The sequence below is a fragment of the Paracoccus homiensis genome, assembly GCF_900111675.1.
Classification (GTDB): domain Bacteria; phylum Pseudomonadota; class Alphaproteobacteria; order Rhodobacterales; family Rhodobacteraceae; genus Paracoccus; species Paracoccus homiensis.
Genome location: NZ_FOHO01000004.1, coordinates 278,725 through 336,395, shown reverse-complemented (window position 1 = coordinate 336,395; position 57,671 = coordinate 278,725). Strand labels below are relative to the sequence as shown.

The 57,671-nt window shown below is 63.7% G+C and carries 43 protein-coding genes (2 of these 43 only partly in view); 29 read left to right on the top strand and 14 right to left on the bottom strand.

Annotated features, from left to right (window positions below; genetic code table 11):
- The 4 genes in view from BMX67_RS08320 to BMX67_RS08305 are tightly spaced (at most 30 nt apart) and all read right to left on the bottom strand, a layout consistent with a single transcriptional unit that may run on beyond the window.
- Nucleotides 1–381 carry the 5' end (the start) of an MBL fold metallo-hydrolase gene (locus BMX67_RS08320; RefSeq protein ID WP_217645813.1) on the bottom strand. It extends 549 nt beyond the left edge of the window, so the window shows 381 of its 930 coding nt (coding positions 1–381); the start codon lies at nucleotides 379–381; its stop codon lies off the left edge, out of view.
- 30 nt (nucleotides 382–411) lie between these two features.
- Complete coding sequence (locus BMX67_RS08315) at nucleotides 412–603, bottom strand: DUF2783 domain-containing protein (RefSeq protein WP_090733991.1); 192 nt, start codon at nucleotides 601–603, stop codon at nucleotides 412–414.
- A complete protein-coding gene (locus tag BMX67_RS08310) occupies nucleotides 596–2,173 on the bottom strand; it encodes an FAD-dependent oxidoreductase (RefSeq protein WP_090733990.1) in 1,578 nt (525 codons plus the stop codon). Before BMX67_RS08310 ends, BMX67_RS08315 begins: the two co-directional genes overlap by 8 nt.
- Before the next feature lie 27 nt (nucleotides 2,174–2,200).
- A complete protein-coding gene (locus BMX67_RS08305) occupies nucleotides 2,201–3,160 on the bottom strand; it encodes an MBL fold metallo-hydrolase (protein ID WP_175479852.1) in 960 nt (319 codons plus the stop codon).
- A gap of 98 nt (nucleotides 3,161–3,258) precedes the next feature.
- Between BMX67_RS08305 and BMX67_RS08300 the strand changes: the two genes are divergently transcribed.
- Nucleotides 3,259–3,993, top strand: a complete 735-nt coding sequence (locus BMX67_RS08300) for a helix-turn-helix transcriptional regulator (protein ID WP_090734068.1) — start codon at nucleotides 3,259–3,261, stop codon at nucleotides 3,991–3,993.
- A gap of 64 nt (nucleotides 3,994–4,057) precedes the next feature.
- Here BMX67_RS08300 and BMX67_RS08295 read toward each other — a convergent pair whose 3' ends face one another.
- A complete protein-coding gene (locus tag BMX67_RS08295; protein ID WP_342707912.1) occupies nucleotides 4,058–4,855 on the bottom strand; it encodes a DnaA N-terminal domain-containing protein in 798 nt (265 codons plus the stop codon).
- A gap of 364 nt (nucleotides 4,856–5,219) precedes the next feature.
- Here BMX67_RS08295 and BMX67_RS08290 point away from each other — a divergent pair, with 364 nt between their 5' ends.
- The 9 genes from BMX67_RS08290 (at nucleotide 5,220) to BMX67_RS08250 (ending at nucleotide 18,277) form a co-directional block, all read left to right on the top strand.
- Nucleotides 5,220–6,527: an AAA family ATPase gene (locus BMX67_RS08290; protein WP_090733985.1), complete on the top strand. Its 1,308-nt coding sequence runs from the start codon at nucleotides 5,220–5,222 to the stop codon at nucleotides 6,525–6,527.
- Entirely contained in the window at nucleotides 6,524–7,639 is a 1,116-nt protein-coding gene (locus tag BMX67_RS08285; protein ID WP_090733984.1) for a ParB/RepB/Spo0J family partition protein, read from the top strand. The genes BMX67_RS08290 and BMX67_RS08285 overlap by 4 nt, the downstream gene beginning before the upstream one ends.
- A gap of 93 nt (nucleotides 7,640–7,732) precedes the next feature.
- Nucleotides 7,733–7,972 carry an AbrB/MazE/SpoVT family DNA-binding domain-containing protein gene (locus BMX67_RS08280; protein WP_090733982.1) on the top strand — a complete coding sequence of 80 codons (240 nt, stop codon included), beginning with the start codon at nucleotides 7,733–7,735 and terminating at the stop codon, nucleotides 7,970–7,972.
- Complete coding sequence (locus tag BMX67_RS08275; RefSeq protein WP_090733981.1) at nucleotides 7,969–8,376, top strand: type II toxin-antitoxin system VapC family toxin; 408 nt, start codon at nucleotides 7,969–7,971, stop codon at nucleotides 8,374–8,376. Before BMX67_RS08280 ends, BMX67_RS08275 begins: the two co-directional genes overlap by 4 nt.
- Nucleotides 8,377–8,464: 88 nt before the next feature.
- Nucleotides 8,465–10,627 (top strand): esterase-like activity of phytase family protein, encoded by a 2,163-nt coding sequence (locus tag BMX67_RS08270; RefSeq protein WP_090733979.1) that lies wholly within the window; start codon nucleotides 8,465–8,467, stop codon nucleotides 10,625–10,627.
- 204 nt (nucleotides 10,628–10,831) lie between these two features.
- A complete protein-coding gene (locus BMX67_RS08265) occupies nucleotides 10,832–16,147 on the top strand; it encodes an ExeM/NucH family extracellular endonuclease (RefSeq protein ID WP_139206468.1) in 5,316 nt (1,771 codons plus the stop codon).
- A 31-nt stretch (nucleotides 16,148–16,178) separates the two neighbouring features.
- Nucleotides 16,179–16,754, top strand: coding sequence for a VPLPA-CTERM sorting domain-containing protein (locus BMX67_RS19860; RefSeq protein WP_090733975.1), 576 nt, complete (start codon nucleotides 16,179–16,181; stop codon nucleotides 16,752–16,754).
- A 225-nt stretch (nucleotides 16,755–16,979) separates the two neighbouring features.
- The gene (locus BMX67_RS08255; RefSeq protein ID WP_090733973.1) at nucleotides 16,980–17,645 is read left to right on the top strand and encodes a 3-oxoacid CoA-transferase subunit A; all 666 of its coding nucleotides are present in this window, start codon (nucleotides 16,980–16,982) and stop codon (nucleotides 17,643–17,645) included.
- Nucleotides 17,642–18,277, top strand: coding sequence for a 3-oxoacid CoA-transferase subunit B (locus BMX67_RS08250; RefSeq protein ID WP_090733972.1), 636 nt, complete (start codon nucleotides 17,642–17,644; stop codon nucleotides 18,275–18,277). The genes BMX67_RS08255 and BMX67_RS08250 overlap by 4 nt, the downstream gene beginning before the upstream one ends.
- A 6-nt stretch (nucleotides 18,278–18,283) precedes the next feature.
- Here BMX67_RS08250 and BMX67_RS08245 read toward each other — a convergent pair whose 3' ends face one another.
- Nucleotides 18,284–19,060, bottom strand: coding sequence for an IclR family transcriptional regulator (locus tag BMX67_RS08245; protein ID WP_090734066.1), 777 nt, complete (start codon nucleotides 19,058–19,060; stop codon nucleotides 18,284–18,286).
- A 218-nt stretch (nucleotides 19,061–19,278) separates the two neighbouring features.
- Between BMX67_RS08245 and BMX67_RS08240 the strand changes: the two genes are divergently transcribed.
- The 9 genes from BMX67_RS08240 (at nucleotide 19,279) to BMX67_RS08200 (ending at nucleotide 31,607) form a co-directional block, all read left to right on the top strand.
- On the top strand, nucleotides 19,279–20,418 hold the full coding sequence (locus BMX67_RS08240; RefSeq protein ID WP_090733970.1) for a TAXI family TRAP transporter solute-binding subunit: 1,140 nt from the start codon (nucleotides 19,279–19,281) through the stop codon (nucleotides 20,416–20,418).
- 74 nt (nucleotides 20,419–20,492) lie between these two features.
- The gene (locus BMX67_RS08235; RefSeq protein WP_090733968.1) at nucleotides 20,493–22,451 is read left to right on the top strand and encodes a TRAP transporter permease; all 1,959 of its coding nucleotides are present in this window, start codon (nucleotides 20,493–20,495) and stop codon (nucleotides 22,449–22,451) included.
- Complete coding sequence (locus BMX67_RS08230; RefSeq protein ID WP_217645811.1) at nucleotides 22,448–23,977, top strand: class I adenylate-forming enzyme family protein; 1,530 nt, start codon at nucleotides 22,448–22,450, stop codon at nucleotides 23,975–23,977. Before BMX67_RS08235 ends, BMX67_RS08230 begins: the two co-directional genes overlap by 4 nt.
- Nucleotides 23,978–23,979: 2 nt before the next feature.
- Nucleotides 23,980–25,167 (top strand): acetyl-CoA C-acyltransferase, encoded by a 1,188-nt coding sequence (locus BMX67_RS08225; protein ID WP_281249165.1) that lies wholly within the window; start codon nucleotides 23,980–23,982, stop codon nucleotides 25,165–25,167.
- An 11-nt stretch (nucleotides 25,168–25,178) separates the two neighbouring features.
- On the top strand, nucleotides 25,179–27,269 hold the full coding sequence (locus BMX67_RS08220) for a 3-hydroxyacyl-CoA dehydrogenase NAD-binding domain-containing protein (RefSeq protein ID WP_090733965.1): 2,091 nt from the start codon (nucleotides 25,179–25,181) through the stop codon (nucleotides 27,267–27,269).
- Between the two features lie 4 nt (nucleotides 27,270–27,273).
- Nucleotides 27,274–28,458 carry an acyl-CoA dehydrogenase family protein gene (locus BMX67_RS08215; RefSeq protein ID WP_090733963.1) on the top strand — a complete coding sequence of 395 codons (1,185 nt, stop codon included), beginning with the start codon at nucleotides 27,274–27,276 and terminating at the stop codon, nucleotides 28,456–28,458.
- 5 nt (nucleotides 28,459–28,463) lie between these two features.
- Nucleotides 28,464–29,540, top strand: a complete 1,077-nt coding sequence (locus tag BMX67_RS08210) for an acyl-CoA dehydrogenase family protein (RefSeq protein WP_090733961.1) — start codon at nucleotides 28,464–28,466, stop codon at nucleotides 29,538–29,540.
- On the top strand, nucleotides 29,540–29,938 hold the full coding sequence (locus BMX67_RS08205) for a PaaI family thioesterase (RefSeq protein ID WP_090733960.1): 399 nt from the start codon (nucleotides 29,540–29,542) through the stop codon (nucleotides 29,936–29,938). Before BMX67_RS08210 ends, BMX67_RS08205 begins: the two co-directional genes overlap by 1 nt.
- An 88-nt stretch (nucleotides 29,939–30,026) precedes the next feature.
- Nucleotides 30,027–31,607, top strand: a complete 1,581-nt coding sequence (locus tag BMX67_RS08200) for a hypothetical protein (RefSeq protein ID WP_090733959.1) — start codon at nucleotides 30,027–30,029, stop codon at nucleotides 31,605–31,607.
- Here BMX67_RS08200 and BMX67_RS08195 read toward each other — a convergent pair.
- The gene (locus BMX67_RS08195; protein WP_090733957.1) at nucleotides 31,604–32,110 is read right to left on the bottom strand and encodes a hypothetical protein; all 507 of its coding nucleotides are present in this window, start codon (nucleotides 32,108–32,110) and stop codon (nucleotides 31,604–31,606) included. The genes BMX67_RS08200 and BMX67_RS08195 overlap by 4 nt on opposite strands.
- Nucleotides 32,088–32,789 (bottom strand): helix-turn-helix transcriptional regulator, encoded by a 702-nt coding sequence (locus BMX67_RS19855; protein WP_090733956.1) that lies wholly within the window; start codon nucleotides 32,787–32,789, stop codon nucleotides 32,088–32,090. The genes BMX67_RS08195 and BMX67_RS19855 overlap by 23 nt, the downstream gene beginning before the upstream one ends.
- A gap of 558 nt (nucleotides 32,790–33,347) precedes the next feature.
- Here BMX67_RS19855 and BMX67_RS08185 point away from each other — a divergent pair.
- From BMX67_RS08185 to BMX67_RS08170, 4 genes are all read left to right on the top strand, one after another.
- Nucleotides 33,348–36,623 (top strand): putative sodium/potassium/calcium exchanger, encoded by a 3,276-nt coding sequence (locus BMX67_RS08185; protein WP_090733954.1) that lies wholly within the window; start codon nucleotides 33,348–33,350, stop codon nucleotides 36,621–36,623.
- Between the two features lie 108 nt (nucleotides 36,624–36,731).
- Nucleotides 36,732–38,822, top strand: a complete 2,091-nt coding sequence (locus tag BMX67_RS08180) for a hypothetical protein (RefSeq protein WP_090733953.1) — start codon at nucleotides 36,732–36,734, stop codon at nucleotides 38,820–38,822.
- 20 nt (nucleotides 38,823–38,842) lie between these two features.
- A complete protein-coding gene (locus BMX67_RS08175) occupies nucleotides 38,843–40,783 on the top strand; it encodes a type I secretion system permease/ATPase (RefSeq protein ID WP_090733952.1) in 1,941 nt (646 codons plus the stop codon).
- Entirely contained in the window at nucleotides 40,776–42,116 is a 1,341-nt protein-coding gene (locus BMX67_RS08170; RefSeq protein WP_090733950.1) for an HlyD family type I secretion periplasmic adaptor subunit, read from the top strand. Before BMX67_RS08175 ends, BMX67_RS08170 begins: the two co-directional genes overlap by 8 nt.
- Nucleotides 42,117–42,119: 3 nt before the next feature.
- On the opposite strand, the gene BMX67_RS08165 is transcribed toward BMX67_RS08170, so the two are convergent.
- The gene (locus BMX67_RS08165; RefSeq protein ID WP_090733948.1) at nucleotides 42,120–42,902 is read right to left on the bottom strand and encodes a transglutaminase-like domain-containing protein; all 783 of its coding nucleotides are present in this window, start codon (nucleotides 42,900–42,902) and stop codon (nucleotides 42,120–42,122) included.
- Between the two features lie 441 nt (nucleotides 42,903–43,343).
- On the opposite strand from BMX67_RS08165, the gene BMX67_RS08160 reads away from it, so the two are divergent.
- Genes BMX67_RS08160 through BMX67_RS08150 form a run of 3 tightly spaced genes read left to right on the top strand, consistent with a single transcriptional unit; the run spans nucleotide 43,344 to nucleotide 45,921 of the window.
- Nucleotides 43,344–44,513: an isochorismate synthase gene (locus BMX67_RS08160; RefSeq protein ID WP_090733946.1), complete on the top strand. Its 1,170-nt coding sequence runs from the start codon at nucleotides 43,344–43,346 to the stop codon at nucleotides 44,511–44,513.
- 14 nt (nucleotides 44,514–44,527) lie between these two features.
- Entirely contained in the window at nucleotides 44,528–45,163 is a 636-nt protein-coding gene (locus tag BMX67_RS08155; protein ID WP_090733944.1) for an isochorismatase family protein, read from the top strand.
- Entirely contained in the window at nucleotides 45,160–45,921 is a 762-nt protein-coding gene (locus tag BMX67_RS08150; RefSeq protein WP_090733942.1) for an SDR family oxidoreductase, read from the top strand. Before BMX67_RS08155 ends, BMX67_RS08150 begins: the two co-directional genes overlap by 4 nt.
- Before the next feature lie 6 nt (nucleotides 45,922–45,927).
- On the opposite strand, the gene BMX67_RS08145 is transcribed toward BMX67_RS08150, so the two are convergent.
- On the bottom strand, nucleotides 45,928–46,164 hold the full coding sequence (locus BMX67_RS08145; RefSeq protein ID WP_090734063.1) for a phosphopantetheine-binding protein: 237 nt from the start codon (nucleotides 46,162–46,164) through the stop codon (nucleotides 45,928–45,930).
- Nucleotides 46,165–46,175: 11 nt separating this feature from the next.
- Nucleotides 46,176–47,768: a (2,3-dihydroxybenzoyl)adenylate synthase gene (locus BMX67_RS08140; protein ID WP_090733940.1), complete on the bottom strand. Its 1,593-nt coding sequence runs from the start codon at nucleotides 47,766–47,768 to the stop codon at nucleotides 46,176–46,178.
- A 220-nt stretch (nucleotides 47,769–47,988) separates the two neighbouring features.
- On the opposite strand from BMX67_RS08140, the gene BMX67_RS08135 reads away from it, so the two are divergent.
- Complete coding sequence (locus BMX67_RS08135) at nucleotides 47,989–50,142, top strand: malate synthase G (protein WP_090733939.1); 2,154 nt, start codon at nucleotides 47,989–47,991, stop codon at nucleotides 50,140–50,142.
- 52 nt (nucleotides 50,143–50,194) lie between these two features.
- On the opposite strand, the gene BMX67_RS08130 is transcribed toward BMX67_RS08135, so the two are convergent.
- A complete protein-coding gene (locus BMX67_RS08130; RefSeq protein WP_090733937.1) occupies nucleotides 50,195–50,659 on the bottom strand; it encodes an Lrp/AsnC family transcriptional regulator in 465 nt (154 codons plus the stop codon).
- Nucleotides 50,660–50,771: 112 nt separating this feature from the next.
- Between BMX67_RS08130 and putA the strand changes: the two genes are divergently transcribed.
- Nucleotides 50,772–54,179 carry a bifunctional proline dehydrogenase/L-glutamate gamma-semialdehyde dehydrogenase PutA gene (gene putA, locus BMX67_RS08125; RefSeq protein ID WP_090733935.1) on the top strand — a complete coding sequence of 1,136 codons (3,408 nt, stop codon included), beginning with the start codon at nucleotides 50,772–50,774 and terminating at the stop codon, nucleotides 54,177–54,179.
- Nucleotides 54,180–54,305: 126 nt separating this feature from the next.
- On the opposite strand, the gene cysN is transcribed toward putA, so the two are convergent.
- Nucleotides 54,306–56,219 (bottom strand): sulfate adenylyltransferase subunit CysN, encoded by a 1,914-nt coding sequence (gene cysN / locus BMX67_RS08120; RefSeq protein WP_090733932.1) that lies wholly within the window; start codon nucleotides 56,217–56,219, stop codon nucleotides 54,306–54,308.
- Nucleotides 56,219–57,154, bottom strand: coding sequence for a sulfate adenylyltransferase subunit CysD (gene cysD, locus BMX67_RS08115; protein WP_090733930.1), 936 nt, complete (start codon nucleotides 57,152–57,154; stop codon nucleotides 56,219–56,221). Before cysD ends, cysN begins: the two co-directional genes overlap by 1 nt.
- A gap of 342 nt (nucleotides 57,155–57,496) precedes the next feature.
- Here cysD and BMX67_RS08110 point away from each other — a divergent pair, with 342 nt between their 5' ends.
- Nucleotides 57,497–57,671 carry the start of a BTAD domain-containing putative transcriptional regulator gene (locus tag BMX67_RS08110; RefSeq protein WP_090733929.1) on the top strand. The gene runs 1,712 nt beyond the window's last position, so only the first 175 of its 1,887 coding nucleotides appear in the window; its start codon is at nucleotides 57,497–57,499; its stop codon lies beyond the right edge, outside the window.

Sequence of the window (57,671 nt, the reverse complement as noted above, 5' to 3'; positions counted from 1 at the left end):
ATGAACCGTCATCTGGTTGTCGCGCCGCCACCACAGCGTTCCGGCCAGTTCCGGGAAATCCATGATGTGATCGCTGTGCATATGGGTCAGGAACAGGTGGTCCACCACCGTTGGAAACAGCGCTTCGCGGCCCTTCGGTTCCTTAGGCGCCGCCACCCCCGACACGCCGCTGGCCTTGATCATGTTCTGCACGACCCCGCCGCCGATATCGAACAGATAGGCACGACCATCATGGATGACCGCCGCGCCCGAACCCGCGCGATCGCCATCGGCGACCGGCGTGCCGGTGCCAAGGATGACAAGTTCGGTTTCGGCAAGGGCCGAGCCCGCAAGACCCAACAACAGCGCCGCCCCCGTCAGCAGCGTTTTCATGTTCTTCATCGCGCGCTCCTCCTATGGCGATTGAAACGGTTATCTTGGGGCAGCCAGACGGATCGCCTCGTCGATCACGTCGCGGTCGCCGATATGGTTGATCAGCAGCAGAACCAGACGCGACCAGGCCTGAAGGCTTTCGCCCTCGCTCAGCCCGTCATGCAGGCCGATCAGACGCTCATAGATATCGTCGTGGCCCGACAGGTTCGGTGCGGTGTTCAGACTAGCCATGAAGCCCCCCTTGCGCGCGCAGCAATGCGGATTGGATCGCGTCACGGCCCGGCCGCCGCCACCGCGCCGCGACATAATGATCAGGACGGATCAGCGCGGCGTTGCCGGATGACAGACCCAGCCGGTCGGCCGCAAGCCCGCTGACCGCGATCACCTGCACCCCGTCCGGCACCGCGCCCGACCACTCGCAGGTCAGCAACACGAACCCCTGCCCCAGCGCGTCCAGCAGCCAGCCACCGTCATGCGGCGCGTCCAACACGGGTGCACCCGGCGCGACACCGCCGTCCCAATCATCACTGTCGGGCGTCGAGAGCGGGCTGTCAGGATAGCTGACCGGCGTCGACAATCGGCCCGAATTCACGAAGGGCCGCGCAAAGGCGTGATCCTGCGCCAGTTGCAGAACCGCATCCCGCAGCGCCTGACTGGCCGTCGATTTCGGCGTCAGGAAATCGGTCGAACGGGACGAATTCAGGATATTCTCATCCGCCGTCACGATCGCCTCGTGGTCATAGCTGTCGATCAACCGCGCGTCGGCCTGGCCCCTCAGCACCAGATCCAGCTTCCAGCCCAGATTGTCGATATCGGCGAACCCGCCATTGCAGCCCCGCGCCCCGAAGGGCGACACCAGATGCGCGCTGTCACCGGCAAAGATCACCCGGCCATGCACGAAACGCGCCATGCGACGACACTGGAACGTATAGACCGAATACCATTCGCGCTGAAATTCGACGCCCTCGCCCAGCATGGCCCGGACGAAGGGTTCGACTTTTTCGGGCCGGGTCGCGGCGTCACGGTCGATATCCCAGCCCAGCTGGAAATCCAGCCGCCAGACATCATCGGGCTGGCGATGCATCAGGGCCGATTTGCCCGGATTGAAGGGCGGATCGAACCAGAACCAGCGTTCGGGCGGCATGTCATGCCCGGTCATGCGGATATCGGCGATCAGGAAATTATCCTCGAACACCCGGCCTTCGAAATCCAGCCCCATGCAGTCGCGCACGGTGGAACGCGCTCCGTCGCAGGCGACCACCCATTCGGTCGTCAGGCTGTAATCGCCATCGGCGGCGCTGACCCGCAACTGGACGCCGCCGTCCTGCGGCGTGACCGCGGTCACCTGATGGCCCCAGCGGATCTGGACATCGGGCAGATCCAGCAACGCATCCAGCAGATATTCCTCGATATAGTATTGCTGGATATTCACGAAGCCGGGGCGCTTCTGATCCTTCACCGGCAGCATGTCGAACTGATAGACCGGCTGATCGCCCGCCCCCCAGAACACCTTGCCCAGGTTCCAGGTCACGCCCTTGGCAATTGCGCGGTCGCCCACGCCAAGCCGATCCAGAATATCCAGCGAACGTTTGGAAAAGCAGATCGCCTTGGAACAATGCGCGATGAAGTCCAGCCGCGTCAGCACCGTCACCGGATGACCGCGCCGCCCCAGATCCAGTGCCATGGCAAGGCCCACAGGCCCCGCCCCGACCACGGTGACCCGCGCCTTGTCCCGTGACATTCCGGCAGCCGGAACCGACCCGATCTCTCGATAGATCGGGATACCTTCGACATTCGCCATGATGGCGTCTCCTCCCTTCGGTGGCGATCAGTCCTGAAGCTGAGCCCAGACCTCGCGGTCACGCTCGGCGGTCCAGATCCGGGGATGCTCGATCCCGTCGAACTCGTCCCACAGACGCTGCACATCGAAAGGCAGGCAATGTTCGAAGATCGGCCAGGCGCCGAATTCGGGCGCAAGTGCGTCGCGCGTCGCCTCGAAGGCCTGTTTCAGATTGCCGCCGGCCTTGTGAACGCGGCCGACATTCTCGATCATGCCGTTCAGGAATTTGCGCGTCTGTTCGACCGCCGCGTCGGTTTCGGCGACACCGCGCGAGACCGGCCCGCGCCCGCCGATCAGATATTCGGCCTGATAGGCCTTCACATTGTCCAGCGTCTTGCCGGCCCAGTCAAAGTGATAGGCATCGCCGGTGTACAGCGCGGCCTTGGATTCGACCAGATCGCCCGCGAAAAGGGTGCGCGTCTTGCCATGCCAGACCGCGACATCGCCCCCGGTATGACCGCGCCCCAGAAAGCGCAGTTCCAGCTTGCCGCGATCGCCGCCCAGATCAATATCATAGTCGGTGGCAAAGGTGATGGTGGGCCAGGTCAGGCCGGGCACCTCTTCGGCATTCTTGGCAAGGCGCGGCATCCGGCCGAATTCGCTTTTCCAGTCCTGCTCGCCGCGTTCTTCAACCAGATCGCGGCTGGCCTCGGACATGATGATATCTTGCGCATCAAATGCACTGGCGCCCAGCACCCGCACAGCATGGTAATGCGTCAGGACCAGATAGCGCACCGGCTTGTCTGTCTGTTCGCGCAACACCTTCAGCCATTCGCGCGAGGCGGCAGGCGTGGCACGGGATTCGATGGCGACAACGAAATCCTCGCCCTCGACCGCGCCGACATTTGGATCGCCTTCGGCGGTCAGCGCATAGACGCCATCCCCCAGAATCTCCAGCGTGTCGGTCTTGGCGGTTGTATCGGCGGATGAGGCAAAGGGCTTGGCCATGATCTCTCCCAGAATTGTCCTGTGGCGTCGGAATCATTTCTATTGAAACGATCTACCCGCGTATGTCATCAGAACTATGGACATCAGGGGGGATGGTGATGCAGGGGTCCGGTCTGATCGATCCGGCGCGCGCGGCGGCCTTGTTGCAGGCCCGCGATCCGGCGCTGTTTTCGCAACGCCTGCTGGATGCGGCCCATAGCGCGGCGGGGGTCGAGGAACTGTTCGCCTACCGCGCGGGCGACGGTGCGCCACGCACGCTAGCGTCTTCCAGCGATCTGGATGATGTCGCCGAACGCGCGGCCGCCTATGCCAAACGCTTTCATCACAGTGATCCGGCTGTGGCCGCGCGACTGGCCGCGCCGACCGGGTCGGGCTTTCTGTGCCGGATTCCGGCCGATGCAATCGAACTGGCCGCCTATCGCAAACTGTGCTTCGAGCGGCCGCGCTTCTCCGAAAAGATCTGCTTTGGCTGGCGCTTCGCCGATCACGATCTGGTCGTCACCTTCTATCATCGCCATCGCGACGCGGATGTGGACATGGCACAGTTGGGTGCGCTGGCGCAGCTTGCGATTACCGGCCTGACCCAGATCCAGCAGCAGGAAACCGCCCTGCCCCCGGTCTCGCGGATCGAGTCACGCTTGGCGCAGACCCATGTGATTTTGACGCCACGCGAAAGACAGGTCTGCGCCCGGACGCTGACCGGGCTGACGGCGGATCAGATCGCGGGCGAACTGGGTCTGTCTGCCGCCACGGTGCTGACCTATCGGCAGCGGGCCTATCAAAAGCTGGGCGTCTCGCGGGCCAGCCAGCTGATGGCGTCAATCCTGGGCTAGGCGCATCCAGAATGCGGTTTGTATTGAGGGAATCGTCCAAGACCTCGGCTTCGTCATATCCGCATCAAACGACCGAAATGCGGACTACTGCGATGCCAGGGTCCACGCGTCTGGCGACGGTCTTCAAACGCGACAAAAGATGGGTGCGCAGATAGGTCGCATGAAAGCGCGACGGCGACAGAAGCTCTAGGCAGCCTTCTTCGACGGTGCCCTGTTTCAGATTGGCGAACCAGGCTTCAAATGTCGCCGGATCCTCATCGGCAAGCTTGACGCAAATCTGCCCCCACAGGTCGGATGCCGCCACGTTGGGACGCCGGAACGGAACGACCGTGTTGGGTGTCGGCGCTTGGTCCGGTTCAAGCCTCTCGACGAAATCGGTGCCGATATTGATCCATTCGGCGCGGGTATCCAGCATGATGCGTTCAAGGTTCAGGCCCAGTATCGCCACCCTGCCCCGCGCGCCCTGACGCTTGACCTCGATCCAGCCTAGCTGGCGCAGCCTTGCCATGTCCCGCTTTACCGTGCGTTCATCGACACACCACAGGCGGGCAATCTCTCGTTGACCGATCGCAAGCTCGTTGCGCTGCCAGTTATAACGTGCAGTGATCAGTGACATCAGCCGCATGACGAGGCGCTGCCGGTTCTGGTCACCGGCCATTGCATGCGCCATCATCGCAGACAAAATATCATATTTCTTCGCCGCCGCCTCTCGGCCGACGGGACGGATCACCTGCATCACTGCTCCTGCCTGCCGAACGTTGTCGGCCATATGTCCTGACGCCGCTTGGGCGGCTTTTCTGCTCGGGGTGGTGATCGATCTATGTCGGCGCTGCTTCGAGAATCGCTTGGCAACGCTTTTCACCAACCTGACCCCATTTGCGTCCTGAGCGACGATTCTGTCAAGGCGTTAAGCATTGTAGCATCCGGATCACCCGAATTCAGATTCAAAAATCGGTATCTATGGTATTGGGTGACATCCAAGGCGTCCCCTAATCCGCGCGTGATGTCCCCTATTTTGCGCCTGTCATGGCCGGAACGTCCCCCAATTGAGGTGCTTCGGTCCAGTCTCGACATGTCCGGCGGGCGATTCGCGATTCGCGGCCGATATGCCGCCATCTCCCATGACTGGCGAGGATCTGGCGATTAAAAACGCCTTTTGCCAAAAGGTCAAATTAGGCGTAAAAGCGGAAACAGCAGTAATCAACGTCCTTCAATTCAGGCAATTCATGTATACTCACGAAGACCTCGCCCGGCTGCAGACACAGTCCCTGAAGATGCAGGGGTGGATCCGGCGGCAGACGTTCAGCCCCGACAATCAGAAATCGCTGCGCCGCTTCTCGTCCTGGGAAGTGTCCGAGCTGATCTTCCGCATCAACCAGTCTACCTTCAGGGGCAAGCTGGCCGCCGACCCGAACCTTCCCCTCGGGGAAGTCGAAGAGGATGGCCGCCAGCGCTGGTTCAGTCTTGAAGAGATCAACGAGCTGCGCCGGCGCGTACGCGTGGGCAAGCGGTCGCTGATGCCGCCGCGACCAAAAGGGCGGCGTGCCTTTCGTGCGGCCATTGCCAATTTCAAGGGTGGCGCGGGCAAGTCGACCGTCGCGCTGCATTTTGCCCATGCCGCCGCGCTGGACGGCTATCGCGTCCTTGTCGTTGACTTCGACCCGCAGGCAACACTTAGCCACAGCATGGGTCTGACCGATGTCGGCGAGGATCACACCGTCTGGGGCATCATGGCCCGCGATCTTGAACGTGAGACCGACCGCATGAATGCTGCCATCGCCGGGGCGGAAAGCGGCACCACCCTGCCCCAGCGCAAGCTGCCTGCGTCGATCCGCGACATGGGTCTGGGCATGCTGCGTCCGTCTGACTTTATCAAGCCCACCGCCTGGCCGACCATTGATATCGTGCCCAGCTGTGCCAACGCGGCCTTCGTGGAGTTTGCAAGCGCGCAGTACCGGCATCTGAATCCTGAATGGACGTTCTTCGGCGCGGTGTCCCGCTTCCTGGATGCGCTGCCGGATGAGGATTACGACCTGATCCTGTTCGATTGCCCCCCTGCGATCGGCTATCAGTCGATGAACGCGGTCTTTGCGGCCGACATGCTGTATGTGCCGTCCGGCCCCGGTTACTGGGAATACGACTCGACCACCAGCTTTATCGGGCAGCTCGCAGAGGCGCTGGAGGATCTGTCGCACGGGTTCGAAAACTTCCCCACGGGGAAGATCACCTTGCCGAAGGTCTTTTATGACATTCGCTTTCTGATGACACGGTTCGAGCCTTCGAATGAGTTGCATCAGGCGATGCTGGGGGCGTTCCGTCAGGTCTTTGCAGAGCGTATGGCCGAGCATCCTATCGAACTGACCCGCGCGGTCGAGCAATCGGGCCGCTTTCTCAGCTCGATCTACGAGATCGATTACCGTGAAATGACGCGCAATACGTGGCGCCGCGCACGCGCGACCTTCGACCAGGCCTATGAGGAATTTCGTGGCCACGTCCTGACCGCGTGGGAGCAGATCGAGGAGAGCGAGGCATGAGTCGCAAGCGCCGCATGTTCGATATCGAGATCCCCGAGGATGATGGGGAGGCAGTCTTCCCCGCGGGGAAGACTGAAGACACGCCGCCGCAACCCGAGCCGCGCCGGGGGCCGATGGCGACCGCGATCGCCGAGACGGCGGAATCGACCCGTGATCGTGCGCGGATCGAGGCGCAGATCCGTGCCGAAAACGATGCGTTGGCCCAAGAGCATGTCCGGCTGAAACGGGCAGGGCTGATCACGGACATGATCCCGCTGGACGCAATCGACACGAACAAGTTGATCCGCGATCGGGCATCGGGTGCCGATTACGAACTGGCAGAGCTTATCGCATCGATCCGCGAGATCGGCCTGTCGAATCCTATCCGGGTCGAGCCGTCGGGCGATGGTCGGTACGAATTGATCCAGGGTTGGCGCCGCCTGTCGGCCTATCGCCAACTGCTGGAAGAGACCGGTGACAAGGACGCGTGGGGCATGATCCCGGCGGGCCTGTCCGCGCGCGGTGACGAGCTTGAGCAGCTTTATCGTCGCATGGTGGATGAGAATATGGTCCGCAAGGACATCTCGTTCGCCGAGATGGCGCAGCTTGCGGTGCATTACGCCATGGACCCGCTGACCGAGGAAAACGATCCCGAAAAGGCGGTGGCCATCCTGTTCCGGTCGGCGGGCTATCAGAAGCGCAGCTATATCCGTAACTTCATCCGGCTGGTCGAAACCCTGGGCGAAACGCTGTTGTATCCGCAAGAGATTCCGCGCGCCTTGGGGCTGGCCCTGTCGCAGCGGTTGGAAGAGGTTGAGGGTCTGGCGGCGGCGATCCGCACAGAGCTGAAGGATTGGGATAGCCGGTCGATCAAGGATGAGCTGGATGTGCTGCGCCGCTATGCGGGGCAGGGGGATGATGATCTGGGCCAGCCGGCGCCGAAGAAAAAGGCATCTGGCCCCGTGCCCGCGGGCAAGGCCAAGACGACCTTTCAGTTGGCTCGACCGCAGGGCAGCGCGAAATGCGTGGCCGCCAATGGTCGGTTGGAAATCCGCCTGCCGCGCGACTTTTCGACCGTGGATCGCCGCCGGTTGGAGGCTGCCGTTGCGGCCATGCTGGACCAGATCGAATGACCTTCCCCACGGGGAAGGTCACCCTGCAAAGGCGGCAGGCTTGACGGGCGGGATGTATGGTATTACTTTGGTATTACCACTCAGGAGGCAAGCATGCGTATCACGACCAAAGGGCAGGTGACGATCCCGCAAAGCGTTCGAGATCTGGCCGGGTTTCAACCCGGCACAGAGGTCGAGTTCGTCATCGGCGATGATGGCATCGTGCGTGTGCTGGCGGCGGGGCAGGGCGACGACCAGAAGGCCCGCCGCATGGATGCGGCCATTGCCCGCCTGCGCGGCAGCGCCGATACCGGACTGTCCACGGATGAGATCATGGCCCTGACCCGTCAATGACGCCGGTGCTGGTCGACGCCAATATCCTGATCGATATCGCCACCGCCGACCCGCAATGGTCGGCGTGGTCGTCTGATACGCTGGCCGAGCTGGGGCAGGGCGCGCGGCTGGTCATCAACCCGCTGATCTATGCCGAGCTGTCGATCGCCCATAGCCGCATCGAAATGCTGGAAGCGGTCCTGCCCGAAGATGTCTTTCACCGCGAGCCGTTGCCCTGGCCTGCTGCGTTTCTGGCGGGCAAGGCGTTTCTGGCCTATCGTCGGCGGGGCGGTGCCCGACGCTCGCCCCTGCCGGATTTCTATATCGGCGCCCATGCCGCGATCCGCGGTTATCGACTGCTGACGCGCGATGCCGCGCGCTATCGCACCTATTTCCCGAAATTGCAGGTCATCGCCCCGGACTGATCTGTCATGAAAGGGTCACGCGCGCGTTACCGGACCGTCGCAACTGCTGCCTAGCTTTCGCTGGATTTTTTACCAGTAGGAGCCTGTCATGACCCTGCGCATGATGTCCGCCGTCTCGGCCTTTGCCCTGTTGACCAGTCCCGCACTGGCCGACAGCTTCAATCGTATCGCCAGTTTTCCGGTCATCGCAAATATGGCCGAGGGCGAAGATAGCGTCCGCGAAAGCTCGGCCGAGATCATTTCGGCCTCGCAAGACGGGATGACGGTGATCTATACCGACAGCCCGCTTGGTGTGTTGGGGCTGGTCGATCTGACAGATCCGGCGAACCCGCAACCCAAGGGGAATGTCGCGCTGAATGGCGAGCCGACGACCGCGCATATCATCGGCAACCGGGCCTTCGTGGGGGTGAACACCTCGGACAGCTATACCGATCCGTCGGGGCGTCTGGCAGTGATCGATCTGGACAGCGGCGAGGAAGTGGCATCATGTGATCTGGGTGGCCAGCCGGATTCGGTGGCCGTGGCCCCCGATCACAGCTTTCTGGCCGTCGCCATCGAGAATGAGCGCGACGAGGATCTGGGCGATGGCGGTCTGCCGCAGATGCCCGCGGGCTTTGTCGTCACCATCCCGGTTTCGGGTGAGGACGCCGATTGCGCCAAGATGGCAAGGATCGACCTGACCGGGCTGGCCGAGGTCGGTGGCGAGGATCCCGAACCCGAATTCGTCGATATCAACGATGCGGGAGAGATCGTGGTCACGCTGCAGGAAAACAACCATATCGTCGTGATCGGCGCCGATGGTCAGGTGGCGTCGCATTTTTCGGCCGGGGTGGTGACGTTGCAGGACGTTGATACCGCGCGTGACGGGAAACTGGACTTCAGTTCCGAAATCACCGATGCGCCGCGTGAACCCGATGGGGTCAAGTGGATCGACAGCGATCACTTTGCGATCGCCAACGAGGGCGACTGGAAGGGTGGCAGCCGCGGGTTCACCATCTTCCGCAAGGACGGCACGTTGGTCTACGAATCCGGGGCGACGCTGGAACATGCGATCATCGAGATCGGGCACTATCCCGAAAAGCGGTCGAAATCGAAAGGTGTCGAGATAGAAAGCGTCGATTTCGCCCGCTATGGCGACACGCCCTATCTGTTCGCCGTGTCCGAACGTGCTTCGGTGATTGGGGTCTATGATCTGACCGATCCCGCCGCGCCGGATCTGGTGCAGCTTTTGCCTTCGGGGATCAGCCCGGAAGGGACCGTGGCGATCCCGTCGCGCAACCTGCTGGTGACCGCCAACGAGGCTGATCTGGGCGAGGACGGAGCCGCCCGTGCGCATGTCATGGTTTATGAACTGACGCAGGATGCGCCGGCCTATCCGATGCTGACCTCGGCGGGGGCGGACAGGCTGATCGGTTGGGGCGCGCTGGGGGCGCTGACGGCGGTTGACGATCAGCCGGGGCAGTTGGTTGCCGCATCCGACAGCGTCTATTCGTCGATGCCGTCGCTGTATCATATCGACGCCACCCAGACACCCGCGCGGATCACCGCCCAGACCGTCATCACCCGCGACGGTGCGGCGGCGCAAAAGCTGGATATCGAGGGCGTGACGACCGATGGCGAGGGTGGTTTCTGGCTGGCGATCGAAGGCAATGCCGCCAAGCTGGTGCCGCATGCCCTGATCCATGTCGATGGCAGCGGCGAAATTCAGGACGAAATCGCCTTGCCGGACGAGCTGTTGGCCCACCAGCGCCGCTTTGGGGCCGAGGGGATTGCCCGGATCGGCAACCGTCTGTGGATCGCCATGCAGCGCGAATGGGGCGACGATCCGAAGGGTCAGGTCAAGCTGCTGGCCTATGATCTGGACAGCGGCGAATGGGGCGCCGTCCGCTATCCGCTGGAGGCTGCGGAAACCGGTTGGGTCGGTCTGTCCGAAATCGCGGTGCAGGGCGATCATGCCTATATCATCGAACGCGACAACCAGATCGGCGATGCCGCCCGCCTGAAGAAGATCTTTCGCGTCGCGATCAGCGACTTGCAGCCCGCCGCCCTTGACGGAGATCTGCCCGTCGTCGCCAAGGAAGAGGTGCGCGACCTGATCCCCGACCTGAAATCGCTGACCAACGGATATGTCGTCGACAAGGTCGAGGGGCTGGCCTTCGACGCCGCGGGCGATGCCTGGATCGTCACCGACAATGACGGCGTGGATGACAGCAGCGGCGAGACGCTGTTCTGGTCGCCGGGCAAGCTGTAACCCGCAGCCTTTTCGAGTGTTTCGGGGTCGCCTGCGGGCGGCCCCTTTCTGCGTCCCGGTGCGCCTCAATCCTTGCGTGTATCGTGACCGGTGGGCTTGCCCCGACCACAAAACAGTCGCCTGCCTGTCATGGTGCTGTCATGGTTCTCACAGAGGAACATGTGATCCCGTCCCGCGGACGCCTGAGTTTTGAGCGAGGAAATCATGTCGAATCTGGTCATTACCGGAATCATCGATGGGCCCCTGACCGGTGGCCTTCCCAAAGCCGTTGAATTCTATGTGCTGAATGACATCGCCGATCTGTCGATCTACGGCGTCGGCTCGGCCAATAACGGTGGCGGCACCGACGGTCAGGAATTCACATTTCCCGCCATCCCGGCCAGCGCCGGGCAGTATCTGTATCTGGCCAGCGAAGAGGCCGGGTTCACCGAATACATGGGCTTCGCGCCTGATTTCACCAGCGGATCGGCCGTGTCGGTGAATGGCGACGACGCGGTCGAGCTGTTCATGAATGGCACCGTCGCGGAGGTCTTTGGCCAGATCGACATGGACGGGACTGGCACCGTCTGGGATTATCTGGACGGCTGGGCCGCGCGCAAGCCGGGCAGCCTGCCTTCGGCCAGCTTCGATCCGGCCGATTGGGTGTTTTCGGGCGTCAACGCGCTGGATGGCGCGACCGCCAATGACAATGCGGCGACGCCCTTTCCGCTGGCCGGCTATGCCAGCGCCCAGCCCCAGCCCCTGTTGATCGACAAGGTGCTGGGTTCGACCACGGGCAGCGATAGCGAATTCGTCGAACTGACCGGTCAGCCGGGGCAGTCGCTGGACGGCTACAGCCTGATCATCGTCGAGTCCGACGACAGCGCTGACAATGGCAGCATAGATGCGCGGTTCGATTTTACCGCTGATCACACCATTGGCGACAACGGCCATTTCCTGATCGGCAATGATCTGGTCGCGACCACCTATGGCGTGACGCCGAACGCGATCATCCCGCAGAATTTCATCGAGAACAGCAGCTATACTGTCGCGCTGGTCGAAACCGCCAGCCTGTCGGGCAGCGCTGTCGCTGGCGGCGAGGTCGTGATCGACGCGGTCGGTGTCAGCGATGGCGAAACCGGCGAAAGCTTTGCCTTCGGGGCGCCGGTCGTCGGCCCGGATGGCAGCTTTCTGCCCGCCGGTGCGATCCGTGTCGAAAGCGGCGTGGATACCGATCAGGCCAGCGATTTCACCTTTGCCGATTTCGGCAATGATCCGGCGGTAAACCAGCCGGTCGCGGGCACATACGAGACCAGCCCCGACCAGTATCGCGCGGTCAAGATCCACGAGGTTCAGGGCGTGACCGACCTGGCGGATGGCACGCTGGTCGGTGTGGCCGGGGCCGCCGATGAAAGCCCGCTTCTGGGTCAGTTGGTTCGCGTGCAGGCCATTGTCACGCAGGTGATGCCGGGGCTGGGCGGTTTCTACATTCAGGAAGAGGACAGCGACGCCGATGGCGATGCCCATTCCTCGGAAGGGATCTTCATCGCCTCGAACGCGGTGGTGCAGCCCGGCGACCTGATTTCGGTCGAAGGGCTGGTCGGTGAGACCGGCGGCGAGACGCGAATCACCGCCGCCACCGTCACCGTCGATGGCAGCGGCTATGATCTGCCCACGGCCAGTGTGATCGAATTCCCGACCGCGACCGTGCTGCGCGATGCCGATGGCGATTATGTCGCCAATCTGGAAGCCTATGAGGGCATGCGTGTCACCGTTCCGCAGGACATGACCGTCAGCGAACTGTTCCAGCTGGACCGCTTTGGCACCATGCGCCTGACCTCGGACGGGCGGGTCGAGACGTTCACCCAGTCGAACGCCCCAAGCGTCGATGGGTATCAGCAGTTCCTGAAGGATGTCGCGGCACGCTCGCTGGTTGTCGATGACGGGTCGGGGGTGCAAAATCCCGATGACATCCTGGTGCCGTTCCTTGGCGAAGATGGGACACTGGATCAGGGCGACCAGTTCCGCATGGGCGATGCCTATCGCGGCCTGACCGGGGTGCTGAGCTTTTCCGAGGACAGTGCCTCGGGCAGCGAAGAACCCGAATACCGCATCCACAGCCCCAGCGAAGGTGAGTTGGTTCAGGCCAATCCGCGTCCGGCTGAACCCGCCGATGCGGGTGGTACGCTGACGGTGGCGTCCTTCAACGTGCTGAACTATTTCACCACCCTGTCGGGCAGCACCGGCCCCGCAGGCGATCAGAGCCCGCGCGGTGCCAACAACGCGGCCGAGTTCGCCCGCCAAGAGGCAAAGCTGGTCGCCGCCATTACCGAAGCCGCCGCCGATGTCGTCGGCCTGCTGGAGATCGAGAACGATCCGCAGGGCTCGGTTTCGCTGGCGTCGCTGGTTTCGGCGCTGAATGCGGCGGGTGGCACATACGCCTATGTCGAAACCGGCCCGATCGAGGGCGCGATGGGCGGCGCGCTGGAAGGCGATGCGATCAAGAACGGCTTTATCTACAATTATCAGACCGTCGAGCTGAACGGCGGTTTTGCGCTGCTGGATGAAACCGTCGATGCGCGGTTCCAGACCGAGGGCACGCAGCGCCCGGCACTGGCCCAGACCTTTACCGAGAAGGCCAGCGGCGAAAGCTTTACCGCCATCGTGAACCACCTGAAATCCAAGGGGTCGGTCGTGGATGGCGATGCGGATATGGGCGACGGGCAGGGCAATAACGCCAATGTCCGGGCGGCCGCTGCCGCCGCGCTGGCCGACTGGATCGCCAATGATCCCACCGGCACCGGCGAACAGGATGTTCTGGTTCTGGGCGATCTGAACGCCTACCGGATGGAGGACGCGATCACCACGCTGCGCGCGGGTGCCGACGGTGTTCTGGGCACGGCGGACGATCTGACCGATCTGGGCGCGCTGTTCGATCCCGACAGCATCAGTTATGTCTTTGACGGCATGACCGGGACGCTGGACTATGCCTTTGCCAGCGAAAGCCTGACCGCCAAGGTCACCGGTGCGGCCTATTGGAACATCAATGCCGACGAGGCGGATGCCTTCGACTATAATCTTGATTTCGGGCGCGATGCGTCGCTGTTCTCGGCCGATGCCTATCGGTCGTCGGACCACGATCCGATCATCGTCGGGCTGGATCTGGGCGAAACGCCGATGACCTACACGCTGGAAATCCTGCATATGGCCGATCAGGAGGGCAATGGATCGTCGATCCTGTATGCGCCCAACGCCTCGGCCATCATGAACGCGCTGGAGGCACAGGATCTGGGCGGCGACGGTCTGGCTGACAACACCATCCGCCTGTCGTCGGGCGATGCGTTCATTCCGGGCGTGTTCTTCGACGCATCCAGGGCCGTGTTCGGCTCGGGTGGCATTGCCGATATCCAGATCCAGAATGAGCTGGGCTTCCAGGCGATCACGCTTGGCAACCATGAATTCGACATGGGGACCGCGGTGCTGGCCGATCTGATCAGCGGGCTGGCTGCGGGCGATTTCAGCGCCCTGACCGGCAGCGCGCTGGCCGGGCTGGATTTCACCGGCACCGACATGCCCTATCTGTCGGTCAATCTGGATGTCGGCACCGACGCCAATCTTGCCGCGCTGGCCGTGGCCGGGGGCGGGCTGCCGGTGGGCAACAGCATCACCTCGTCCGTGGTGCTGGAAGAAGGGGGCGAGCTGATCGGCGTGGTCGGCGCGACGACCCCGACCCTGGCGCGGATTTCGTCCTCGGGTGATGTGACCGTGTCGCCGCAATGGGCCGACACCACGCCGACCGCCGCAGAGCTGGATGCGCTGGCCGCGATCATCCAGGCCGAGGTCGATCAGCTGCTGGCCGACAACCCGACCATGAACAAGGTCATCATGCAGGCCCATATGCAGGTTCTGGATATCGAACTGGAACTGGCCTCGCGGCTGTCGGGCGTCGATGTGGTGATTGCCGGAGGATCGAACACGCGTCTGACGGATGAAAACGACCGGCTGATTGACGGCGATGTGTCGCAGGGCACATATCCGCAATTCGTCACCAATGCCGATGGCGGGGTGACGGCGGTCGTCAACACGGACGGTAATTACAAATATGTCGGCCGGCTGGTCATCGACTTTGACGAGAACGGTCAGATCATCGCCGACAGCTATGATGCGGATGTGTCGGGCGCCTATGCGACCGACGATCAGGGTGTCGCCGATCTGGGTGCCGAAAACCTTGTCGATCCCGAGATTCAGGCCATCGTCGATGCGATCGAGGCCCAGATTCAGGCGACCGAGGGCAATGTCTTTGGCATCTCGAACGTGTTCCTGAACGGCAACCGTTCGGGCGTGGATGATCCGGCCAACAGCGATGGTGTGCGGACGCAGGAAACCAATCTGGGCAACCTGACCGCGGATGCGAATCTGGCCTATGCACAGGCCCATGACGAGACGGTCACCGTCTCGATCAAGAATGGCGGCGGGATCCGCGCCTCGATCGGCGAGGTGACGGTGCCTGCGGGCGGAACCGATTTCCAGCGCCTGCCGAATGGCGAGTTGCTGGACAGCGATGGCAATGTGATCAAGCCCGAGGGCGGGATCAGCCAGACCGACATCCAGACCACGCTTGCCTTCAACAACAGCCTGTCGCTGCTGACGCTGACCCGCGCGGAACTGATCGAGGTTCTGGAACATGCGGTGTCCGCCGCGCCCTCGGCCGCCGGGCAGTTCGCGCAGGTGTCCGGGGTGCAGTTCAGCTTTGATCCCGATCAGCCGGCAGGGTCGCGCATCATCAGCGCCGCGATCACCGATGGCGACGGCAATGATCTGGATGTGCTGGTCCGCGATGGCGAAATGGTCGGCAATGCCGATGGTCAGATCCGCATCGTCACGCTTGGCTTCATGGCCGATGGTGGCGACGGCTATCCCTTCCCGATGGGTGCCGGGGTCAATCGCGTCGATCTGAACGATCTGGATGGCGATGGGGTGGATGACGGCGCTGCCGATGGCGTCGCGACCTTCGCGGATAACGGAACCGAACAGGACGCTTTTGCCGAATATTTGGCCGCGAATTTCGGCACCGCCGAAACCGCCTATGATCGCGCAGATAGCGGCTATGACGGCGATGACCGGATCCAGAACCTGTCCTATCGCGATGACAGCGTGATCGACGCGCCCAGCCTGAACGTCATCATGGGCACCGATGGTCGCGACAATCTGGTCGGCACCGATGGCGACGACCTGATCATCTCGGGCGCGGGTCGCTTTGATGTCGTCGAAGGCGGCGCGGGCGCGGATGTGTTCTATTTCGGTTTCGAGGCGCTGGACGGTGTGCGCGAACGCACCACGATCAGCGATTATGAAATCGGCATGGACGTCATCGCACTGGCCGAGGGTGTGGGCATCGCATCGCTGAAACAGACCGGCAACATGGTCATCGCCTATCTGGATGATCCGCAGGGCAGGGATGATGCGATCTATATCCGTGGGACGGATGTCACCATCGACGCGCTGAGCTTCGAAACCGATTACACGCTGGCAACCGTCTGAGACGCGCTGCCATCACGATGGGAATGAACAGATGAAACGCTTTGCAACGGCCCTGATCACGGCCCTGACCCTGGCCACCGCCCCGGCGATGGCCGCGACCACCGATCCGGTTCTGGATGCGCCCTATGCGCTTGGCTCGGCGCTGGTCGAGGAAGGCGTCGCCGATCTTCTGATCTTCGGCGCGGAAACCTATTCCAGCGGGATCGAGGTTCAGGGCGACCTGACCTCGGATCTGGTGCTGTTCTTTGAAACGGCCGATCCCTACGCCACGGTGGACGCCTCGTTCACCCTGTTTTCGGATGGGGCAACGGTGCTGGCGGGGCTGTTGTCCTCGGTTAGTCTGGGCGATGACAGTGTCATCAACCTGGTCTTCGGCGATCTGACCGGGGATCTGGCTGCGGCCTTTGGTTCGGCGCTGACGCTGGAACTGGCGTTCTTCGACGATCTGGGCGCCGATCCCTTCGCGATGTTGCAGGACGGCATCGATTACGAGATCGCGTTTCTGGCCACGGGTTCGCCCGCGGCGGTTCCGCTGCCTGCGGGCGGTCTGCTGATCCTGTTGGGGTTGGGGGCGCTGGGTCTGATGCGCCGTCGTCGCCGGGCCTGATCGGCCCACTAGGGTTCGGTGCCGGGGCGCGGGGACATCCCGCGCCCCGGCTTCTTTTTGCGTCAGCCTGCACGGCCCGCCCGCCCGCGCCCCTTGCGACGAAGCGATTTACAAGCCGGTCGCGATCTGCATGCTGTGCAGAAAACGGCAGGAGGGAGGTTCTGCCGCGCGACCGTCGCGCCCGATTGCGGGCGCCGTCGCCGCAATTCTGAGAAGGGGGAGAATATGGACAAGACAGTGCCCGATCTGGCGCGGGCAGTGGCACCGATTACCGATGGCGCCTCGGTGATGATCGGCGGGTTCGGCGCATCCGGCATACCGTTCGGGCTGATCGACGCGCTGCTGGATCACGGCGCGACCGGGCTGACGGTGATTTCGAACAATGCCGGGGCAGGGGACACCGGTATCGGGCGGCTGCTGAAGGAAAACCGGGTCGCCAAGGTGATCTGTTCCTATCCCCGCTCGCCGGGGTCGGTCTGGTTCGAGCGGCGCTACGAGGCCGGTCAGATCGCGCTGGAGGTCGTGCCGCAGGGCACATTGGCGGAACGGATGCGGGCGGCGGGGGCCGGGCTTGGCGGTTTCTTCACCCCGACCGGCTATGGCACGCGCCTTGCCGAGGGCAAGGAAACGCGGGTCATCGACGGCAGGGGCTATGTTCTGGAAGCGCCGCTTTCGGCGGATTTCGCGCTGCTGCGCGCCGAGGCCGGCGATCCCTGGGGCAATCTGCGCTATCGCGTCACGGCGCGGAACTTCAACCCGGTCATGGCCACCGCCGCGCGTCACGCCATCGCCGAGGTGCGGCATCTGTCGACACAGCCCCTGGACCCCGAAACCGTCGGCACGCCCGGCATCTTTGTGCAATCACTGACCGAATACGGGGTGCGGCCATGAAATCCAGAACCGACAGCGAATTGGCGGCCCGCGTCGCCCGCGACATTCCCGACGGGGCCTATGTCAATCTGGGCATCGGCAAACCGACCCATGTCTCGGCCCATGTCCCTGACGGGCGCGAGGTGATCTATCATTCCGAAAACGGCATCCTGGGCGTCGGGCCGACCCCCGCACCGGGGCAGGAGGATTGCGAGCTGATCGACGCCAGCAAACGCTTTGTCACCGCCGCGCCGGGGGCTTCGTATTTCGAACAGGCCGACAGCTTTGCGATGATGCGGGGCGGGCATATCGATATCGCGGTGCTGGGTGCCTATCAGGTCGCGCAGAACGGCGATCTGGCGAATTGGGCGACGCTGGACGACAGCTATCCCCCGGCGGTCGGCGGGGCGATGGACCTTGCGGCAGGTGTGCCGACGATCTTCGTGATGATGCGGCACGTCAGTCGCGACGGCAGCCCCAAGCTCTTGGAACGCTGCACCTATCCGCTGACCGGTCTGGGCGTGGTCAGCCGCGTTTATACCGATCTGGCGGTGCTGGACGTCACCCCCGAAGGGTTTCGCCTGATCGAGCTGACCCCCGGCAACAGCCTGGATCAGGTTCAGGCCCTGACTGGCGCCCCCATCCTGACCTAGCCGGTTTCAGGTGCCGCCAAGTTCGGCCACGGCCCGCAGCAGACGCGGGCCGTAGGTCCTGTGCAGTTCTTCGGCAGAGACCAGGAATGAGGGCCCGCCGACATTCAGCCCATAGACCGAACTGCCATCCAGCGACCGGATCGGGGCGGCGATGGCGTTGATTTCGGGCTTCCACGCGCCAAAGCTGGTGCAATAGCCGTATTGTTCGAAATCGGTCAGGGCTTCGGCCAGGCTTTCGGTCATGCGGTCCCGCTGATCGGGAAATTCCTCGATCCCCTGTGCCAGCGCCGCGTCGCGTTCAGCCGGGGTCATGCCCGCAAGGATGGCGCGGCCGATACCGGAATAGAACAGCGGCAACCGTGCCCCGACATCGATCGACAGCGATACCGCCTGCCGTTGCCTGCGGGCCGCGACATAGATGGCGCGGATGCCGCTGCGTTCGGCCAGGGCAATGGTCAGATAGGGGTTGGGGCCGCTGCAAAGCTGGGTCAGGACCTCATCGGCGCGTTCGCGCAGATTGACGCCCGCCAGTGCCCCGAAGCCCAGTTGCAGGACCTTGGGTCCCAACCGGTATTCGCCGCTGTCATCATGCCGGTGCAGATGCCCGGTCTTCATCAGCGTATAGGTCAGCCGCGACACGGTCGGCCGCGCCAGCCCGGTCCGCTGTGCGATCACGTGATTCGACAGATAGCGATCCTCGGTCCGGAAACAGCCCAGGATATCCAGCCCGCGGGCCAGCGCGGTCACGAATTGGCGATCTGTTTCTTCGGGTTCTGTCGTCATGTCCATTTCGCTTTGTAGCACGTTCGGGCGGCCCGTCAGGCCCTGTAAGGAATGTTTCGCACAGCGAACAGCATTTTCATGCTGCGGTGCAGCCACGATTTTCCGCCCCGCCATATTGACAAGGAAACGCCCCGGTGAATAGTTGTTTCGCTATGCGGACAGTTTGTCCGCAGAACTGGACCCGCGGCCGAGGAGGGGCGCGGCAGGGGAGGAACAGGATGAAACTGGCCAGAAATGCCGCCTTTGGGATCGCCGTGATCCTTGGCAGCGCCGCACAGGCGCAGGATATCGAATTGCCGCGACAGATGTCGTGGACGGCCTATGACACCGGCTCGGCCGGGTTCAATCAGGCGGTCGCGATCGGGGGCGAATTGCAGAAGGCCACCGGCACCAGCCTGCGTGTGCTGCCGGGCAAGAACGACATTTCGCGGACCGAGCCGTTGCGGCAGGGCCGGGTCGATTTCTCGGCCACCGGCGTTGGCGGCAGCTTCATGGCGCAGGAAGGTGCGTTCGAGTTCGGCGAACGCAAATGGGGGCCGCAGCCGATCCGGCTGTTGCTGGCAAATAACGGCGGTGAAATCGGGTTGTCCGTGGCCGTGGCGGGCGATCTGGGCATCGAAACCTATGCCGATCTGAAGGGCAAGCGCATCGCCTATATCGCGGGCGCGCCCGGACTGAACGTGAATATGGAAGCCTATCTGGCCTATGCCGGGCTGGGCTGGGACGACGTGGAACGCGTCGATTTCGGTGGCTATGGCGCATCCTGGTCGGCGCTGATCGACGGGCAGGTCGATGCGGTCTTTACCTCGACCAACAGCGGCCCGGCCTATGAGGCGGCATCGGCCCCGCGCGGCCTGACATGGCCGGTGATGGATCCCGACGACACCGAGGCGCTGGCCCGGATGCAGGCCGTCGCGCCGTTCTTTGCCCGCACCAAGATGACGGTCGGCGCGGGCCTTGACGGCGGCGAGGCGGTGGATGGCGCGGCCTATCCCTATCCGGTCCTGATCGCGATGGCCCAGACCGACGGCGATCTGGCTTATAACATGACCAAGGCCATGGTCGAGCTGTTCCCCGCATATCAGGACAAGGTTCCCGGTATCTCGGGCTGGCATCTGGATCGGCAGAATTTCGAATGGGTCGTGCCCTATCACGACGGCGCCATCGCCTATTTCAAAGAGGCAGGCGTCTGGAGCGACGCCGCGCAGACCCATAACGACGACCTGATCCGCCGTCAGACCGTGCTGAAAGAAGCGTGGGACAAGCTGGATTCCGAAAACCCCGATGACTGGGACGCGGCCTGGTCCAAGGCGCGGCGCAAGGCGCTGGCCGATGCGGGCCTGCAGGTCGTGTTCTGAACGGGCCTGATCCCGACGCGTGACGATGCGGTGGTCGCCGCCGCATCCCTTCCAGTCTTGGAGAGGAGGCCAAGATGCAGACAGGTGATGCCCCCGATCGGCAATCTCGGGCAACCTTGGGTGGGCGCGAAGTCGCGCTGATCCTTCTGACCGTCGCGGCGCTGCTGCTGGTCGTCAATCAGCTGTTCAATCTGCGTCTGTTCGGGATCGTCCTTTTGGACGGTCGCTATCTGAACATCCTTGCGACGCTGTTTCTGGCCGGGGCCTTTCTGGTCTTTGACCTTCGCGGTCGGCGGATGCAGCCTGCCGGCCTGCTGGATTGGGTGTTGGCGGCGCTGACCCTTGGTTCGGGTGGCTACCTTGCGGCCACGGCGATGCAGAACGTCAATGAGGGCTGGGAATTTGCGGCCCCGCCCCAGGCGCAATGGGTCGCCTTCCTGTTCGCCGCGCTGGTCCTGGAAGGGACGCGGCGCGCGGGGGGGCTGGTTCTGGCGATCATCGTCACGCTGCTGGCCTTCTATCCCAGCTTTGCGGGCTATGTGCCTGCGCCGTTTTCGGGCTTTCAAAGCACGCTGAGCGAGACGTTTTCCTACCATGTCTATTCATCGGAAAGCATCTTCGGCATTCCGATGAAGGCCTTTGGCGGCGTGGTGATCGGCTTTATCATCTTCGGGGCGGTGTTGCAGCAGACCGGCGGCGGCGCGTTCTTCAACGATCTGGCGCTGGGTCTGGTGGGCCGGTATCGCGGCGGCGCGGCCAAGGTCTCGATCTTTGGCAGCGGCTTCATGGGGTCGATGTCGGGCAGCGTGATCTCGAACGTGCTGACGACGGGCGTGGTCTCGATCCCGGCGATGCGGCGGACCGGGTTTTCGGCCCGCACCGCCGCCGCGACCGAGGCCTGTGCCTCGACCGGGGGGGTGCTGATGCCGCCGATCATGGGCGCGACGGCCTTCGTCATGGCGTCGTTCCTGTCGATGCCTTACGCCGAGATCGCACTGGCAGCCGCGATCCCGTCGGCGCTGTTCTATTTCGCGCTGTTCGCCCAGATCGACGCCTATGCCGCCCGCCGGGGCCTGCGCGGGCTGGAGCGGTCCGAGGTGCCGCGCCTGCGCGAGACGTTGCGCAAGGGCTGGCCCTATGTGCTGGTCTTCGGGCTGTTGATCTTCATGATGGTCGTGCTGCGTCAGGAAACCGCCGCACCCTTCTATTCGGTTCTGCTGCTTCTGGTCATCAACCAGTTCATGCCCGGCCACCGCATGACGCTGCGCAAGCTGGCCGACATCGTTCTGGGCATCGGCACCAGCCTGGCCGAACTGACCGCCGTGATCCTGGGCATCGGCCTGATCGTGGGTGCGTTTTCGGCCACCGGACTGGCCGGCACGCTGGTCAACGAACTGCTGTTCATCGCGGGCGACAATGTCTTTGTCCTGCTGTTGATGGGCGCGGCGACGGCCTTTGTCTTTGGCATGGGGATGACCGCGACGGCCTGTTACATCTTTCTGGCCATCGTTCTTGCCCCCGCCCTGGAGGCAGGCGGTCTGGACCGTCTGGCCGTGCATCTGTTCATTCTTTACTGGGGGATGGTCAGCTATATCACGCCGCCGGTCGCACTTGGGGCCTATGCGGCGGCCAGCCTTGCGGGCACCAGCCCGATGCGCGCCGGGTTCGAGGCGATGCGTCTGGGCAGCATCATCTATCTGGTGCCGTTCCTGTTCGTGCTGAACCCTTCGCTGATCGGCAATGCCGGCGCGACCGAGGTGTTCGTTGCGGTCAGCTGTGCCTTTCTTGGGGTCGGGCTGATCGGGATGGGGTTGCAGGGCTATGTGATCTGTCTGGGGCCGCTGGCCGGGCGCGGGCAATATCTGCTGCGGACCATGCTGGCGATGGGCGGGTTCTTCATCGCCATGCCGGCCATGCCCTTCGCGGGCGTCGGTTTCGGCACGACGGCGGCGCTGGGTCTGGCCCTGGCGGCACTGCCCCTGCTGGTGGCATGGCGCAGCAAATCGCAACATCTGACAGAGGTGCGGGCATGACCGATCAGTCCCAATCCGTGGCCGTTCCCGATCTGCGGCGCATTCACGATCTGCTGGATCAGGCACGGCCGGATCGCAGGCTGCTGCGCGATGCCGATGGCCGGGCCTGGACCTATGGCCAGATGGCGGACCTGTCCCGGCAGATGGCGGCGCGGTTGCAGGCGCATGGCATCCGGGCGGGCGATCGGGTGATGATCCTGTCAGAGAACTGCGCGACCTATCTGGCGGCGGTGATGGCGGTCAGCCGTCTGGATGCCTGGGCGCTGCTGGTCAATGCGCGCCTGACCGCGGCCGAGGTCGACCGTCTGGCACAGGTCGCCGGCATCCGCAGCGCGATCTTTACCCCCGAGGTGTCGCCCGCATCCGCGGATCATGCCGAACGCCTGGGCGCGGTTTCGCTTGGGGCGCTGGATTGCGGCGATCTGCGTGTGCTGCCGATCCGCGATGCGGTGGCGGAGCCGGTCGAGGACGGGCCCGACCAGACCGCCGTGCTGATCTACACGACCGGCACTGTCGGCGAACCCAAGGGCGTGATGCTGACCCATCGCAATCTGCTGTTCATGTCCGATGTCGCGCGACAACTGCGCCGGATCACCGTCGATGACGTGACGCTGGCGGTCCTGCCGGGCACGCATATCTTCGGCCTGACCTCGGTGATCCTGGGCGCGCTGGCGCAGCAATCGCAGCTGGTGATGATGCCGCGCTTCGACGCGCAACTGGTGCTGGATCAGCTGGCCCGCGGGGTCACGATCCTGCCCGCCGTGCCGCAGATCTTCGCGGCCCTGATGAAGCATCTGAATGCCCAGGGTCAGGCACCCTGCACCGACAGCCTGCGCTATATCTATGCCGGGGGCGCGCCGCTGGATCCGGGGCTGAAGCAGCGGGTCGAAAAGCTGTTCGGACTGGTGCTGCACAATGGATATGGCCAGACCGAGGCCTCGCCCGGGATCGCCGTCACGCGCATGGATGCGCCCCGCAGTGACAGTTCCGTGGGTGTCGCGGTGCCGGGGACCGAACTGACCATTCACCAGCCTGACGAAAACGGCGTCGGCGAATTATGGACCCGTGGCCCGCATGTGATGAAGGGCTATTACGGCAACCCCGCCGCGACCGCGCAGACGGTCATGGCCGACGGATTTCTGCGGACCGGCGATCTGGCCCGGCAGGACCCGGACGGCGCGGTCCATCTGGTCGGTCGCCTGAAAGAGCTGATCGTGCGGTCGGGTTTCAACGTCTATCCGCCCGAGGTCGAGGCCGTGCTGACCGACCATCCCGCCGTCACCATCTGTGGCGTCGTCGGTCGCGCCGTTCCGGGCGACGAAGAGGTGACGGCATTCGTCACCACCCACGCACCCGTCACCGAGGATGAACTGCGCGACTGGGCCCGTGCCCGGATGGCGCCCTACAAGGTGCCCTCGCGCATACTGATCGCCGAGGCGCTGCCGCAGGCCGCCACGGGAAAAATTCTGAAAAGCAAGCTGCTGGATCATTTCAGGTCGCAGCTGGAAGAGAAGGAAACGCATTGATGTTGCAGGGCTATATCTATGACGGGCTGCGCAGCCCCTTTGGCCGCCACGCGGGTGCCCTGTCGGGCATCCGGCCCGATGATCTGGCCGCGCAGGTCACGCGGGCGCTGATTGCGCGATCCGATCTGCCGACCGACCGGATCGAGGATGTGATCATGGGCAATGTCTGCCAGTCGGGCGAGGACAGTCGCAATGTGGCGCGCTTCATCGGCCTGCTGGCGGGTGCACCCGAAACGGCGGGCGGGCTGACCGTGAACCGGCTGTGCGGCTCGGGCATGGCGGCGGCGCTGGACGCGGCGCGGTCGATCACGGTAGGCGAGGCCGATCTGTATGTCGCGGGCGGCACCGAAAGCATGACCCGCGCGCCCTTCGTCATGGCAAAATCCGCCAGCGCATGGGCCCGCCAGCCCGAGGTCTATGACACCACCATCGGCACGCGCTTTCCCAATCGCGAGTTCGGCAGGAAATTCGGTGATTACACCATGCCGCAGACCGCCGACAATCTGGCCGCCGATTACAAGATCGCCCGTGCCGAATGCGACGCCTATGCCTATGCCAGCCAGCAGCGATACGAAGCTGCCCGGGCCGAGGGTTTTTTCAAGGATGAGATCCACCCGATCGAGATTGCAGGTCGCAAGGGTGCCGTCACCGTGGTCGATGCCGACGAACATCCGCGTCCCGATACCAGCCTGGACAAGATGGCTTCGCTGAAGCCGCTGTTCGAAGGTGGCGTGGTCACGGCGGCCAATGCCTCGGGGGTGAATGACGGGGCGGGCGCGCTGCTGATCGGTGGCCGCGATCTGGGACCGCAGCCGCGGGCGCGGATCGTGTCGGGCGCGATCGCGGGCGTCCCGCCGCGGATCATGGGCATCGGGCCGGGCTTTGCGGTGCCCAAGGCGCTGGAACGCGCGGGCCTGACCCTGGCTGATATGGACCTGATCGAAATCAACGAGGCTTTTGCCAGTCAGGTTCTGGCCTGCTGCAAGCAACTGGGCCTTGATCCGGGCGACAGCCGCCTGAACCCGAATGGCGGCGCGATCGCGGTGGGTCATCCGTTGGGGGCATCCGGCGCGCGGATCATCCTGACGGCGATGCGTCAACTGGAACGCAGCGGTGGCCGCTATGCCTGCCTGTCGATGTGCGTCGGCGTGGGGCAGGGCATCGCCATGGTCATCGAACGGGTCGGGTAAGGAGAAACGCGATGAAAGATCAGAACCAGCCTGTCGTCACCATCCGCCGTGAAGGCCCCGTCGGGCTGATCGCGATTGCCAATCCCCCGGTCAACGCCATGGGTGCCGCCGTGCGTCAGGCGTTGCTGGACGCGGTGACCGAACTTGACGGCGATGCCGATATTCAGGTGATCGCGCTTTACGGCGAGGGGCGCTGCTTTTCGGCGGGCGCCGATATCCGCGAATTCGGCAAAACCCCTGTTCCGCCGCGTCTGCCGGACGTGTTCGACCGGATCGAGGCCAGCGAAACACCGATCATCGCGGTTCTTCACGGCACGACCCTGGGCGGCGGGCTGGAACTGGCGCTGTCGACCCATGCCCGCGTGATCCTGCCGGGGGCCCAGGTCGGACTGCCCGAGGTCAAGCTGGGCCTGCTGCCCGGCGCGGGCGGAACCCAGCGTCTGCCGCGTCTGGTCGCGTTGCGCAGTGCGCTGGACATCATCACGACGGGCAAGTTCATCGACGCCGAAGAGGCGCGCGATCTGGGCGTCGCCGATCTTCTGGCCGAAGGCACCCCGCCCGAGGTCGCCCGCGCGGCGGCCTATGCGGTTCTGGACGGCAAGCTGACCCCGCGCCGCACCGGCGACATTTCGGCCCAGATCGATCAGGCGGTGCTGGACCAGACCATCGCCGAATTGCAGGCCCGTCGCCCCGCGCTGCAGGCCCCGATCAAGGCGGCGCAGTCGATCGGCCATGCCGGGCTGCCCTTGGCCGAGGGGTTGCAGAAGGAACGCGCCCTGTTCCTTGAACTGATGGAAAGCGATGACCGTCAGGGCTTGATTCATGCCTTCGCGGCCGAACGCGCCGTCCGCCGCATTCCAGAGGCCGAGGCCACGCCCCGCACACTGAACAGCGTCGGCGTGATCGGTGGCGGCACCATGGGCGTCGGTATCGCGACCGCGCTGTTGCAGGCGGGGCTTTCCGTTACGCTGATCGAAACCGCGCAGGATCGGGCCGAAGCCGCACAGGCCAATATCGCCAGGAATCTGGACGGTGCGGTGAAGCGCGGCAAGATCGACGCCGCGACCCGCAAACGGCTTCTGGATGCGTTGCAGATCGGTGTCGGGGTTGAGCCGCTGGCCGATGCGGATCTGGTGATCGAGGCCGTGTTCGAGGATATGGACGTCAAGCTGGACATCTTTTCGCGGCTGGATGGCGTTTGCAAGGCGGGGGCGATCCTGGCCACCAACACCTCGTATCTGGATGTGAACAGGATCGCGGCGGCAACGTCGCGCCCGCAGGATGTGATCGGGCTTCACTTCTTTTCGCCTGCGCATGTGATGCGCCTGCTGGAGGTGGTCGTGGCCGACAAGACCGCGCCCGATGCGGTCGCCACGGCCTTCGATCTTGCCGGGCGGATGAAGAAGGTCGCCGTGCGGTCGGGCGTTTGCGACGGCTTTATCGGCAACCGGATTCTGGCGCATTACCGCAAGGTTGCCGATTACATGCTGGAAGACGGCGCCTCGTTCGAACAGATCGACCGCGCCTTGGAAGGCGTGGGCTTTGCGATGGGCCCGTTCGCCGTCAGTGATCTGGCAGGCATGGATATCGGATGGGCCACGCGGAAACGCAAGGCGCCGACCCGTCCCGCCAGCGAACGCTATGTCGAGATTGCGGACCGGATCTGTGAACAGGGCTGGTTCGGGCGCAAGACCGGGCGCGGCTATTACCTGTATGAGGGGGCCGGTCCCCGTCAGCCCAACCCGGATGCGCTGACCATCGTGCAGGCGGAACGTGACCGCAAGGGCATCACGCCGCGCGACTTTGCCGAGGACGAAATCGTCGCCCGCTACATGACCGCGATGATCGCCGAAGCGGCCCGCGTCGTCGAAGAGGGGATCGCCCTGCGTCCCATCGATGTCGATGCTGTGTTCCTGTTCGGCTATGGCTTTCCGCGCCATCTGGGCGGTCCGCTGAACCATGCCGACCGCATCGGGGCCGCTGAACTGGTCGCCCGGATTGAAGGCTATGCCACCGAGGATGCCGATTACTGGCAGGTCCCCGATCTTCTGCGCCAACTGGCCGATACCGGGCGCAGCTTTGCCGATCTGAACAAGGAATAAGCCGATGGATCTGGAATTCAGCCCGGCCGAGAAGGCCTTTCGCGACGAGGTGCGCAGCTTTCTTTCCGATCATCTTCCGCGTCAGATCGCAGACAAGGTCGATGCCGGCAAGGAGCTGACAAAGGAAGAAACCCTGCAATGGCAGGCAATCCTGCACGCAAGGGGCTGGGCCGCACCGAATTGGCCGGTCGATTATGGCGGGCCGGGTTGGGACGCGGTTCAGCGCCATATTTTTGCCGAGGAATGCGCCCTGCACAGCGCGCCGCGCCTGCCCGCCTTTGGCCTGAACATGCTGGGGCCGGTGTTGTTGAAATTCGGGACCGAGGATCAGCGCCGCGCGATCCTGCCGCGCATTCTGGATGGCACCGACTGGTGGTGTCAGGGCTATTCCGAACCGGGCGCCGGTTCGGATCTGGCAAGCCTGAAAACCCGCGCGATCCGCGATGGGGGCGACTATGTCGTCAACGGGCAAAAGACCTGGACCACGCTGGGGCAGCACGCCAACAAGATCTTCTGCCTTGTGCGGACCTCGACCGAGGGAAAGCCGCAGGAAGGCATCAGTTTCCTTCTTGTCGATCTGGACACGCCCGGTGTCGAGATGCGTCCCATTCGCCTGATCGACGGCGGACATGAGGTGAACGAGGTCTTTTTCACCGATGCGCGGGTGCCGGTCGAAAATCTGGTCGGCGAGGAAAATCAGGGCTGGACCATCGCCAAGTACCTGCTGACGCATGAGCGGACGAATATCGCGGGCGTGGGCTTTTCGGCCCGCGATCTGGCACGGTTCCGGAAACTGTCCGGCCAGTTGCGGCGCGACGGGCGGTCCATCGCCGACAATCCGGTCTATTCCGCCCGCGCCGCCGAGATCGAGGCGGAACTGGAAGCCTTGCGTATCACCAATCTGCGGATGTTGGCCAATGCGCGTGACGGCGCGGCCGAGGGGGCGCAAAGCTCGCTTCTGAAATTGAAGGGCACGCAGATCCGGCAGGCATTGCAGGAACTTTACCGATCCGCGCTTGGCCCCCATGCCGCGCCCGAGCCCGATGACCTGTCAGATAATGAACGCGTGGTCCCGGCGGAATCCGCCCGCGCGGCGCCGGTCTATTTCAACCATCGCAAGCTGTCGATCTTTGGTGGATCGAACGAGATTCAGCGCAACATCGTCGCCAAAGAACTGTTCCGGGAGTAACCGACATGGATTTCAATCTGACCGAAGATCATCAGATGCTGTCGGATACGCTGCGCCGGTTTCTGGCGGATAATTACGACATCGAAACGCGGGGCAGGGCGGCCTATGCCGCGCCCTACCACGCGCCCGAAATCTGGGCCGGGCTTGCGGAACTGGGCATATTGGGTGCGTTCCTGACCGAAGATCAGGGCGGCTTCGGCGGCACCGCCGAGGATGTGCGCGTGATCTTCGAGGAACTGGGCCGCGGGCTGTGCGCCGAGCCTGTTCTGGGCGCGCTGATGGGGCTGCATCTTCTGTCGCGGGCAGGTCGCGATGATCTTGCGCAGGCGATCATCGCCGGCGAGGGTCGCATCGCGCTGGCCGTCTATGAACCGCAGGTCGCCTGCGATCTGAAACATATCGAGGCGCGGGCTCAGGAAACCGCTGATGGCTGGCAACTGACGGGGCGAAAATCCGCAATCTATGGCGCGCCCGGCGCGCAGCATCTGCTGATCGTGGCGCAGACCGGGCAGGGGCAGGGGCTGTTTCTGGCCGCCGCGCCCGAACTGATCCCGGCCGCGATGGTCGATGGAGGTGGCGTCGCCGATCTGGTGATGGACGATCTGCCTGCCGAATGCCTGTCGCCCGACTGCGCGGACTGGATCGAAGCGGCGCTGGATCTGGGCCGCGTCGCGCTGTGCGCCGAGGCGGTCGGCGCGATGGATTTCCTGATCGACATGACCGTCGATTACCTGAAGCAGCGCAAACAGTTCGGGCGCAGCATCGGCAGCTTTCAGGCTTTGCAGCATCGCGTGGTCGACATGATGGTCGAGTTGGAACAATGCCGTTCTATCACGATTTCCGCCGCGGCACGCTTTGACGGACCGGACCGGGGGCGTCAGGTGTCGATGGCCAAGAACCTGATCGGTCGCATGGGCACCAGGGTCGCGGAAGAGGCGATTCAGCTGCATGGCGGCATCGGCATGACCTGGGAATATCCCGGCGCACATTACGCCAAGCGTCTGATCATGATCGACCACCAGCTTGGCGATCACAACGACCACGTGTTGCGACTGATCGCCAGCCAGCCGAAGGCGGCGTGATGACGGGTCAGGACAAGCTGGTCGTCGATATTTCCGGCGCGGGGGATCTGGTCGGCTATCGGTCCTCGATCGACGATCTGCCGTCATGTTCGCTGCATATCGGGCCGCAGCATCTGAACCGCGTCGGCCTGCTGCATGGCGGCTTCGTGTCGATGTTGCTGGATAACGGCTGCGGCGTCGCAATCCGCAAGGAACTGGGCGATATCGAGGCCAGTATCGTGACCGTGACCCTGTCGGTGACCTTTGTCGCCGGGGCCAGCGAAGGGCTGGTGACGGCGGTCGGGCGTGTGGTCGGCGGGGGCCGCAGCCTGAAATTCGCCGAGGCCGAGCTGCGCGATCAGGACGGTCGGTTGTTGGCCACAGGCAACGCGACCTTTCGGGTGCTTCGCAAGGGATAGTCGCACCCGGCGTGGACAGGACACAGCCGTCCGACCATACTGACGGGACTGTATAGCCAGTTTCTTGTCACTGAGTTGGTGCGTCCTGATGGGGATCCAGACACGCCTTTCGACCGACCTGTGCCGCGCCTTTCGTGACGCGCCCGATCCGGCCGGGCTGTTTCTGTCACAGGGCCACCGGACGGTGCTGCAATCTCTGATCGACGCGGTGGCGTTGAAACGGGCGATCGTGCTGATCCGTGGTGCCTCGGGCAGCGGCAAGACGATGCTGGTTCAGGCCCTGATCGCGCGACTGGGCAACCGCAGTTCGTTGAAGATCATCAAACTGTCCGGCGGTAGGGATCTGACGCGGGGCTTGCAGGAAATTGTCGGACAGACCGACCCGGCGGGCGGGTCAGAGCTTTTGCTGCTGATCGACGATCTGCCGGGATTGTCCGGGCCCGAGATCGACCAGATCATAGCGTTGCGGCAGGCATGTCACCCCACGCCGATGCGCAGTATCGTCTTGCTGGCACAGGACGAAACGACTGCGATCCCGCCTGCATTGGCGGGGATGTTGTCGGATCAGATCCACCTTCCACCGCTGACGGTCGATGAAGTGCCTGCCTATCTGGCGCATCGACTGGTGGGGGCGGGTTGTCTGCAGGCGGGCGATGGACTGCCCTTTTCGCCCGATGCGGCGCGGGCCCTGTATGACCTGTCGGGCGGCGTTCCGCGTTTTATCGATTATTTCGCGGAACGTGCCTTGTTCGAGGCGGCGCGCGACGGACGCGCGGCCGTGGATACCGACCTTCTGCGCGCCAGCCTGCTGGACATGGATTTCACCGAGATAGCCGCCGGCGAAGAAGAACCCTGGCGCGCACCCGATAAACCCGTCGCGCCCCCGCCGACATCTGAAAGGGCCGTGCCATTGATGGCCGAGGCGCGGGTGGTGGAACCCGCCCGCCCCCGCCGATGGGGCTGGCTTTGGTTTCCGGGGCTGGCTGTGGCCTTTGCGGGGTTGTGGTTTGCGGGGGTGGGTCCACAACCGCCTGTAACCCCGCCGCCGGTGACGCAGCCGCCCGCGCCAAGCCCCGTGGCCGAGACCGCCCCGGTGGCCGAACAATCTGCCCCCGCCCCCGCCTTCGTCCCCGTGGCGACGGTGTTGCAAGACCCCGATCCGGATGCCTTTCTTCGGCAGGCGTTGATCGGCCAGCCGGACCGCGCCGCGATTGCCTATGAACGTGCCGCGCTGTTGGGCAACCCGCGTGCGGCGCATTTTCTGGGCCAGATCTACGAGGCGGGTCTGGGCGTGCCGCAGGATCTGCAACGCGCGCAGGCATGGTACAGTCTGGCACTTGGCATCAAGGCCGCCGAGGCGCGGCTGCGGGAACTGGCTGAGGTGGTCGCGGTGCCCGCTGCGGTCGCGGCGCCGATACCTGCCCGCCACGATCTGTTCGCCGACGGGCAGACGGTGCTGCATTGGCGCAATGGCCCCGGCGCCGCCCCTTCGCGATACGAGGTGCAGTATCAGGGTGCCCATGATCCGCAGCCGCGCGCCACACAGACGACGCTGTCGGCAATGCTGCTGCCCATGCCGGTCATGCGCTGGCGGGTGGTCAGCCTGGACGCGCAGGGCAGGCGGTCGGCGACATCGGGCTGGGCCTATCCCGATCCGGGCGGGCGCTAAAGCGGATAGTCGAACTGCCGCGCGACGGCCCAGAAGCGGGCGTTCAGGTCGGTCAGCCGGCTCAGTGTGTCGTCGATTTCGTTCAGGGCATCCTCGTCGATCGGGTTCGACTGGCCCATTCGGATATCTGTCTTGCGGTCGGCAATCCGCATCAGGATGGCCCGGGTGCTGCCATTTTCCGGGTCGAACGCATAAATGCAGTGATTATAGCGGTTTCGAAGCGCCGACAGCTTGGTCATGTCGCGGCAGAGTTCTAGAACCGCGTCGCGTTGTTCCGGCGGAATGCCGGGCATCTTTGCCAGACGCTCGACCAGATCCAGCCGCGCGCGCGAGGTGTTCAGGGTCAGAAAGATCACCACGGCGACCTCTTTGTCGCAGCCTGCCAATCCGGCGATGAAATGGATCAGCAGGCTTTCCGTATTCGTCCAGCTATAATTCAACCTGCCGATCTTCAGCAGGAAATCGTTGAAATCGCCGGATTTATCGTGATCCCGTTCTGACATCTTGCCTTGCGCCTTCGGCCATTTGCGACAGATACCAGTTTGCCGCGCCGGTCCGGTTGGAAACACCAAGCTTGGCAAAGATATTATGGCTGTGCAGTTTTACCGTGTGAATTGACAGCCCAAGCTGACCGGCAATCGTCTTGTTCTGCGCCCCTTGCGCGATCAGCGGCAAGATCTCCAATTCGCGCGGGGTCAGATGCGCCGTGCCATGCTGTTGCGGTGGTGTAACTCGGCGCGGGCTGGGCGCCGGACAATTTGCCACCGGGATATAGGGGTGCCCCGACAGGATCAGCCGCAGCACCGAAAACCACACGTCGATCTGTGCGTCGATCTGAAGCAGGCTGATCGGCGTCCCCGCGCCGGCCATATTCAGTTCCGCGACCAATGCGGCATCGTTCCCCGAGATCGCCAGCATCGCATCCGGGCATTGCCGCCGCAGCAAGTCGACCGAATCGGCCGCCGCCAACGTGATGTGGATTACGATGACCTTCGGGGCAATTCCTGCAGTGCACAGCGCCTCGACGGAAGGAAAACGCCGCGCTTCGACGCAATCCAGTTCCCGGTCCATCAGCTTTATCAGGTTATCCGAAAAATGAAGCTGATTCCCTATTAGTGCGATTATGTTATCTGGATCCCTTTCTTGTGATAAATTATCATGTTTTGTTTTTTCCCAGGACATGTTGTTAACCCTCCACCAAAGAAACCAGTGCACCTGCACCAAAACTATAAACGGCGTCTCCGCGCCTTTGGATTAGTTCCAAGCTTAACGCCAATCGTTAACCCATTCTAGTTTTATCGATTTATGCGTACATATTGAAAAAGCTTACGTTTTCGTCAATTGCCGCGCCTTGTGCGACGCTTCGCGGCAAGTCATGGGAACGGTTGCGAAATCTGGTGTGATTTTTGCTTTTCTCGGAAATACGCCTCCCGACCCAAAGGGACTATACACCGCTGTGCCTAGGGTCAGGTCCCTTTCGGCGGATACACGAAGCGGTGCCTCGGTGTCAGGATTGGACCCCTGAGGCACGGTCGACCCGGCGAATCCATCGCGAAATGTCAGGTCATCCAGCCTTGGTCCCGACGACGCTCGGGCTTGGGGAAGGGGGTTATCTGTACAAAGGGCGACCATTTTTACGGGCGCACGGGAATTTCACCTGACAACGAAAACCTGCAGGGGCCATTTTCGCTTTGGAAATGACTGGCGGAAGGCGAACTGCTTTATCGAAGTGAGGACGCAATGAACAGCCGTAATAATAATTTCATCTTCGACATCGAAGAGGCCGCTGGCGAAGGCACGGACGAATCCGAAGCCTCGATCGTCAAGCATGATTATTCCAAGGGGAAGGATCACGGCAAAGGTAATGCCGAGGCTGACGCCGATGCCGATGCCGACGCTGACGCCGATGCGGATGCGGATGCAGACGCCGAATCCGAATCCGACAGCAAGGCCACGTCTGAAAGCGACAGCGAAAGCGATGCCGACAGCAGCAGTGACAGCGACTCGGACAGCACCAGTTCGGGCGATGCCCACAGCTCCAGCAGCTCGACCAGCGATTCCGACAGCCACACGGATGTGGATGTTGACGTGGATGTCAGCGTTGATGTCGGTCTGGATACCCTGCCGTCCGACGACGACTTTGCCGATTTCGACCTGGATAACAGCGAAACCGGCGACGTTCTGATCGCGAAGGGCAATGTCGATTACGATCCGGGGCATGACTCGTCCTTTGGCGATATTCTGACCGGCGCGACCTTCGGCGGGGGCAATGATGCCGCCGTGGTCAATCCGCAATCGATTGCCTTCGAAGACAACGACCGCCTGGAAAACCCTGAAGTCTCGAATGACGGTGACTTCCATCAGGATGCGCATGCCGAAGGCGGCGAGGCGCGTGCCGAGGAAGGCATCTCGGTCAATTCCGACGGTGGCAAGGGTGGCAGCGATGCCGAAAGCACCGGCGGCGATGCCGAAGGCGGCACGGCCAAGGGCGGCAAGGCCAATGCCGACGCCAAGGGCGGCGACAGCGGCGATACCGACACCGAAGGCGGCGAGACCGGTGGCACCGGCAGCGTCGAGGCCAAGGGCCACAAGGTGGATGCCGGCGATGTCGAATCCAAGGCCGAAGGCGATGGCGGCGACAGCGGCGACAATGATGCCGAGGTCAAGTCCAAGGCGGATTCGGACAACGAGTCCGATGTCGAGGGCAAGGGCGGCAATGGCGGTGACGCTGACTCGAAAAACGAAAGCGAAACCGAAACCAAGTCCGAGGCCGAATCCGATGATGAAGGCGGCGACAGCGGCGATGCCGATGTCGAGGCTGAAAACAAGGGCGACACCAAGGCCGAGGCTGATACCGATGGCAATGGTGGCGACAGCGGCGACACCAAGGCCGATTCCGACAGCGATGTCGACAGCGAAAGCAAGTCCGAAGCCGAAGCCGAGGGCGGTCATGGCGGTGATATCGACGGCGATGTCGATGTGAAGGCCGAAGCCGAAGCCGAAGGCGATGGCGAGGGTGACGGCGGCAATGGCGGCGATATCGACGGCGATGTCGAGGTCAAGGGCGAAGCCGAAACCGACAGCGACGCCGATGGCGACGGTGGCGACAGCGGCGATGCCGATTCCGAGAACACGTCCAAGGCGGATGCCGAAACCGACAGCGATGCTGATGGCGATGGCGGCGACAGCGGCAAGGTCGATGCCGAAGGCACCGGCGAAGCCAAAGGCGAGGCCGAAGCCGACAGCGATGCCGATGGCGGTGACAGCGGCCGTGTCGACTCGGACGCCGATGTCGAGACCAAGGCCGACTCGGATGTCGATGCCGAAGCCGATGCCGATACTGACAGCCACGCCGAAGGCGGCGACGGCGACAGCGGCTATGTCGAGGCGGAAGGCGAAGGCAAGGCCGATGCCGAAGCCGATGCCGAAGGCCATGGCGGCGACGGCGACCTGCATTCGGACACCGATGCATCGGGTGACGCTGACAGCCATACCGACGCCGGTGGCGACGGCACGGGTGACGGCAGTGGCTCGGCCTCGGCTTCCGGTGACGGCGGCGACGCTGATGGCGATGCCGATGCGACATCGACTGCGACGGCTGGCGGCCTGGGCTCGGGCACCGCGACGGCGGATGGCGATGCCGACGGATCGGGCGGCACGGCTGGCGACGGTGACAACAGCGCGGGTCCGGCAACGGGCACCGGCACGGGCACCGGCGGCGGTACGGGCACCTCGACCGGCACCGGCACGGGCACCGGCACCTCGACCAATACCGGTGGTGACGGCGCGGGTGGCACCGGCACGACGGGCGCCAATACCGGCACCGGCACGGGCACGGGAACCGGCACCTCGGGCGATGCAACGGCGGGCGCAGGCTCGACCGATGACGACGCCTCGGGCACCGCGACCGGCACGGGTTCGGCTGACGGCACCGGCACGGGTACCTCGACCGGCACCAGCGGTATGGCAGGGGCGGGGACATCCTCGACCGGGGCCAATACCAACAGCTCGTCGGGAATGGGCTCGGGCACCGGCACCAGCGGCATGGCTGGTTCGGGCTCGGCGGCAACCGATGACGATGCCAGCGGCTCGGCCACGGGCGACGCCAGCGCAGCCTCCGGCGATGCCGGTTCGGGTGCAGCCACGACCGATGACGATGCCAGCAACAGCGGCACCGGCAGCACCGACAGCGAATCCGGTGCAGGCGCGGCAGGCAGCGGCATGGCCGACAATGACGCGACCAATACCGGCACCGGCAGCACGGACAGCGAGTCCGGCGCAGGCGGCGGCGGATCGGCGCAGAACGATGCCGATGTAAGCGGCACCGGTTCGGCCATGTCCGATGCAACCGGCGGCGCCGGTGGTGATGCCAATGGCAGCTCCAGCGGAACGGCCAGCAGCGCCGACACCGCTACGGCCACGGGCAGCAGCGGCGCAGGCGGGGCGGCATCCTCGGATACCGACTCGACCGCAACCGGCACGACCAGCGGCTATGCCGATGGCGACGGCGGTTATGGCGGCCTGTCCGATATCGCAGCCGAGGCCCTGGCCCAGTCCACTTCGGATGTCGATACGACCCAGACGTCGGGGATGGCCGGTGCAGGCGATGCGACCAGCGAAGCGACCAGCAATGGCGCGGCAACTGGTAACGTCGCAGCAACCAGCGGCATGTCCGGCGATGCGGTTGCGACCGCGACCGGCGGTGCGGGCGGCGCAGCGATGGGTGGTGCGACCACCGGCGGTGCCGCATCCAATGGTGACGTGATGGGTGGCGCCGGCGGCGCGGCCACGAACGGTGCCGGCGGTGCAGGCGGCGATGCCGGCAGCTGGGGTTCGGGCAATGGGGACGACGGCATCGTGACCGGCGAATCCTATGCCTCGGCCGCGGCGGCGGTCGACCAGGCGGCGTTCAACATGGACATCGTCATGGGCGCGAACGTCCTGGGCAACACGGTCGACATGAATGTCGTCGGCGGTTCGTTCAGCTCGACCTATGCGGGCGAGGACGACAGCTGATCCATACCAAGCTTCGGGGCCGGCACGTGCCGGCCCCGTTTTCTGTTGAGTTCATCATCGTGGCGCTTTCGGTTCGTGCCATGATCAGCGAGTAGACATGGTGCAATCATGATGACGGATGCTGCCACGCAGGCGATCACGCGGTTCATCGGACTGTTCGAGATGCTCGTTGAAGAGGCGCGGCAGCGCCCCGACTTTGCCAAATTCCAGTGGAAGCAGCCCGACAAGGCCGAGGATGATCCCGGCCAGTTCACCCAGGTGAATATCAAGGCGCTGCTGGTTCCCGAGGGTTTCGATCCTGAACTGGACTATCAGCCCATCCCCCCCGGCAACGGCCAGTTGACCCCCGAGGCGGTCTATCCCCTGATCGATATTCCCGCGCCGCTTCCGGTGGTCGGTCTGCCGGCGATGGATATCGCGGTTCAGGCCCCGCCGGGCAGTGGCGCCGCGCCGGTTTCGCCACCGGATGCCGATCTGGATCCGCCCAGCCCCGGCAGCGTCGCCGTTGTTACAATCCAGCTGATCAGCATGGATGACAACGATCTGCTGCTGGATGGGCTGGGCGCCGATTTCGACAGCATCTCGACCCTAACGGCCGTGCTGGACATTGCCGTCCAGATCGCGGCCGAACTGGAAGGGTTCGATCTTCCCCTGACGATCAGCGGCACCGACTGGACGCAACCGGTCCATCATGTGATCAAGGCGATGGCCGACGGCCCGGACCTGTCGGAACTGCCTGATGGCACGGTGATCTTCCGTGTCGAGGGTCAGGCCACGGTCGGGGTCACCGTGAACGGTCAATCGGCCCAAGAGATCGTGGACTGGAAGGATGTCCTGCCCGAATATCTGCGCCCCGATGAACCCGATGCCGACAAGGGCGGCAAGAAGAACAGCGACGAGGATGATGAAATCGCCGCCGGTGATGGCGAGACGATCATCAAGACCACATCCGGCATCAATGACACGGGCACGGTCAATCGGCCTGATGATCACGATATCTCGAAGGATATTCCGGGACATGACAATGGCGCGGCAGGTCTGACCGGCAATGCCGTGCTGGCCGGGGCCAATACGCTGATCAACGAGGTCGCTGTCGGTTCCGCCTGGATCGACGCGCCGGTGATCGTGGTCAGCGGCGATCTGACCAAGCTGGACGCGATCAGCCAGGTCAATCTGCTGGTCGAACATGACCGGATTGATGGCAAGGCGGTTGCCGGAACTTCCGCAGGCTACAACGTTGCCGAGATCGTCGAAAAATCCTCGGGTCCGCTGGCCACCAAGGGCGATGATGCCCCCGAAAGCGTCAGCCTGTATCGGCTGGAGGGCAACCTGATCCAGTATAACTGGGTCAAGCAGATCACCTATATCACCGATTTCGACCGGGCCGAGGTCACGCTGACGGCCAGCTATACCAGCATCGGCCTGGGCGAAAATACGGCCAACAACACGACGGTCCTGAATGAGATCGGCTACGCCTTTGACGTGATCTTCGTCGCGGGTGACATGACCGACGCCACCATCGTCAAGCAGACGAATGTGTTGCTGGATTCCGATGAGGTGACGACCGGCGGCATCGGCCTGATTGATGATGCGGGCAAGTCGCTGGCCGACAATCTGCTGTACAACAAGGCCAGTCTGCAAAAGACCGGCATCGATACCGCGACCAGGATGAAGGACAATTTCGCGAAGGCCGCAAAAGATCTGGCCGATGGCATGAATGAGGTCGCCGGCGATGTCGTCGACGACATGATGTTCGCCGGTCAAAGCGCGCTCAGGGCGCTGCAGATCGACGGCGACCTGATCAAGGTCAATATCTTCGAACAGACCAATATCATCGGCGATTCCGATCAGATCGCGCTGGAACTTGCCAAGCTGCGCGACGAGTTCGAGGCCGAGGTCAAGCTGGTCGCCGGATCGAACGCGCTGATCAACATAGCCAATGTGAACGATATCGGCGTCGATTCCACGATCATGACGGCGGGCAAGGTCTATGATGATGCGCTGATCCATCAGGCCGAACTGTTCGATACAGGCGCGGTGCCCGATGGCGTCAAGATGACCGGGCTGACGAATGAGGCGATTGCGGCCTTCATCTCGGCCGAAATGACGGCGGCAGCCGAAGATCACGCCCAGATCACGCCCACGATCAACCATGACAACGCGGCCAATCTGGACGTGATGCAATCGATGCTGGGCTGATCCGCGCCCAAGGAGACCTTATGGATTTCGGCAATCAGGATCCCGCGACCGGGCGCAGCACAACATCCGAACCCAAGGGGCGGATCGACGACCGTCAGGCCCGTCCGGTCACCGGCAATGTCACGCCGCCCATCGGGCGCACGATCGAAGGCAAATCCGGTCCTGTCGCGCCCACGCCGCCCGGAAATGGCGGGGGTGGCGGCGGTGGCGGCAAGGGTCCGCATTTCCACCGCCGCGTCGGCCCCGAGAATTTCGACGAAAGCCTGCGGCGCGGCCTGTCGGTGGTGCGCGGGAACATGGTTCTGGTCATGGTGATGACGCTGGCCACGAATATCCTGATCCTGGCGATCCCGGTCTATCTGTTCCAGATCTCGGACCGGGTCTTTACCAGCCGTTCGATGGACACGCTGATCATGCTGACGGTGGTGATCGCCGGGGCGGTCATCCTGCAGGCAGTGTTCGATGCGATCCGGCGCTTCATGCTGATGCGCACGGCGGTCGAGGTCGCGGCCCAGCTTGGCGCCCCGATCCTGTCGGCTGCGGCCCATGCCTCGTTGCACGGGACCGGTCGCGAATATCAGACGCTAGGCGATCTGCAGACAGTGCGTGGCTTTCTGACCTCGGGTACGCTGATTTCCTTCATGGACGTGCCCTTCGCGCCGCTGTTCATTCTGGCGATCTATCTGGTCCATCCGCATCTGGGGATGATCGTGATCGTCTCGGCGCTGGCGCTGCTGGTGATCGCGATGGTCAACCAGCGCCTGACCGAAAAGCCGTTTCAGCAGGCCAACATGGCGCAAAGCAAGGCCAATCTGCATCTGGATTCGATGTCGCGCAACAGCCAGATCATCAACGCGCTTGCCATGATCCCCGAGGCGGTGGCGATCTGGGGTCGCGACACCGCGCAATCGCTGACCTCGCAGGTTCGGGCGCAGGACCGCAATATCATGTCGGCGGCGGTGTCACGGGCGGTCCGCCTGCTGACACAGGTGGGGATGCTGGGCTGGGGCGCCTATCTGGCCCTGCATGGCGAATTGACCGGGGGCATGGTCATCGCCGCCTCGATCATCGCGGGCCGCGCGCTGGCGCCGATCGAAGGCTCGATCGAGGGGTGGAATTCGTTTCTGCTGTCACGCGCCGCCTATGGCCGGATCGCCAAGCTGCTGCGCGGATCGCAACTGCAATATGAAAGGCTGCGATTGCCCCAGCCCGAGGGGCGGCTGGATGTCGAACGGCTGTTGTATATCCCCGGCGGCACCAAGCAGGTGGTTTTGAACAGCATCGCCTTTTCGCTGAATCCCGGCGAAAGTCTTGGCGTGATCGGAAACTCCGGCGCGGGCAAGACCACGCTTGGCAAGATGCTGGTCGGATCGATCCTGCCGACATCGGGGAATGTCCGGCTGGACCTGATGGATCTGCGCAACTGGGATCCGCGCCAGTTCGGCGAAAGCATCGGTTATCTGCCCCAGGACGTGCAGCTGTTTCCCGGTACGATCAAGCAGAACATCGCCCGCATGCGCGAGGATGCGTCTGATGAACAGATCCATGCCGCCGCCGTGCTGGCCGACGTGCATGAAATGATCGCCTCGTTGCCGCAGGGATACGAAACCTATGTGGCGGCGGATGGCTCGCCCCTGTCGGGCGGGCAGAAACAGCGGATCGCGCTGGCCCGCGCCTTTTTCGGCAATCCACGTCTGGTCGTGCTGGACGAGCCGAACTCGAACCTGGATGCGGCGGGCGACCGGGCGCTGGCCCGTGCGATCAACCATGCCCGCGCCAACAAGATTACGGTGGTCGTGGTGACCCAGAAACCCTCGCTTCTGTCGGTGGTCGACAAGATCATGCTGCTGGCCGATGGCAGCGTCGCCATGTTCGGCGAGAGAGAGCCGGTATTGCGGAAACTGGCGGGGCGCAAGGCCGGCGGCCAGGTCTCGGATCAGAAAGGACAGCCCGATGCGTGAACTGGTGACGGTGGGCGGACAGGATCAATGGTATCGCGACGTGCCGCGCTCGATCCGCAGACAGGCGGTGTTCGGGCTGGTGCTGATGGTTGTGACCTTCGGCGGCTTTGCGGCATGGGCGTTTCGGGCGCCGCTTGCGGCGGCGGTGATCGCGCAGGGCAGCTTTGTCGCCACGGGTCAGAACAAGATCATTCAGCACCTTGAAGGTGGCATCATCAAGGAAATCCGCGTGGGCGAGGGCGACCGCGTGACTGCCGGGCAGGTTCTGGTGCATATGGATGAAACCGCGTCGCTGGCCAATCAACGGGAACTGAACCTGCGCCGGATGCGTCTTGAGGCAACGCAGGCCCGCCTGATGGCAGAATACGAGGAAGACGAGGAGTTGGCCTTCCCGCCCGATCTGGAACAGGCCAAAGGCGGCAATGAGATCGACGCGATCCTAGCCAGCCAGACCCTTGCCTTCAACGTGTCCCGCCGCGCTTTGTCGCAGGATCTGACCATGTTGGTGCGCAATTCGGATGCGTTGGAGGTGCGCAAGGTCGGCTATCAGACCCAGCTGAAATCGCACCGCAAGCAGTTGGAACTGCTGCGCGAAGAACTGGCGGCCAAGCAGGAACTGTTCGAGCGCCGGCTGACCCGCCGCCCCGAGGTGATCGCCGTCGAACGCGTCGTGATCGAGGCCGAAGGCCAGATCGGCCGGATCGAGGCCGAGATTTCCGAAATCGACCAGATCCAGAAGAAATACGAGGTGCAGGTCGAAAAGGCGCGCAGCGAATATCGTCAGGCCGCGCTGGATGAATTGCAGGTGGTCCAGGCCGAACTGGAAAGCATCCGCGAACAGTTCCGCAAGGCGCGCAGCGTGCTGGACCGCTCCGACATCGTTGCGCCGGTCGCGGGGACCATCGTGCGCCTGCATTACCACACCTCGGGCGGGGTGGTGGAATCGGGCAAGCCGATCCTTGAAATTCTGCCGCAGGACGCGCCGCTGATCATCGAGGCGATGATTTCACGGACAGAAATCGACAGCGTCCGCACCGGTCAGCAGGCGGCGGTGCGGCTGACCGCGCTGAACCAGCGCACAACGCCGGTGCTGGAGGGCGAGGTTTTTTACATCTCGGCTGACGCGATCACCGATGGCCGCGGCAGCGCCCAGCAAGAGGTGTATCTGGCGCGGATCTCGCTGGCGTCGGATCAGCTGGACCGCGTGCCGGGCTTTACCCCGACGCCGGGGATGCCCGCCGAGATCATGATCCAGACCGAGGCGCGGACCTTTGCGCAATATCTGGCCAAGCCCATCGTCGACAGCATGTCGCGGGCCTTCCGCGAACAGTGATGCCTAATCCAGCCGCGTGACCCGCACCTGCTGGCTGCGCAGCGTGGCATTGGTTTCGGTGGTCAGAAAGGCGATGTCAGTGGCGTCGCGGCCCACCGCGATCACCGCCATTTCGCGCGCCTGCGCCATCCCCGAGGGATCCACCAGATGCCAGTCATGGTCCAGATAGACCTGCACCACGGCGTGAAAATCGGGCGGCTGGACCGAGGGTGCATAGACGCTGCACATCCGCGCGGGGATCTGGGCGGCGCGGCACATCGCGATCATCAGATGGGCATAGTCGCGGCAGACGCCCTGACCGTCCAGATAGGTGTCGGCGGCGGTGGTGCCGCCGTGGCTGCTGCCGGGCACATATTCGATCTGCGATTCCATCCAGTCGCGGATCGCGGCGACCTTGCTGCCCCCGTCCAGATGGCCAAAGCGGCGGCGCACGAAGGGCTGGAACCGTTCCGCCTCGCAGTATCGCGAGGGCAGAAGATAGCGCAGGGCGCTGGCCGACAGCTGTTCGACCGGCTGGGCTGACATGGCCGGCAGATCGGGATCGTCGCGCGTCACCGTCACATCACAGCGATAGGCGCAGATCACGCCATCGCCCGCCCGGATCACGTCGCGATGGCCGATGCCCTCGTCGCCCGGCACCTGCGAGAAATGGTCAAAGCTGTCAAAGCGCAGATCGCTGTCGATGATCTGCTGCCCGTCGGTCCTGGCCGTCTCGATGATCAGGATCGCGGCCCCCGGCATCGCCAGCGCGTAATCCATCGAAACCTCGATCCTCAGCTGCGTCATCGTCGCCCTCCTGCGTGCAAAGGCCGGCCCGGACGCGCCGGGATCAGCCAACTGTCATGTTGTCCCCGGCGCGGATCGTCCGGGACTGCCGCACGGAATGCGGCGCGATATCTGAAAGACCCCCGATCGGTTTCCTGGCCGCAGGACGCAGCGCCGAATCGTGCCGGTGGCGAGCGCCCCAACTGGATGATCCGCGCAACTGCGTCAAGCGGGCTTGCCGATCCCTGTTAACCGATCCGGCCCTCTGAATCGACCGCGGGCGGGGCTTTGCCGCCGAAAATGAATACCTGAGTTTTTAAGTTGACTATTTTGCGCGGATTCGTCAGGTTCCGCGCAACGTCAGCGGGCATTCACGGCCCGTGGCACCCTATTCTGCATATGTCGGATCAGCCAGTTCGCAAGCCAGCCCGACCCATTCTGTGACATCGGATGAGGTCTTCCATGAACGCGTTCCTGACCGATATGGCCGCCAGCCTGCCCGAAGCGGCCGAAACCGGCTTTGCCCTGACTGGACCCCTTGGTGGTCTGCGGACGGGCGGGCAGGTTCGGCGCGTGGCCTCGGGCGCACTGGACAGCCTTGGCGATCGTGTCGCCGCCGGCTTTGCGGCGGCGGGGCCGCAGGCGGTGATCGGGGGCGCGTTGCCCTTTGATCGCGACGGGCAGGATTGCCTGTGGATCAGTTCGCGCCGCCGTCCCGACCGGCTGTCGATCGTGCCGCAGCAGCCTGCCCGCGCCCTGTCGCTGCGCCCCGAACCGGCACCGGCAGGCTATGCGCAGATCGTGGCCAAGGCGCTGCGGGTGATGGAACACGATGCGGGCCGGGCCGATGCCCTGCGCAAGATCGTGCTGGCCCGCACGCTGCATTACCAGGCCGCAGAACCCATCCCGGTCGAGGGGTTGCGCGCCCGCCTTGCCGAAGACCCCGCCGTCACCGCGTTTCGCGTGGCCTTGCCGGGCGTGTCCGGGCCGCGATGGCTGGTCGGCGGATCGCCCGAATTGCTGGTCCAGAAGAAGGGGGCGCGGGTGGTGTCGAACCCGCTGGCCGGATCGTCGCCGCGTCGCTTTGATCCGGTCTCCGACGCGCAATCCTGCTCGGCGCTTGCATCGTCGGAAAAGGACCGCCGCGAACATGCGATGGTGGTCGAATTCATTCTGGACACGCTTAGCCCCTGGTGCCGCAATGTTTCGGCGCCGCAGGGCACGGGGCTGACCTCGACCCGCAGCATGTGGCATCTGGGCACGCGGATCGAAGGTGATCTGAAGGACCCCGAAACCCCCTCGGCCCTGCTGGCGGCGGCATTGCATCCGACACCTGCGGTCTGCGGCTTGCCTGCGGCCCGCGCCAACGATCTGATCCACCAATTGGAAGCGGTGGACCGCGAATTCTATGCCGGGGCCGTCGGCTGGTGCGCCGCTGATGGCGATGGCGCGTGGTATGTCGCGATCCGCTGTGCCGATATCAGCGGCGATTGCGCACGCCTTTATGCCGGGGCTGGGATCGTGCCGGGATCGGACCCGGCGGCGGAAACCGCCGAAACCGGCAACAAATTCGCGGCGATGCTGGCGGCGCTTGGGCTGCCTGCCGATACCGCGCTGCAATTGAACGACTAAGATCAAGGACTGGTATGGCTCTGCCGAAGATTGCGCCCTATGCGCCCCCGACGGTCCTGCCCGCATCGCGGGCGGACTGGACACCCGAACGCGACCGCATGGCGTTGTTGGTTCATGACATGCAACGTTATTTCTGCGCCGCCTATACCCCGGACGCGGAACCGCTGGATACGGTCGTGCCGAATATCGCCCGCCTGATCGCGGCGGCGCGCGCGGCGGATATTCCGGTCTTCTATACCGCGCAGAATGGCGACCAGTTTCGCCCTGATCGTGGCTTGCAGGCCGATCTGTGGGGGCCGGGCATGGCGGCCCGCGCAGATCACGAACAGGTCCTGCCGCAACTGGCCCCTGCGACGGGCGACATCGTTCTGGTCAAGCACCGTTACAGCGCGTTTCAGCGTTCGAACCTGAAAACGCTGCTGCGGGCGCGCGGGCGCGACCAGTTGCTGATCACCGGCATCTACGCCCATATCGGGTGCCTTTGCACCGCGGCCGAGGCATTTCAGCGCGATATCCAGCCCTTTGCGATCGCGGATGCGCAGGGCGACTTCAGCGCCGCGCGACACGACATGGCGATGGAATGGATCGGCGCCTGCAGCGGGCGGGTCATCGACACCCATGCCGGCCTGATCGCGATGGGTGCCGCATGAAGCTGTCGGGATTTCAGGACCGCACGGCCTTTGTGACAGGCGCGGCGGGCGGGATCGGTCGTGCCGTTGTCACCGCGCTGCGCGATGCCGGGGCAAGGGTCTATGCGACCGATCTGGGCCCCGAGTTGCCGCAGGATCAGCCACAGTTTCTGTGGCGGTGTCTTGATGTCAGCGATGCCGAGGCGATGGCGCGGGCCGTGGCGGATGCCACCCGGCAACTGGGGCCGATCACTCTTGGGGTTCACGCGGCGGGCATGCTGGATGCCGAACCGCTGCGCCGCACCCGGGCTGACCGCTATGGTCGGGTGATGGATGTGAATGCGGGTGGAACCTTCAATCTGTTGTCGGCGCTTGGCAATCACATGGCCGATCAGCGGCGCGGGGCCATCGCGGTCATCGGTTCGAATGCCGCCGGTATCCCGCGCATGAACATGGGCGCCTATGGCGCGTCCAAGGCCGCCGCCGCGATGTTGACGCGCTGCATGGGGCTGGAACTGGCCGAACAGGGCGTGCGCTGCAATCTGGTTGCGCCGGGATCAACCCTGACGCCGATGCAGACCGGCATGTGGTCCGACGACAGCGGGGCCGCGCGGGTGATCGCGGGCGATCCGGCGGGGTTCAAGACCGGCATCCCCCTGCGCAAACTGGCCACGCCCGAAGATATCGCACGCGCCGCGATGTTCCTTTTGTCGGAGGAGGCGGGCCATATCACGATGGCCGACCTTTATGTCGATGGCGGGGCGACCCTGCGGGGGTGACGCGCCTCAGCCCTGCGCCCGGATCAGCGCCCACCATGCATCGATGGTGGGCGTGCGGGCCAGATCCTCGAAGCCCAGCTTCACCCCTTTTTCCTCAAGCGCCAGGGTCAGCCGCATGACCGCGACGGAATCGATGCCGTAAAGGGTCAGATCCTCGGCCGGGTCGATCGTCTCGTCCTCGTCGGCCATGTCCTGAACCTCGGCCAGAAGCCAGTCGTAATCGGGACGCGTGGTGGTGGTCATTTCCATCTCCTTCAGGCAGTTTCGGTTTCCATCCGCGCGCGCAGCAGGCGCTTGTCGGGTTTGCCGAACGCGGTCAGCGGCAACGCATCCACAAAGCGGAACTTGTCGGGCAGTTTGTAATCCGCAATTCCCAGCGACATCAGATGCTTGCGCATCTCGATCCCGCGCAGGGGCGTGCCGCTGACGACAAAGGCGCAGCTTTTCTCGCCCAGATTTGCATCGGGCACGGCGACCAGCGCGGCGGCGGTGACAGCGGGGTGGCGCATCAGCAGATGCTCGATCTCTTCCGAAGCAATCTTTTCGCCGCCGCGATTGATCTGATCCTTGACCCTGCCGACGACGCGCAGATTGCCCTCTGCATCGCGACAGACCAGATCGCCACTGTAATAGAACCCGTCCTCGTCGAACGCGCGGGCATTCTGATCGGGGGCCTTGTAGTAGCCGCGAAAGGTATAGGGGCCGCGCACGGCCAGTTGTCCGGGTTCCCCCGGCGCGGCGGGCAGACCGTTTTCATCCACCAGCCGGATTTCGTCGTCGGGGCTGATCGGGCGGCCCTGGGTGCCAAAGACCACATCGTCAGGGTCGTCCAGCCGGGTATAGTTCACCAGCCCCTCGGCCATGCCGAAGACCTGCTGCAGGCGGCACCCCAATTCGGCCGGGACCCGCCGCGCCATCGTCTGGGCAAAGCTGGCGCCGCCGACCAGCAATTGCGCAAGAGGGCGGGGCGGCCCAAGCCGCGCCGCGGCCTGCAACCAAAGCCCGACTGCCGACGGAACCAGCGCGGTCAGCGTCACCTGATGCCGGGCGATAAGATCGAAACACGGCGCGGGATCGGGCGAGGGGGCCATGACGACCGTGCCGCCCGCATGAAAGACGCCCAATGCGCCCGGCGAACTCATCAGGAAGTTATGCGGCGCGGGCAGGGCGCACAGAAACCGGGTCCGGTCGGTCACCGCGCAGATGCGCGCGCTTTCGCGGATGCTGAAATCGTAATCGTCATGCGTGCGCGGGATCAGCTTGGGCGTGCCCGTGCTGCCGCCCGACAACTGGAAGAAGGCCACCTGATCGGCGGGGGTCGGCCGGGCCGCGGCGGGCATCGTGACCGGGGTGGTCAGGCGCTGTTGCAGGCTGCGCGTCCCGCCCTCATTCAGGAACAGCACGGTTTCGATCCGCGGCAGGCTGCGCAGGAAATCGTCATCGGCAAACAGCGGGTGCCCGCGATCCGCGATCAGCAGGCGCGGCGCGATCTGTTCGGCATAGGACGAAAGCTCGATCTGGCGATGGCTGTAAAGCGCGTTCACCGGCACGACGCCGATCTTCATCAGCGCCATGAAGACCATATGGAATTCGGCCACGTTCGGCAGCTGGACCAGCGCCGTGTCGCCATGCCCGAACCCGTCATGGGCCAGTGAAGCCGCCAGATTTTCGGCGGCCTGATTCAGCGCGGCATAGCTGATCTGGCGGTTGCCGCAGATCAGCGCGATCGCATCGGGACGGGCCTCGGCCTGCGCTTCCAGGGCGGCGCACAGGGGGCGACCGATCCAATAGCCCTTGTCGCGATAGGCTTGTGCCAGATCCGTTGGCCACGGGGTGAACTCGATCATGTCAGGCCTCTCGCCGGTTGAGTTGGCGGCAAGAAAGTATTTTTGTCAGGAATTGTCAAACACTGAATCCTGCCGTAGCGGGCGGCAGCCCATTGCAGAAAATGAAAAATCTTTCCGTAAACGGCTTGGCAGGTGGCCGATCATCGCTTAGCAGATCCCAAGACAGGCTCGCGGGTGGGCTCATGCCGCGACATGGACAGCAATCGAAAGGGTCGAACCCATGGCAAGCACTTATACCCAGCGTCACGGGCTGGAGGTCGATCAGGACTTCGCCCAGTTCATCGAGGAACAGGTTCTTCCGGGGACCGAGGTTCAGGCCGATACGTTCTGGCAGGGCTATGCCAGCCTGTTGCAGGAATTTGCCGGTCAGAATCGCGATCTGCTGGCGCGGCGCGACGACTTGCAGGCCCAAATCGACGAATGGCACAAATCGCGCGGCAATCAGCCCTGGGATGCTGCCGCCTATCGCGCGTTTCTGACCGATATCGGCTATCTGGTCCCCGAGCCTGCGCCCTTCTCGGTGGAGAACGGTCAGGTCGATCCCGAAATCGCCACGCTTGCCGGGCCGCAATTGGTGGTGCCGGTCAGCAATGCCCGCTTTGCGCTGAACGCGGCGAATGCCCGCTGGGGATCGCTGTATGATGCGATGTATGGCTCGGATGTCATGGGGCCGCCGCCCTCGGCCGGGTTCGACGAGGCGCGTCGTGATGCCGTCGTCGCCCGCGCGGCGCAATTCCTGGATCAGGCGTTTCCGCTGACCGAAGGCCGCCATGCGGATGCCACGGGATATGCGGCTGACGGTGCGGGGCTGATCGTGACGCTGCCGTCGGGCGATGTCCGGCTGGCCGATGCCGACGCCTTTGTCGGCACCCGGACCGAGGGCAAGGATACCGCCTATGTCCTGCGCCACCACGGCCTGCATGCCGAACTGGTCATCAATCCCGATCACCCGATCGGCGCGGCCTCGGCCTCGGGGTTGCGCGATGTGGTGCTGGAATCCGCGCTGACGGCCATTCAGGACTGCGAAGACAGCGTGGCCGCCGTCGATGCCGAGGACAAGATCGACGTCTATGACAACTGGCTTGGCCTGATGACCGGCGATCTGGTCGAAACCTTCGAAAAGGGCGGCAAGCAGATGACCCGCCGTCTGGCCGGTGATCGCCAGATCACGCGCCCCGATGGCAGCACGCTGACCCTGCCGGGGCGGGCGTTGTTGCTGGTGCGCAATGTCGGCTTGCTGATGACGACAGAGGTCGTACGCCTGAACGGGCAGGACACGCCCGAAGGGTTGATGGACGCGATGGTCACCGTTGCCTGTGCCATCCATGACCTGAAGCGCAGCGAGGGGCTGGGCAACAGCCGCGCCGGTTCGATCTATGTGGTCAAGCCGAAGATGCACGGCCCCGACGAGGCCGCCTTTACCGACCGCGTCTTCGCCCATGTCGAAAAGGTCATGGGCCTGCCCGCGAACACCGTCAAGCTGGGCCTGATGGACGAAGAGCGTCGTACCAGCGCGAACCTTGCCGCCTGCATTCATGCGATCCGCAACCGCGTCGTGTTCATCAACACCGGCTTCCTCGATCGCACGGGGGACGAGATTCACACCTCGATGCAGGCGGGGGCATTTGTCGGGCGCGATGCGATGAAGGGCTCGACCTGGCTGACCGCCTATGAGGATCGCAACGTCCTGATCGGCCTGGCCTGCGGGCTGCGCGGCAAGGCGCAGATCGGCAAGGGCATGTGGGCCAAACCCGACGCCATGGCCGAGATGCTTGAGGTCAAGATCGGTCATCCCAGATCGGGCGCGACGACCGCTTGGGTGCCCAGCCCGACCGCCGCGACGCTGCATGCGCTGCACTATCACATGGTCGATGTCGCCGCCCGTCAGGATGAACTGTCCGGCAAGGCGATCCCCGATCTGGACGCGCTGCTCAGCCCCGCCATCGACTTCGACCAGACGCTGACCCGCGAGGCGATCCTGCGCGAGGTGGACAACAGCTGTCAGGGTATTCTGGGCTATGTCGTGCGCTGGGTCGATCAGGGCATCGGCTGTTCCAAGGTGCCGGACATCAACGATGTTCAGCTGATGGAAGACCGCGCCACCTGCCGCATCAGCGCGCAATACATGGCGAACTGGCTGACCCAGGGCCTGATCACCACGGACGAGGTTCAGGATGCGCTGCGCCGCATGGCCGCCAAGGTGGATCAGCAGAACGCGCGCGATGCGGCTTATCATCCGATGGCGCCCGGTTTCGATGGCCCGGCCTTCAAGGCGGCGCAGGATCTGATCCTTGAGGGCGCAACGACGCCTTCGGGCTATACCGAGCCCGCGCTGCATGCCCGCCGCAAAGAGGCCAAGGCCCTGCGCGGCTGATCCAGATCGCAAGATGCGAAACCGCAGGCCCCGTGCCTGCGGTTTTTTCATGTCAGATACTCAGCCAGTTCTGTTCGACGATGGCCTCCATCGCGACATAGCTGGTGGTCGAACTGACATGCGGCAGTGTCGAGATCTTCTCGGCCATGACCTGCCGGAAATGCCGCATATCGCGCGAGCGCAGCTTGATCTGATAATCGAAGCCGCCGGTGATCATGTAGCATTCCTCGACCTCCGGGATCAGGCGGATCGCGGTGTTGAATTCCTGCAGCGCCTTTTCGCGTGTGTCGGTGACCTTCACCTCGACATAGGTGACATGGGTCAGGCCCAGTTGCAGCGGCGACAGGATCGCGCGATAGCCCGTGATCAGCCCCATCTCCTCCATCTGGCGGATACGTGCGGCGACGGGGGTTTTTGACAGGCCGACCGCCTTGGCCAGTTCGGTGATCGGCATCCGGGCATTTGCAACCAACTGCTCAAGGATACGTTGGTTGATCGGGTCGAAGGGTTCGTTCATCCTGAAAATCCGGCCAAAATAGTTCTGATCGACTATCCAAGTGACGCGATTTGGTCACATCGTCCAGCGTTTTCCCGGTAGTTCCGATCAAATTCATCCGTAGGAGGGTCCGATGCGCGATCACGTTTTTGCGTCGCTGGGGTTTGAGGCTAAATTTGCGCCCGAAGATCAGGTTCTGCAGCAGTTGCAGCAACAGGCCGATCTGTCGGCCGACACGCGGGCGCGCATCACCGACCGCGCGGTTCAGCTGGTCCAGCGCATCCGGACCGAGGCCAAGCCGACCCTGATGGAGCATTTTCTGGCCGAATACGGCCTGTCCACCCGCGAAGGCGTCGCCCTGATGTGTCTGGCCGAGGCGATGCTGCGGGTTCCCGACAGCTTTACCATTGATGCGCTGATCGAAGACAAGATCGCGCCCTCGGAATGGAACAAGCATATCGGCACGGCCTCGTCCTCGCTGGTGAATGCCTCGACCTGGGCGCTGATGCTGACGGGCAAGGTGCTGGAAGATTCCAAGCCCGGCATCGCGGGGACGCTGCGCGGCGCGGTGCGCCGTCTGGGCGAGCCGGTGATCCGTGCCGCCGTCAGCCGCGCGATGAAGGAAATGGGCCGCCAATTCGTGCTGGGTGAAACCATCGAAGCCGCCCTGAAGCGCGGTCAGGCGCAGGAAAAGCAGGGTTATACCTATTCCTTCGACATGTTGGGCGAGGCCGCGCGCACGCAGGCCGATGCCGACCGCTATGCCCGCGAATACGCCAATGCGATCAAGGCCATCGGCAAGGCCGCGACCCATGACAGCATCGTGCGCAATCCCGGTATCTCGATCAAGCTGTCCGCGCTGCATCCGCGTTACGAAGTCGCGCATGAGGCCCGCGTGATGAAGGAACTGGTGCCGGTCGTGTCGCGTCTGGCGCGTCAGGCCCGCGACGCGGGGATCGCCCTTCACATCGACGCCGAGGAACAGGATCGTCTGGCCCTGTCCTTCAAGGTGATCGAGGCGGTTCTGGCCGATGATTACCTGTCCGGCTGGGACGGGTTCGGCGTGGTGGTGCAGGCCTATGGCAAGCGGGCCGGTGCGGCCATCGACGAATTGTATCGCATGGCCGATCAATATGACCGTCGCATGAATGTGCGTCTGGTCAAGGGTGCCTATTGGGACACGGAAATGAAGCTTGCGCAGGTCGCGGGCCTGACCGATTTCACGCTGTTCACGTCCAAGACCGCGACCGATGTGGCCTATATCTGTCTGGCGCAAAAGCTGTTTGGCATGGGCGATCGCCTGTTCCCGCAATTTGCGACCCATAACGCGCATACCGCCGCCGCCGTTCTGGAACTGGCACAGGATCGCCCCTTCGAATTTCAGCGTCTGCACGGCATGGGCGAGCGTCTGCACGACATCGTTTTGAAGGAAACCGGCGGTCACTGCCGTATCTATGCGCCGGTCGGTGCGCATCGCGATCTGCTGGCCTATCTGGTGCGCCGCCTGCTGGAAAACGGCGCGAACTCGTCCTTCGTGCATCAGATCGTCGATGAAAGCGTTGCCCCGGAAGAAATCGCCCGCGATCCGTTCGAGGCGCTGCCGACGGCCAAGGCGCCCTCGGGTCTGGTGACCCCGGCGCGGATCTTTGGTGAGGACCGTGTCAATGCGCGGGGCTGGGATCTGTTCGACGATGGCGTGCTGGCCGATATCCAGGATGCGCGGAACGTGACGATCGGCGACGCGACCTCGGTCACGGTTCGCGACGCCAGCGGCACGAACGCCCCGGTCATCAATCCGACGAATGGTGCGGTGATCGCGCAGGCGCAAGAGGCCGACGCCGAAACGGTCGCGCGCGCCATCGAGGACGCGCAGGTCTGGGACGCGCCCGCCGCTGAACGCGCCGCCGTTCTGCGCCGTGCCGCCGATCTCTACGAAGAAAACTACGGTCGTTTCTTTGCCATTCTGGCGCAGGAAGCCGGGAAATCCATCGCGGATGCGGTCGGCGAACTGCGCGAAGCCGTGGATTTCCTGCGCTATTATGCGCAGGAAGGTCAGGACAGCCCGCGCCGTCCGCGCGGTGTGGTGACCGCGATCAGCCCATGGAACTTTCCGCTGGCAATCTTCACGGGCCAAATTTCCGCGGCCCTGATGGCCGGCAATGCGGTTCTGGCGAAACCGGCGGAACAGACCCCGCTGGTGGCGGCCCATGCCGTCGCCCTGCTGCACGAGGCGGGTGTGCCGCGTTCGGCACTGCAACTGCTGATCGGGCAGGGCGGCACCGTGGGTGCGGGCCTGACCTCGGATGCGCGGATCAAGGGCGTGGCCTTTACCGGATCGACCGATACCGCGCAGGTGATCGCCCGCAGCATGGCCAAGCATATGGAGCCGGGGACGCCGCTGATCGCCGAAACGGGCGGCCTGAACGCGATGATTGTCGATTCCACCGCGCTGCCCGAACAGGCAGTGCGCGATATCGTCGCCTCGGCGTTCCAGTCTGCGGGTCAGCGATGCTCGGCCCTGCGTTGCCTGTATCTGCAAGAGGACACGGCCGCCCATGTGATCGAGATGATCAAGGGCGCGATGGATCAGCTGGCGGTCGGCGATCCCTGGCTGTTCGCCACCGATGTCGGCCCGGTCATCGACACCGAGGCCCGTGACGGCATCGCCGAATATCTTGACGCGAAGCGGGGCCAGATCATCCATCAGGTCGCGACGCCCAAAGAGGGCACATTCATCGCACCGACCATGCTGAAGGTCGGCGGCATCGGCGATCTGGAACGCGAGATCTTTGGCCCGGTTCTGCATGTCGCGACCTTCAAGGCGGCAGAACTGGACAAGGTCGTCGCTGATATCAATGCGCGCGGCTTTGGCCTGACCTTCGGCCTGCACACCCGGATCGACAGCCGCGTGCAGGAAGTGACCGAGGCGGTCCATGCCGGCAACCTTTACGTGAACCGCAACCAGATCGGCGCCATTGTCGGCAGCCAGCCTTTCGGCGGCGAGGGTCTGTCGGGCACCGGCCCCAAGGCCGGCGGCCCCTTGTATCTGCCGCGCTTCTTCGCCCCCGAGCCGGGCATCGCGATCGATACGGATTGGGACGCGGATGCCGACCCCATGCGGATCGCGGACGCGCTGGCCGGTTATGTCGAAACCCGGCTGGACGAAAAGCTGCTGCCCGGCCCCACGGGCGAGATGAACCGCCTGTCGCAATATGCCCGCCCGCCGGTCCTGTGCCTTGGTCCGGGCCCCGATGCGGCGCAGTTGCAGGTCATGTCGGTGCAGCGTCGCGGCGGTCAGGCCGTTGCGGCGGATGGCCATGTCTCGGCGGATGATCTGGCGCAATTGCAGGGCTTCTCGGCCGCGATCTGGTGGGGCGATGCCGACAAGGGTCGCGCCTATGCCACCGCGCTTGCGGGCCGTCAGGGGCCGATCCTGCCGCTGATCACCGCGCGTCCGGATGCGGCCTATGTGCTGCATGAACGCCATCTTTGCGTGGATACGACCGCGGCAGGCGGGAACGCGGCGCTGCTGGCAGGCTGATCCGAACTGGGCCGCGCGACAGTGGATCGCGCGGCCTGCACCAACCCTGTCCCCCGATCGGGCAAGGAAAAAGGCTGGCCATTTCTGGCCAGCCTTTCGTCGTTTTCAGTCTTCGCGGAAGGCCGGTCAGCCCAGCAGGCGCGCCACCACGCGTTCGGCGGCTTCCTCGGCGGTCAGTTCGACCGTGTTCACGATGATCTCGGCGGTTTCGGGCGCTTCATAGGGGCTGTCGATCCCGGTGAAGTTCTTCAGCTGACCCGAGCGGGCCTTCTTGTAAAGCCCCTTCACATCGCGCTGTTCGGCCACCTCCAGCGGGGTGTCGACATAGACCTCGATGAACTCGCCCTCGGCCATCAGGTCGCGCACCATGCGGCGCTCGGACCGGAAGGGCGAGATGAAGGCCGTCAGCACGATCAGGCCGGCATCGGTCATCAGGCGCGCAACCTCGCCCACGCGGCGGATGTTTTCCACCCGGTCGGCATCGGTAAAGCCCAAATCGCGGTTCAGGCCGTGACGGACATTGTCGCCGTCCAGAAGGAAGGTGTGCTTGCCAAGGGCGTGCAGCTTCTTCTCGACGATATTGGCGATGGTCGATTTTCCCGAACCCGACAGGCCGGTGAACCAGACCACGGCGGGCTTCTGGTTCTTCAGGCTGGCATGGGCATCGCGGTCCACATCGACGGCCTGCCAGTGGATGTTCTGGCTGCGGCGCAGGGCGAAATGGATCATGCCCGCCGCGACGGTCGCGTTGGTCATCCGGTCGATCAGGATGAAGCCGCCCAGATCGGGGTTCTGGGCATAGGCCTCGAACGGGATCGCGCGGTCGGTCGAGATATTGACGACGCCGATGGCATTCAGACCCAGCGTCTTGGACGCCAGATGTTCCATCGTGTTGACGTTCACCTCGTATTTCGGCTCGGTCACGGTGGCGGTGACGGATTGCGTGCCGATCTTCAGGATATAGGGGCGCCCCGGCAGCATGGCCTCTTCGGCCATCCAGACAAGGGTCGATTCAAACTGGTCGGCGACCTCGCAGGGCTGGTCGGACTGCACGATGACATCGCCGCGCGAACAGTCGATCTCATCCTCGAAGGTCAAGGTGATCGACTGACCGGCCACGGCCTGATCCAGATTGCCGTCGAAGGTCACGATCGATTTGACCGTGGTGGTCTTGCCCGAGGGCAGGACACGGATCGCATCGCCGGGGCGCACGGTGCCCGCGCCGATCTGGCCGGCAAAGCCGCGGAAATCCAGATTGGGGCGGTTGACCCATTGCACGGCCATGCGGAACGGATGGTCCTGCATCGCGGTGTCGCTGATCGGCGCCTCTTCCAGATGGGCCAGAAGGGACGGCCCCTGATACCAGGGCATATTCTCGCTGTGGGTGACGATATTGTCGCCCTTCAGGCCAGAAATCGGGATCGGCAGGAAGCTGTCCATCCCGATCTGCTTGGCGAAATGCGAATAGTCTGAAACGATCTCGTAGAACCGCTCGGCCGAGTAATCGACCAGGTCCATCTTGTTGACCGCCAGCACCACGTTCTTGATGCCCAGAAGGTTCACCAAATAGCTGTGACGGCGGGTCTGGGTCAGCACGCCCTGACGCGCATCGATCAGGATCACGGCCAGATCGGCGGTCGAGGCGCCGGTGACCATGTTGCGCGTATATTGTTCGTGACCCGGCGTATCGGCCACGATGAACTTGCGCTTGTCGGTCGCGAAGAACCGGTAAGCGACATCGATGGTGATGCCCTGCTCGCGCTCGGCGGCAAGACCATCGACCAGCAGCGCGAAATCGATGTCCTGCCCCTGCGTGCCGACATTCTTCGAGTCGTTTTCAAGGCTGGCCAGCTGATCCTCGAAGATCATCTTGCTGTCATACAGCAGCCGCCCGATCAGCGTCGATTTGCCATCATCGACCGAGCCGCAGGTGATGAAGCGCAGCATGGTCTTGTGCTGATGCTTCAGCAGATAGGCGTCGATATCATCCGCGATCAGCTGATCGGTGACGTAGACGGGGTCCTTCATGTCCTTGCTCATCAGAAATACCCCTCTTGCTTCTTCTTCTCCATCGAGGCGGACTGATCGTGGTCGATCGCGCGGCCCTGACGTTCTGATGTGGTGGTCAGCAGCATTTCCTGAATGACCTCGGGCAGGGTCTGGGCGGTGGATTCCACCGCGCCGGTCAGCGGATAGCAGCCAAGCGTGCGGAACCGGACGCTGCGCATTTCCGGGGTCTCGCCGTCGCGCAGCGGGAAGCGGTCGTCATCGACCATAATCAGCAACCCGTCACGTTCGACGACCGGGCGCGGCTGCGAGAAATACAGCGGCACGATTTCGATGCCTTCCAGATGGATATACTGCCAGATGTCCAGTTCGGTCCAGTTCGACAGCGGGAAGACGCGGATCGATTCACCCTTGGATTTGCGGGTGTTATACTGACGCCACAACTCCGGACGCTGGTTCTTGGGGTCCCAGCGGTGATTGGCCGAGCGGAACGAGAAAATTCGTTCCTTGGCACGGGACTTTTCCTCGTCGCGCCGGGCACCGCCGAAAGCCACGTCGAAATTGTATTTCGTCAAGGCCTGTTTCAGACCGTCGGTCTTCCACATGTCGGTATGCAGGCTGCCGTGGTCGAAGGGGTTGATGCCCTTTTCCATCGCCTCGGGATTGTGATGAACCAGCAGCTTCATCCCGGCCTCTTCGGCGGCGCGGTCGCGCAGCTGATACATGGCCTGGAATTTCCAAGTGGTGTCCACATGCAACAGCGGGAAGGGCGGCGGCGCCGGATAGAAGGCCTTCTTGGCCAGATGCAGCATGCAGGCCGAGTCCTTGCCGACCGAATACAACATCACCGGGTTGTCGGCATTCGCCACCACCTCGCGCATGATGTGGATGCTTTCGGCCTCGAGGCGCTGAAGATGGGTCAGCGTCGCCTGGCTGATCCCGGATTCTGAGGCAGGACTGGTTGTCATGGGCATCGACTCTTGTTCTGTGCGGGCGCGGTTTGGCAGATTTATACGCCAAGACCAAGGGGCCTGCCAAAGGACAGTGCAAGTATTTTGATCATGATAGGGAATTGCGACAGATTTCCCGAATGCCGGGGTCCGGTTGGAATACTGGCCGCTCTGGAACCGGGGCGGCGGGACAGCCCGCCAAGGCCGCCGCCTTTGGCAGTCTGCTTTCTGCTATAGAATATACAAAACATGGTGTTTCTGTGGTAAATTTGCGTAACCAGCCGGGTTGGGGGGGCTTTCTGTGGCACCGACCGTCAGAGGGTCTTGCTTTATGCCGGTATCCGAATAATTCGATCACTGATGAGTGAGGTCGACCCGTCCGCGTTTCTGTTGCGTTGCCTTTCCGCCGTCCGGCTTCGGAAGGCGCAGGCGCTGTTGTATTTTCTGTTGGCCGATCCGGGCAGCGTGCATCGTTCGGAAAAGATCATCGACCTGTTCTGGCAGGATTCCGATCAGCAAAAGGCATCCTCGTCCT

Bases quoted from the DNA above. Each gene is read 5' to 3' on its own strand.
- BMX67_RS08315 (WP_090733991.1), bottom strand. From the start codon at position 603: ATGGCTAGTCTGAACACCGCACCGAACCTGTCGGGCCACGACGATATC.
- BMX67_RS08310 (WP_090733990.1), bottom strand. From the start codon at position 2,173: ATGGCGAATGTCGAAGGTATCCCGATCTATCGAGAGATCGGGTCGGTT.
- BMX67_RS08305 (WP_175479852.1), bottom strand. From the start codon at position 3,160: ATGGCCAAGCCCTTTGCCTCATCCGCCGATACAACCGCCAAGACCGAC.
- BMX67_RS08300 (WP_090734068.1), top strand. From the start codon at position 3,259: ATGCAGGGGTCCGGTCTGATCGATCCGGCGCGCGCGGCGGCCTTGTTG.
- BMX67_RS08290 (WP_090733985.1), top strand. From the start codon at position 5,220: ATGTATACTCACGAAGACCTCGCCCGGCTGCAGACACAGTCCCTGAAG.
- BMX67_RS08285 (WP_090733984.1), top strand. From the start codon at position 6,524: ATGAGTCGCAAGCGCCGCATGTTCGATATCGAGATCCCCGAGGATGAT.
- BMX67_RS08280 (WP_090733982.1), top strand. From the start codon at position 7,733: ATGCGTATCACGACCAAAGGGCAGGTGACGATCCCGCAAAGCGTTCGA.
- BMX67_RS08275 (WP_090733981.1), top strand. From the start codon at position 7,969: ATGACGCCGGTGCTGGTCGACGCCAATATCCTGATCGATATCGCCACC.
- BMX67_RS08270 (WP_090733979.1), top strand. From the start codon at position 8,465: ATGACCCTGCGCATGATGTCCGCCGTCTCGGCCTTTGCCCTGTTGACC.
- BMX67_RS08265 (WP_139206468.1), top strand. From the start codon at position 10,832: ATGTCGAATCTGGTCATTACCGGAATCATCGATGGGCCCCTGACCGGT.
- BMX67_RS19860 (WP_090733975.1), top strand. From the start codon at position 16,179: ATGAAACGCTTTGCAACGGCCCTGATCACGGCCCTGACCCTGGCCACC.
- BMX67_RS08255 (WP_090733973.1), top strand. From the start codon at position 16,980: ATGGACAAGACAGTGCCCGATCTGGCGCGGGCAGTGGCACCGATTACC.
- BMX67_RS08250 (WP_090733972.1), top strand. From the start codon at position 17,642: ATGAAATCCAGAACCGACAGCGAATTGGCGGCCCGCGTCGCCCGCGAC.
- BMX67_RS08245 (WP_090734066.1), bottom strand. From the start codon at position 19,060: ATGACGACAGAACCCGAAGAAACAGATCGCCAATTCGTGACCGCGCTG.
- BMX67_RS08240 (WP_090733970.1), top strand. From the start codon at position 19,279: ATGAAACTGGCCAGAAATGCCGCCTTTGGGATCGCCGTGATCCTTGGC.
- BMX67_RS08235 (WP_090733968.1), top strand. From the start codon at position 20,493: ATGCAGACAGGTGATGCCCCCGATCGGCAATCTCGGGCAACCTTGGGT.
- BMX67_RS08230 (WP_217645811.1), top strand. From the start codon at position 22,448: ATGACCGATCAGTCCCAATCCGTGGCCGTTCCCGATCTGCGGCGCATT.
- BMX67_RS08220 (WP_090733965.1), top strand. From the start codon at position 25,179: ATGAAAGATCAGAACCAGCCTGTCGTCACCATCCGCCGTGAAGGCCCC.
- BMX67_RS08215 (WP_090733963.1), top strand. From the start codon at position 27,274: ATGGATCTGGAATTCAGCCCGGCCGAGAAGGCCTTTCGCGACGAGGTG.
- BMX67_RS08210 (WP_090733961.1), top strand. From the start codon at position 28,464: ATGGATTTCAATCTGACCGAAGATCATCAGATGCTGTCGGATACGCTG.
- BMX67_RS08205 (WP_090733960.1), top strand. From the start codon at position 29,540: ATGACGGGTCAGGACAAGCTGGTCGTCGATATTTCCGGCGCGGGGGAT.
- BMX67_RS08200 (WP_090733959.1), top strand. From the start codon at position 30,027: ATGGGGATCCAGACACGCCTTTCGACCGACCTGTGCCGCGCCTTTCGT.
- BMX67_RS08195 (WP_090733957.1), bottom strand. From the start codon at position 32,110: ATGTCAGAACGGGATCACGATAAATCCGGCGATTTCAACGATTTCCTG.
- BMX67_RS19855 (WP_090733956.1), bottom strand. From the start codon at position 32,789: ATGTCCTGGGAAAAAACAAAACATGATAATTTATCACAAGAAAGGGAT.
- BMX67_RS08185 (WP_090733954.1), top strand. From the start codon at position 33,348: ATGAACAGCCGTAATAATAATTTCATCTTCGACATCGAAGAGGCCGCT.
- BMX67_RS08180 (WP_090733953.1), top strand. From the start codon at position 36,732: ATGATGACGGATGCTGCCACGCAGGCGATCACGCGGTTCATCGGACTG.
- BMX67_RS08175 (WP_090733952.1), top strand. From the start codon at position 38,843: ATGGATTTCGGCAATCAGGATCCCGCGACCGGGCGCAGCACAACATCC.
- BMX67_RS08170 (WP_090733950.1), top strand. From the start codon at position 40,776: ATGCGTGAACTGGTGACGGTGGGCGGACAGGATCAATGGTATCGCGAC.
- BMX67_RS08165 (WP_090733948.1), bottom strand. From the start codon at position 42,902: ATGACGCAGCTGAGGATCGAGGTTTCGATGGATTACGCGCTGGCGATG.
- BMX67_RS08160 (WP_090733946.1), top strand. From the start codon at position 43,344: ATGAACGCGTTCCTGACCGATATGGCCGCCAGCCTGCCCGAAGCGGCC.
- BMX67_RS08155 (WP_090733944.1), top strand. From the start codon at position 44,528: ATGGCTCTGCCGAAGATTGCGCCCTATGCGCCCCCGACGGTCCTGCCC.
- BMX67_RS08150 (WP_090733942.1), top strand. From the start codon at position 45,160: ATGAAGCTGTCGGGATTTCAGGACCGCACGGCCTTTGTGACAGGCGCG.
- BMX67_RS08145 (WP_090734063.1), bottom strand. From the start codon at position 46,164: ATGACCACCACCACGCGTCCCGATTACGACTGGCTTCTGGCCGAGGTT.
- BMX67_RS08140 (WP_090733940.1), bottom strand. From the start codon at position 47,768: ATGATCGAGTTCACCCCGTGGCCAACGGATCTGGCACAAGCCTATCGC.
- BMX67_RS08135 (WP_090733939.1), top strand. From the start codon at position 47,989: ATGGCAAGCACTTATACCCAGCGTCACGGGCTGGAGGTCGATCAGGAC.
- BMX67_RS08130 (WP_090733937.1), bottom strand. From the start codon at position 50,659: ATGAACGAACCCTTCGACCCGATCAACCAACGTATCCTTGAGCAGTTG.
- putA (WP_090733935.1), top strand. From the start codon at position 50,772: ATGCGCGATCACGTTTTTGCGTCGCTGGGGTTTGAGGCTAAATTTGCG.
- cysN (WP_090733932.1), bottom strand. From the start codon at position 56,219: ATGAGCAAGGACATGAAGGACCCCGTCTACGTCACCGATCAGCTGATC.
- cysD (WP_090733930.1), bottom strand. From the start codon at position 57,154: ATGACAACCAGTCCTGCCTCAGAATCCGGGATCAGCCAGGCGACGCTG.